Annotated in this window: 49 protein-coding genes, 1 tRNA gene and 1 riboswitch; of the genes, 21 read left to right on the top strand and 29 right to left on the bottom strand. The window is 68.7% G+C overall.

Features of this window, described 5'->3' with window-relative positions:
* Positions 1–305 precede the first annotated feature (305 nt).
* The 5 genes from ACTOWL_RS12085 to ACTOWL_RS12065 all read right to left on the bottom strand — a co-directional run bounded on the left by ACTOWL_RS12085 (position 306) and on the right by ACTOWL_RS12065 (position 6488).
* Positions 306–926, bottom strand: coding sequence for a hypothetical protein (locus ACTOWL_RS12085; protein ID WP_441321475.1), 621 nt, complete (start codon positions 924–926; stop codon positions 306–308).
* 142 nt (positions 927–1068) lie between these two features.
* On the bottom strand, positions 1069–1314 hold the full coding sequence (locus tag ACTOWL_RS12080) for a hypothetical protein (protein WP_441321474.1): 246 nt from the start codon (positions 1312–1314) through the stop codon (positions 1069–1071).
* Positions 1315–1326: 12 nt separating this feature from the next.
* On the bottom strand, positions 1327–1980 hold the full coding sequence (locus ACTOWL_RS12075) for a peroxiredoxin (protein ID WP_441321473.1): 654 nt from the start codon (positions 1978–1980) through the stop codon (positions 1327–1329).
* Between the two features lie 336 nt (positions 1981–2316).
* Positions 2317–5463 (bottom strand): efflux RND transporter permease subunit, encoded by a 3147-nt coding sequence (locus ACTOWL_RS12070; RefSeq protein WP_441321472.1) that lies wholly within the window; start codon positions 5461–5463, stop codon positions 2317–2319.
* Positions 5460–6488, bottom strand: coding sequence for an efflux RND transporter periplasmic adaptor subunit (locus tag ACTOWL_RS12065; RefSeq protein ID WP_441321471.1), 1029 nt, complete (start codon positions 6486–6488; stop codon positions 5460–5462). Before ACTOWL_RS12065 ends, ACTOWL_RS12070 begins: the two co-directional genes overlap by 4 nt.
* Positions 6489–7070: 582 nt before the next feature.
* Between ACTOWL_RS12065 and ACTOWL_RS12060 the strand changes: the two genes are divergently transcribed.
* The 4 genes from ACTOWL_RS12060 to ACTOWL_RS12045 all read left to right on the top strand — a co-directional run bounded on the left by ACTOWL_RS12060 (position 7071) and on the right by ACTOWL_RS12045 (position 10274).
* Positions 7071–7706: a TetR family transcriptional regulator gene (locus ACTOWL_RS12060; RefSeq protein WP_441321470.1), complete on the top strand. Its 636-nt coding sequence runs from the start codon at positions 7071–7073 to the stop codon at positions 7704–7706.
* Between the two features lie 125 nt (positions 7707–7831).
* Entirely contained in the window at positions 7832–8839 is a 1008-nt protein-coding gene (locus tag ACTOWL_RS12055) for a calcium-binding protein (RefSeq protein WP_441321469.1), read from the top strand.
* A 149-nt stretch (positions 8840–8988) separates the two neighbouring features.
* Positions 8989–9561, top strand: coding sequence for a sigma-70 family RNA polymerase sigma factor (locus ACTOWL_RS12050; protein WP_441321468.1), 573 nt, complete (start codon positions 8989–8991; stop codon positions 9559–9561).
* On the top strand, positions 9558–10274 hold the full coding sequence (locus ACTOWL_RS12045) for an anti-sigma factor (RefSeq protein ID WP_441321467.1): 717 nt from the start codon (positions 9558–9560) through the stop codon (positions 10272–10274). Before ACTOWL_RS12050 ends, ACTOWL_RS12045 begins: the two co-directional genes overlap by 4 nt.
* A 9-nt stretch (positions 10275–10283) precedes the next feature.
* On the opposite strand, the gene ACTOWL_RS12040 is transcribed toward ACTOWL_RS12045, so the two are convergent.
* From ACTOWL_RS12040 to ACTOWL_RS12030, 3 genes are all read right to left on the bottom strand, one after another.
* Positions 10284–11399: a glycosyltransferase gene (locus ACTOWL_RS12040; protein WP_441321466.1), complete on the bottom strand. Its 1116-nt coding sequence runs from the start codon at positions 11397–11399 to the stop codon at positions 10284–10286.
* Positions 11399–12925, bottom strand: coding sequence for a glycosyltransferase family 39 protein (locus ACTOWL_RS12035; RefSeq protein WP_441321465.1), 1527 nt, complete (start codon positions 12923–12925; stop codon positions 11399–11401). The genes ACTOWL_RS12040 and ACTOWL_RS12035 overlap by 1 nt, the downstream gene beginning before the upstream one ends.
* Positions 12926–13273: 348 nt before the next feature.
* A complete protein-coding gene (locus ACTOWL_RS12030) occupies positions 13274–14980 on the bottom strand; it encodes a tetratricopeptide repeat protein (protein ID WP_441321464.1) in 1707 nt (568 codons plus the stop codon).
* A 184-nt stretch (positions 14981–15164) separates the two neighbouring features.
* Between ACTOWL_RS12030 and fabA the strand changes: the two genes are divergently transcribed.
* From fabA to ACTOWL_RS12005, 5 genes are all read left to right on the top strand, one after another.
* Positions 15165–15701, top strand: coding sequence for a 3-hydroxyacyl-[acyl-carrier-protein] dehydratase FabA (gene fabA, locus ACTOWL_RS12025; protein ID WP_441321463.1), 537 nt, complete (start codon positions 15165–15167; stop codon positions 15699–15701).
* Positions 15702–15720: 19 nt separating this feature from the next.
* Positions 15721–16938: a beta-ketoacyl-ACP synthase I gene (gene fabB / locus ACTOWL_RS12020; protein WP_441321462.1), complete on the top strand. Its 1218-nt coding sequence runs from the start codon at positions 15721–15723 to the stop codon at positions 16936–16938.
* Positions 16935–17768, top strand: coding sequence for an enoyl-ACP reductase FabI (gene fabI / locus ACTOWL_RS12015; protein WP_441321461.1), 834 nt, complete (start codon positions 16935–16937; stop codon positions 17766–17768). The genes fabB and fabI overlap by 4 nt, the downstream gene beginning before the upstream one ends.
* A 95-nt stretch (positions 17769–17863) precedes the next feature.
* A complete protein-coding gene (locus ACTOWL_RS12010) occupies positions 17864–18160 on the top strand; it encodes a hypothetical protein (RefSeq protein ID WP_441321460.1) in 297 nt (98 codons plus the stop codon).
* Between the two features lie 59 nt (positions 18161–18219).
* A complete protein-coding gene (locus ACTOWL_RS12005; RefSeq protein ID WP_441321459.1) occupies positions 18220–18795 on the top strand; it encodes a pyridoxamine 5'-phosphate oxidase family protein in 576 nt (191 codons plus the stop codon).
* Between the two features lie 148 nt (positions 18796–18943).
* On the opposite strand, the gene ACTOWL_RS12000 is transcribed toward ACTOWL_RS12005, so the two are convergent.
* The 4 genes from ACTOWL_RS12000 to ACTOWL_RS11985 all read right to left on the bottom strand — a co-directional run bounded on the left by ACTOWL_RS12000 (position 18944) and on the right by ACTOWL_RS11985 (position 22285).
* Positions 18944–19588 (bottom strand): hypothetical protein, encoded by a 645-nt coding sequence (locus ACTOWL_RS12000; protein ID WP_441321458.1) that lies wholly within the window; start codon positions 19586–19588, stop codon positions 18944–18946.
* A gap of 55 nt (positions 19589–19643) precedes the next feature.
* Complete coding sequence (locus ACTOWL_RS11995) at positions 19644–20174, bottom strand: dihydrofolate reductase family protein (RefSeq protein ID WP_441321457.1); 531 nt, start codon at positions 20172–20174, stop codon at positions 19644–19646.
* A gap of 301 nt (positions 20175–20475) precedes the next feature.
* Positions 20476–21180, bottom strand: coding sequence for an SMI1/KNR4 family protein (locus ACTOWL_RS11990; RefSeq protein ID WP_441321456.1), 705 nt, complete (start codon positions 21178–21180; stop codon positions 20476–20478).
* A gap of 214 nt (positions 21181–21394) precedes the next feature.
* Positions 21395–22285 carry an alpha/beta fold hydrolase gene (locus ACTOWL_RS11985; protein ID WP_441321455.1) on the bottom strand — a complete coding sequence of 297 codons (891 nt, stop codon included), beginning with the start codon at positions 22283–22285 and terminating at the stop codon, positions 21395–21397.
* 156 nt (positions 22286–22441) lie between these two features.
* On the opposite strand from ACTOWL_RS11985, the gene ACTOWL_RS11980 reads away from it, so the two are divergent.
* Positions 22442–23038, top strand: a complete 597-nt coding sequence (locus ACTOWL_RS11980; RefSeq protein WP_441321454.1) for a CGNR zinc finger domain-containing protein — start codon at positions 22442–22444, stop codon at positions 23036–23038.
* Between the two features lie 114 nt (positions 23039–23152).
* Here ACTOWL_RS11980 and ACTOWL_RS11975 read toward each other — a convergent pair whose 3' ends face one another.
* The 3 genes from ACTOWL_RS11975 to ACTOWL_RS11965 all read right to left on the bottom strand — a co-directional run bounded on the left by ACTOWL_RS11975 (position 23153) and on the right by ACTOWL_RS11965 (position 26935).
* Positions 23153–24445: a cystathionine gamma-synthase family protein gene (locus tag ACTOWL_RS11975; protein WP_441321453.1), complete on the bottom strand. Its 1293-nt coding sequence runs from the start codon at positions 24443–24445 to the stop codon at positions 23153–23155.
* A gap of 65 nt (positions 24446–24510) precedes the next feature.
* A complete protein-coding gene (cydB, locus tag ACTOWL_RS11970) occupies positions 24511–25539 on the bottom strand; it encodes a cytochrome d ubiquinol oxidase subunit II (protein ID WP_441321452.1) in 1029 nt (342 codons plus the stop codon).
* 4 nt (positions 25540–25543) lie between these two features.
* On the bottom strand, positions 25544–26935 hold the full coding sequence (locus ACTOWL_RS11965; RefSeq protein ID WP_441321451.1) for a cytochrome ubiquinol oxidase subunit I: 1392 nt from the start codon (positions 26933–26935) through the stop codon (positions 25544–25546).
* A 203-nt stretch (positions 26936–27138) separates the two neighbouring features.
* Between ACTOWL_RS11965 and ACTOWL_RS11960 the strand changes: the two genes are divergently transcribed.
* Positions 27139–27933, top strand: coding sequence for a HesA/MoeB/ThiF family protein (locus tag ACTOWL_RS11960; protein WP_441321450.1), 795 nt, complete (start codon positions 27139–27141; stop codon positions 27931–27933).
* Positions 27926–28333 (top strand): DsrE/DsrF/DrsH-like family protein, encoded by a 408-nt coding sequence (locus ACTOWL_RS11955; RefSeq protein ID WP_441321449.1) that lies wholly within the window; start codon positions 27926–27928, stop codon positions 28331–28333. Before ACTOWL_RS11960 ends, ACTOWL_RS11955 begins: the two co-directional genes overlap by 8 nt.
* On the opposite strand, the gene ACTOWL_RS11950 is transcribed toward ACTOWL_RS11955, so the two are convergent.
* The gene (locus ACTOWL_RS11950; RefSeq protein ID WP_441321448.1) at positions 28334–28942 is read right to left on the bottom strand and encodes a hypothetical protein; all 609 of its coding nucleotides are present in this window, start codon (positions 28940–28942) and stop codon (positions 28334–28336) included. It abuts the gene before it with no gap.
* A gap of 183 nt (positions 28943–29125) precedes the next feature.
* Here ACTOWL_RS11950 and ACTOWL_RS11945 point away from each other — a divergent pair, with 183 nt between their 5' ends.
* Both ACTOWL_RS11945 and ACTOWL_RS11940 read left to right on the top strand, forming a co-directional pair.
* Positions 29126–30301 (top strand): efflux RND transporter periplasmic adaptor subunit, encoded by a 1176-nt coding sequence (locus tag ACTOWL_RS11945; RefSeq protein WP_441321447.1) that lies wholly within the window; start codon positions 29126–29128, stop codon positions 30299–30301.
* 4 nt (positions 30302–30305) lie between these two features.
* Entirely contained in the window at positions 30306–33488 is a 3183-nt protein-coding gene (locus ACTOWL_RS11940) for an efflux RND transporter permease subunit (protein WP_441321446.1), read from the top strand.
* Positions 33489–33631: 143 nt separating this feature from the next.
* On the opposite strand, the gene ACTOWL_RS11935 is transcribed toward ACTOWL_RS11940, so the two are convergent.
* The 7 genes from ACTOWL_RS11935 to ACTOWL_RS11905 form a co-directional block, all read right to left on the bottom strand.
* A complete protein-coding gene (locus ACTOWL_RS11935) occupies positions 33632–34033 on the bottom strand; it encodes an SH3 domain-containing protein (protein WP_441321445.1) in 402 nt (133 codons plus the stop codon).
* Between the two features lie 115 nt (positions 34034–34148).
* Positions 34149–35357, bottom strand: a complete 1209-nt coding sequence (gene metZ / locus ACTOWL_RS11930) for an O-succinylhomoserine sulfhydrylase (RefSeq protein ID WP_441321444.1) — start codon at positions 35355–35357, stop codon at positions 34149–34151.
* Between the two features lie 42 nt (positions 35358–35399).
* A riboswitch (SAM riboswitch) is annotated at positions 35400–35476 on the bottom strand.
* Between the two features lie 138 nt (positions 35477–35614).
* A complete protein-coding gene (locus tag ACTOWL_RS11925) occupies positions 35615–36028 on the bottom strand; it encodes an SET domain-containing protein-lysine N-methyltransferase (RefSeq protein WP_441321443.1) in 414 nt (137 codons plus the stop codon).
* Between the two features lie 99 nt (positions 36029–36127).
* Entirely contained in the window at positions 36128–36610 is a 483-nt protein-coding gene (locus tag ACTOWL_RS11920; protein WP_441321442.1) for a GNAT family N-acetyltransferase, read from the bottom strand.
* Positions 36607–37491 carry an ABC transporter permease gene (locus ACTOWL_RS11915; RefSeq protein ID WP_441321441.1) on the bottom strand — a complete coding sequence of 295 codons (885 nt, stop codon included), beginning with the start codon at positions 37489–37491 and terminating at the stop codon, positions 36607–36609. Before ACTOWL_RS11915 ends, ACTOWL_RS11920 begins: the two co-directional genes overlap by 4 nt.
* Complete coding sequence (locus tag ACTOWL_RS11910; protein WP_441321440.1) at positions 37488–38438, bottom strand: ABC transporter permease; 951 nt, start codon at positions 38436–38438, stop codon at positions 37488–37490. Before ACTOWL_RS11910 ends, ACTOWL_RS11915 begins: the two co-directional genes overlap by 4 nt.
* A gap of 7 nt (positions 38439–38445) precedes the next feature.
* A complete protein-coding gene (locus ACTOWL_RS11905) occupies positions 38446–39948 on the bottom strand; it encodes an ABC transporter substrate-binding protein (protein ID WP_441321439.1) in 1503 nt (500 codons plus the stop codon).
* Positions 39949–40196: 248 nt separating this feature from the next.
* Between ACTOWL_RS11905 and ACTOWL_RS11900 the strand changes: the two genes are divergently transcribed.
* The 4 genes from ACTOWL_RS11900 (at position 40197) to ACTOWL_RS11885 (ending at position 45900) form a co-directional block, all read left to right on the top strand.
* On the top strand, positions 40197–41726 hold the full coding sequence (locus ACTOWL_RS11900) for a serine hydrolase (RefSeq protein ID WP_441321438.1): 1530 nt from the start codon (positions 40197–40199) through the stop codon (positions 41724–41726).
* A gap of 62 nt (positions 41727–41788) precedes the next feature.
* Positions 41789–42904 (top strand): anhydro-N-acetylmuramic acid kinase, encoded by a 1116-nt coding sequence (locus ACTOWL_RS11895; RefSeq protein ID WP_441321437.1) that lies wholly within the window; start codon positions 41789–41791, stop codon positions 42902–42904.
* A gap of 73 nt (positions 42905–42977) precedes the next feature.
* Positions 42978–43994, top strand: a complete 1017-nt coding sequence (locus ACTOWL_RS11890; protein WP_441321436.1) for a serine hydrolase domain-containing protein — start codon at positions 42978–42980, stop codon at positions 43992–43994.
* Between the two features lie 112 nt (positions 43995–44106).
* Complete coding sequence (locus ACTOWL_RS11885; protein ID WP_441321435.1) at positions 44107–45900, top strand: M2 family metallopeptidase; 1794 nt, start codon at positions 44107–44109, stop codon at positions 45898–45900.
* Positions 45901–46062: 162 nt separating this feature from the next.
* On the opposite strand, the gene ACTOWL_RS11880 is transcribed toward ACTOWL_RS11885, so the two are convergent.
* The 5 genes from ACTOWL_RS11880 to ACTOWL_RS11860 all read right to left on the bottom strand — a co-directional run bounded on the left by ACTOWL_RS11880 (position 46063) and on the right by ACTOWL_RS11860 (position 53195).
* The gene (locus tag ACTOWL_RS11880; RefSeq protein ID WP_441321434.1) at positions 46063–47934 is read right to left on the bottom strand and encodes a hypothetical protein; all 1872 of its coding nucleotides are present in this window, start codon (positions 47932–47934) and stop codon (positions 46063–46065) included.
* 222 nt (positions 47935–48156) lie between these two features.
* Positions 48157–49518, bottom strand: coding sequence for a glutamine synthetase family protein (locus ACTOWL_RS11875; protein ID WP_441321433.1), 1362 nt, complete (start codon positions 49516–49518; stop codon positions 48157–48159).
* Between the two features lie 108 nt (positions 49519–49626).
* Complete coding sequence (locus ACTOWL_RS11870; protein ID WP_441321432.1) at positions 49627–51246, bottom strand: bifunctional aspartate transaminase/aspartate 4-decarboxylase; 1620 nt, start codon at positions 51244–51246, stop codon at positions 49627–49629.
* Positions 51247–51257: 11 nt separating this feature from the next.
* The gene (gene aspT, locus ACTOWL_RS11865) at positions 51258–52940 is read right to left on the bottom strand and encodes an aspartate-alanine antiporter (RefSeq protein ID WP_441321431.1); all 1683 of its coding nucleotides are present in this window, start codon (positions 52938–52940) and stop codon (positions 51258–51260) included.
* A gap of 181 nt (positions 52941–53121) precedes the next feature.
* Positions 53122–53195 (bottom strand) — tRNA-Gly (locus tag ACTOWL_RS11860).
* Positions 53196–53335: 140 nt separating this feature from the next.
* On the opposite strand from ACTOWL_RS11860, the gene recR reads away from it, so the two are divergent.
* Positions 53336–53926, top strand: a complete 591-nt coding sequence (recR, locus tag ACTOWL_RS11855) for a recombination mediator RecR (RefSeq protein ID WP_441321430.1) — start codon at positions 53336–53338, stop codon at positions 53924–53926.
* An 11-nt stretch (positions 53927–53937) separates the two neighbouring features.
* Here the strand turns inward: recR and ACTOWL_RS11850 are convergent, their stop codons facing one another.
* Positions 53938–54402 (bottom strand): Lrp/AsnC family transcriptional regulator, encoded by a 465-nt coding sequence (locus ACTOWL_RS11850; RefSeq protein ID WP_342240563.1) that lies wholly within the window; start codon positions 54400–54402, stop codon positions 53938–53940.
* A 99-nt stretch (positions 54403–54501) separates the two neighbouring features.
* Here ACTOWL_RS11850 and ACTOWL_RS11845 point away from each other — a divergent pair, with 99 nt between their 5' ends.
* Both ACTOWL_RS11845 and ACTOWL_RS11840 read left to right on the top strand, forming a co-directional pair.
* Positions 54502–55362: an EamA family transporter gene (locus tag ACTOWL_RS11845; RefSeq protein WP_441321429.1), complete on the top strand. Its 861-nt coding sequence runs from the start codon at positions 54502–54504 to the stop codon at positions 55360–55362.
* Between the two features lie 652 nt (positions 55363–56014).
* Positions 56015–56458, top strand: a 444-nt coding sequence (locus ACTOWL_RS11840; protein WP_441321428.1) for a M10 family metallopeptidase C-terminal domain-containing protein, incomplete at its 3' end; no start/stop codon positions are given.

Here is a 56458-nt window from a genome sequence, read left to right as displayed (position 1 = left end):
TGGGCGTCCTCGGCGAGGGTCCGGAGGCCCCCGGGGCCAGACCAGCCGGGAGCACGGAAGCGGACCTACCTAGTGACGGAGGTCCGGGGAGCTGACGGTGCGTGGCGATGTCACTGCAACTCCCCTCTGCCGTTTTTGTGGACGCCGTTCACCCCGCCGCGACGGACGGGAGGTTCTTGATACCAGCGACAGAATGTTTCGGCAAGTCGCGATGGGAAGACTATCGGGTCGATGTGGATCAGAGACGAAAAAGGGCCGCTCGCGCGGCCCCTTCCGGATGGATCCGCAAAAGAGAAAACTGGTGCTTACGGCTTCTTCGGCTTGACGGCCGGAGCTGCCGCCTTGTCGGCCGGCGCCGCCGCGGTCTGGGTCTTCGCCCCGACCTCGTTGTAGCGTGTGTGCAGCATCTCGTAGGTCTTGTTCAGATACTCGTCCAGCTGCTGCGGGGTGTACTTGACCACCTCGGCGAACTGGTCCTGGCGCGCCAGGCAGTAAGCGGTCTGAGTCATCCGCTGCATGCGCTGGGATTCGTCGTTCGCCATCTTGGTGCGATAGGTGTCGAACAGGCGCTGACCGTTGCCCTTGTTGTACTTGCCCAGCAGCCGGCCGAGCTTGTCCTGGGTCTCCAGGATGCGGTCGTCGTTGTTGACCACCCACTGGCTGAAGGTCCGGAAGATGATCGGATCCTTGAACTCTTCCTTGCAGCTCAGCCCGGTGACCATCATCTCGGTCTGCAGCTTGACCAGCAGGTCGTAGCGCACCTCGGTCGGCGTCAACTGTGCCTTCGCCGGCAGGTTCACCGGCTGGTAGTTGCCGACATCGGGGAACAGCCCCCCCGTCTGTGGCTTCGGCGGCGGCGCCTCCTGGCAGGCCGCCAACGCCATGGCGGCCAACGCGGCCGCGGCAAAACCCTTCATCATCCTCATCGGTACCCCCGCAGATCCATCGACCGCACTTTAGCGCAGAAGCCCCGCCGACAGAATCTGAAATGCTCCGCCGCACCGGCCGGGCTTATATAGTGCTTCAACTCAGACCCTTATCCCATTGTGATGTATCAGTAAAGCCCAATCAATCCTGGCTCAGCTCCAACGCCTCGACGCCAAGCTCGGTGAGCCGCCAGGACGGATCGGCGGCGTCGGGGTCGAGACAGGCGACCAGTTTCGCCCGGCCGGTCTCGCGCAACGTGGCGCGGACCCGCCAGAGCGGCAGGCCGGCGGCCTCGGCCAGCCCTGCCGCGGTGTACGGGACGGCGAGCAGGGTGAGGCTGCGCTTCGCCACCTCGGTCAGCGTGCCGTCGGGGTTGATGCAGGCCATGTCCAGACCGGGTCAGCCCTTCACCTCGGTCTCGCAATACCAGAAGTCGGTGTAGGCATACCCGCCCTTGGCCCGGGCGTCGGCGTCCTCGATGGTGCGCGGCGCGGGGACGATCACCTTGCCGCCCGGCCGCCAGTCGGCCGGGGTCGCGACCTTGTGCTTGTCGGTGGTCTGCAGCGCGTCGACCAGGCGCAGGATCTCGTCGATGTTCCGGCCGGTGGTCAGCGGATAGTAGATCATTGCCCGCACCACTCCGGTGGGGTCGATGACGAAGACGCAGCGGCTGGTCTCGGTGCCCGACTGCTCCGGCATGATCATGCCGTAGAGCGTCGCCACCTTGCGGTCGCCGTCGGCGATCACCGGGAACGGGATCCTGGTGCCGAACAGCTCCTCGATCCGCTTGGTCCAGGCCAGGTGGGCGTAGATGCTGTCGATCGACAGGCCCAGCAGCTCGACCCCGCGCTCCTTCAGCGCCGGGGCGATCCGGGCGAAGGCGACGAACTCGGTGGTGCAGACCGGGGTGAAGTCGGCCGGGTGCGAGAAGAACACGACCCAGCTGCCGCGGAAATCCTCGAGCGCCAGGCGCCCATGGGTGGTCTCGGCTTCGAAGGGCGGGGCCACCTGCCCGAGGCGGGGCAGGCTGGGCAGGGGAGATGTCTCGGTCATGGCGGGACTCACTGCTGACAGCGATGGCGGCGTCGGCAGAGAATAGTCCAGCTGCGCCGCGAGGGCCAACCGGCTGGTCCGGCCGCAAGGCGCGGTATAAGCTCGCGCCCGAGCCCGCGTGGCAGACGGGCCTGCCGGAGGATCGAGATGAGACGAGGCATCTGCGCCGCAGCGGCCGCGGCGCTGCTTCTCACCCTCAGCGGCCCGGCCGCGGCCGAGATCGACGTGCTGCGCCGGGCGCCGGAGCTGATCCGGGCGGTCGACGCCAACGATGTCGACAAGGTCCGCACCCTGCTGCTGAGCGGGACCGAGACGGGGCCGTGGGGCGGCCCCGTCTCACGGATGCTCCGCCTGGGGGAAGGCGGGCCCCGCTTTCGTTGCCGGCTGCTTGCGATCGCGCCAGGCGATCAGCCGGTAGAACATCGGGATGAAGAAGGTGGCGATGACGGTGGCGGCGAGCATGCCGCCGATCACGCCGGTGCCGATCGAATGGCGGCTGGCCGAGCCGGCGCCGCTGGCGATGGCCAGCGGCAGGCAGCCCAGGATGAAGGCCAGCGAGGTCATCACGATCGGCCGGAAGCGCAGCTTCGCCGCCTCCATCGCCGCGTCGACCGCGCTCATCCCCTCCTCGCGCTTCAAGACCGCGAACTCGACGATCAAGATCGCGTTCTTGGCGGCGAGGCCGATCAGCGTGACCAGGCCGATCTGGAAGTAGACGTCGTTCTGCAGCCCGCGCAGCCAGACCGCGACCAGCGCCCCGAACAGGGCGAAGGGCACGGCCGTCAGCACCGCGATCGGCAGCGACCAGCGCTCGTACTGCGCCGCCAGGATCAGAAACACCATGACCAGGCCGAACAGCAGCGCCTGGTTGCCGGAGCCGCCGGTCGACTGCTCCTGGAAGGCCGAGCCGGTCCAGGCCAGGGCATAGCCCTGCGGCAGGACCTCCTTGGCCAGCTGCTCCATCGCCGCGATCGACTGGCCGGAGGAGAAGCCCGGGGCCGGGCCGCCCATGATCTTCGCCGCCGGGAAGATGTTGAAGCGCTCGACCTGGTCGGGGCCGACGACCCGCCGGCTCTTCACCAGCGCGTCGATCGGGATCATGGCGCCGCTGTCGGCGCGGACGAAGACCTGCTTCAGATCCTCCGGCCGCTGGCGGAAGCTGCCCTCCGACGCCAGACTGACCCGGTAATTGCGGCCGTAGAGGGTGAAGTCGTTGACGTAGAGGCTGCCGAAGGTGGCCTGCATGGCGTCGAAGATCGACGAGATCGGCACGCCCAGCGCCCGCGCCTTCTCGCGGTCGACGTCGAGCTTGTACTGCGGGATGGCGATGTTGAACATCGACCGCACGCCGGCCAGGTCCGGCCGCTTGGCCGCGGCCTCGACCAGCGTCTGCGTCGCCTGGGCCAGGGCCGGATAGCCGGCGCCGGTGCGGTCCTGGATATAGGCCTCGAAGCCGCCGGTGGTGCTCATGCCCATGATCGGCGGCGGGTTGAAGGCCAGCACCATCGCGTCCTTGATGCCGGCGTTCATGCCCATGAAGGGTCCCGGCAGGTTGCGCGCGTCCATCGCCGGGTCGGTGCGCTGCGACCAGTCCTTCAGCGGCACGAAGACGACACCGCCATAGGTCTTCTGCGCCGCCGACAGCAGGTCGAAGCCGGGCACGTCGATGCTTTCGCTGACCGCCGGGTGCTGCAGGATGTTCCGGGTCGCCTCGGACAGCGCCTTCTCGGTCCGCTCCAGCGAGGCCGCGGGCGGCAGGAAGGCGGCGACGATCAGGTAGCCCTGGTCCTCGTCCGGCACCAGCGAGCCCGGGATTTTCTGGAACAGGTAGCCCGCCATCCCGGCGATGCCGGCGAACAGCAAGAGGCCGATGACGAAGCGCTTGAGGAAGAAGCGCACCCCGACGGTGTAGGCCGAGGTGATGCCGTCGAACACCCGGTTGAACCAGCGGAACGGCAGCGCCGGCTCGCGGTGGCCGGGCTTCAGGATCAGGGCGCAGAGCGCCGGGGTCAGCGTCAGCGCGACGATGCCGGAGATGGTGACCGACACCGCGATGGTGACGGCGAACTGGCGGTACATCTCGCCCGCCAGCCCGCCCATGAAGGCGACCGGCACGAACACGGCGCACAGCACGAGCACGATGGCGATGACCGGGCCCGAGACCTCGTCCATCGCCTTCCGCGCCGCCTCCTTCGGCGGCAGCTTCTCGGTGCGCATGATGCGCTCGACATTCTCGAGCACGACGATCGCGTCGTCGACGACGATGCCGATGGCGAGGATCAGGCCGAACAGCGTCAGCAGGTTGATCGAGAAGCCGAGGATGTACATCCCGGCGAAGGTGCCGAGGATCGAGATCGGCACCGCGATTACCGGGATCAGCGTCGCCCGCAGATTCTGCAGGAAGACGAAGACCACCAGCACGACCAGGACCATCGCCTCGATGAAGGTCTTGATCACCTCGTCGATCGAGACCTGGACGAAGCGGGTGGTGTCGTAGGGGATGGCGTAGGTGATGCCGTCGGGGAAGGCCGGCTTCAGCTCCTCCATCCGCGCCTTCACCCCCTCCGCCGTCTCCAGCGCGTTGGCGCCGGGCTGCAGGTAGATGCCGATCGCGGCGGCCGGCTTGCCGTTATAGTTGGCGGCGGAGTTGTAGGCCTGGGCGCCGAGCTCGACCCGCGCCACATCCTTCAGCCGCAGCGTCGCCGCGTTGCTGTCGGACTTCAGGATGATGTTCTCGAACGCCTCGGCGTTCGGCAGGCGGCCGTCGGTGGTGGCCGAATAGGTGAAGGCGAGGCCGCTCGCGTCCGGCTCCTCGCCGAAGCGGCCGGCGGCGAACTGGGCGTTCTGCTCCTGGATCGCGGCGGAGACGTCGCTGGGCGTCAGGCTGTACTGCGCCAGCTTGTCCGGCCGCAGCCAGATCCGCATCGAATAGTCCTTGCCGGCGCCGAACAGCGAGACATCGCCGACGCCGGGCACGCGCTTGAGGTCGTCGATGACGTTCAGCAGCGCGTAGTTGTTCAGGTAGATCGGGTCATACTGCCCGCTCTCGTCACGCAGGATCACCGCCTGCAGGATCGAGCTGGAGCGCTTGTCGACGCGGACGCCGGTGCGCTGCACCTCCTGCGGCAGGGTCGGCAGCACGCGCTGGACACGGTTGTTGACGTTGATCGTCGCCTGATCGGGATCGGTGCCGATCTTGAAGGTGACGGTCAGCGTCATGGTGCCGTCGCCGGTGTTGGTCGACCGCATGTACAGCATGTTGTCGACGCCGTTGATCTGCTGCTCCAGCGGCGCGGCGACGGTCTGGGCCACGGTCTCGGCGCTGGCGCCGGAATAGCTGGCCGAGACCGACACCTCGGGCGGCACGATCTCCGGATACTGCGCGATCGGCAGCACCCGCATGGCCACGAGGCCGGCCAGGGTGATGACGATCGAGAGGACGGCCGCGAAGACCGGCCGGTCGATGAAGAAGCGGGAGATCACGGGGCCACCTGCGCCACCTTGGCGGCGGACGGGCGCACCGGGCTGCCCGGCCGGACCTTGATCACGCCCTCGGTGATGATCCGGTCGCCGGCCTTCAGGCCGGCCTCGACCAGCCAGCCGCCCTCGACCTCGCGGCCGAGCGTCAGCGGCCGCGCCTCGGCCTTGTCGCCCTCGCCCAGGGCATAGGCGAAGGGACCCTGCGGGCCCTGCATCACCGCCACCTGCGGCACCACGATGCCCTGCTTCAGCGCCAGGCCGCCGACGGTGACCCGGACGAACTGGTTCGGCATCAGGATGCCCTGGGCGTTCGGCAGCATCGCCCGGGCGCGAATCGTGCCGGTCTGGTCGTCGACGATGCTGTCGGTGAAGTTGATGGTGCCGCCATGCTCATAGGTCCGCCCGTCGCCGAGCTTGACCGACACCGGGAAGCGGCGGTCCTTCGGCCCGTCGGCCTTGCCCTCGTCGAGCAGCCGCCGGATCTCGGCGAAGTCCGCGTCGCTGAAGGAGAAGCTGACATAGGCCGGGTCGAGCTGGGTGATCCGGGTCAGCAGGCCGTTGGCGCTGATCAGGCTGCCCTCCGGCACCGCCTCGATGCTGGTCATGCCGCCGAGCGGCGCCGTCACGGTCGTGTAGTCGAGGTTGAGCTGCGCCGTCTTCAGCTGCGCCTGGGTGGCGGCCATCGCCGCCTCGTCGGTGCGGACCTGGGCCGCGGCGTCGTCGCGGTCGCGCTCCGACCCGGCGCGGGCGGCGAACAGCTTGGCCGCCCGGTCGGCATTGATGCGGTCGTTGGCGAGCTGGGCCTGGGACTGCTGCAGCTGGGCCTGGGCGCGCGCCACCTCGGCCTGGTAGGTGGCGGGATCGATGCGGAACAGCTCCTGCCCCTCCGCCACCCGCGCACCCTCGGTGTAGTCGCGCTTCAGCAGGATGCCGCCGACGCGGGCACGCACCTCGATCTCGCGGAAGGCCGAGACCCGGGCGGCATAGGTGTAGGTCAGCGGCACCGGACCGGCCGACACCTCCTGCACCGTCACCTCTGGCGGCGGGGGCGCGGATTGCGTCTGGGCCTGGGCTTCACCGGTGTTTTCGTTGCAAGATGCAAGAATCGGCGCGGCGGCCAGGGTGACGGCCAATGCGACGGCGCGAAGAGAAGACGTCTTGCTCACGGTGACCGCACCTTTGCCTAAGAGTTTTTTGCCCTGCACAACGAATTTGGACGACGGGCCACAGCGCAGGATTGATTTACATACATTCTGGAATGTATGTTTCAGGGATGCGGAAGATCCCCTCGACGTTTCACCCGGCCCCCACACCGCCATATCGGCGCATCCCCAGAATGCCTGCTCTTGGCCGCCCGGGCAATGGCGGAGGCCGAGCCGACATATTAAGATTTGTTATCGGGAGAGACGCGGCAGCCGGTCCCCGGAACGACGGAATAGTGTCGGGGGGCACCCCGAATCCCGGATGGCTGAGCTCACGACAACCCCTTCCCGATGTCGGATTCTTTTGCGCCGCACACATCCCGGGGCCTCCGGGACGTCACGCAGGGATGGACTTATATACATACTCGGACGTATGTAAAGAGCAAAAAGGGGGAGAGGAATAGGGACATGGCACGCCGCACCAAGGCCGAGGCGGAAGAGACCCGGCAGAAAATCCTGGACGCAGCGGAGCGGCTGTTCTTCGTCGACGGGGTGTCGCGCACCTCGCTGGAGCTGATCGCCAACGCCGCCGGGGTGACCCGCGGCGCCATCTACTGGCACTTCAAGAACAAGGTCGAGCTGTTCGAGGCGCTGCACGAGCGGGTGAAGCTGCCGGCGGAGGATATCGTCGAGCGGGCGATGGCCGACGGCCATCCCGACCCGCTGGGCCTGGTCGAGCAGGCGATGGTCGAGAGCTTCATCGCCCTGACCGAGGACGAGCAGCGCCAGCGGGTGTTCACCATCCTGACCTGCCGCTGCGAGTATGTCGGCGAGATGCTGGCGGCGCTGGCGCGGCAGCGCGAGGCGCATGACCACATGCGCGCGACCATGAGCCGGGCCTTCACCATGGCGCGGGAGTCCGGCCGGCTGAGCCCGGCCTGGCCGCCTGAGGTGGCGGCCAGCACCCTGACCTGCCTGATGGTCGGGCTGATGGTCGACTGGATCCGCTTCGGCCGCCGCTTCGACCTGGTCGAGACCGGCACCCGCAGCGTCGGCGAGCTGTTCCGGTCGTTCCGCCGGGAGACCGAGCCGGCGCTCTGCTGAGCGGAAGTTTCGCGCGCCTGCTCTCCCATTCTGACTTTTCAGGGACCTGCGGTGCATCCGCAGGCGCTCTTCACGAGTAGTGCATTCGGATCGAGCGTTCGATTGCACCAACGGGAGAGACGACCATGCCTGGAAAGATTGTGCTCGGATCGCTGTTCGGCGACACCATCACCGGCAGCAGCGGCGACGACCTCATCATCGACCTGTTCGGCGACGACCGGATCTTCGGCGGCGCCGGCAACGACCGGATCTACGCCGGTTTCGGCAGCGACCGGGTCGACGGCGGCGCCGGCGACGACCTGATCGACGGCGGCTTCGGCAACGACATGCTGCTCGGAGCGGACGGGAACGACCGGGTCAGCGCCGGCTTCGGCAATGATGCGGCCGAGGGCGGCGCCGGAGACGATGTCCTGCGCGGCGACCAGGGCGACGACGCCCTGCGCGGCGGCGCGGGCAAGGATGATCTTGACGGCGGCGCAGGGCGGGACCGCCTGTTCGGCGGCGCCGGCGACGACGTGGTGGCCGGCGGCGCCGGCAACGACTCGCTTTCGGGAGATGAAGGATCGAGCCAGGCGCGCGGCGATTTCGGCGCCGATGTGCTGTCGGGCGGGCAGGGCGACGACATCCTGCTGCAGGGCGACGGCATCGACACCATGACCGGAGGGGCCGGCAACGATGCCTTCACCTTCCGGTGGACCAACCCGCAGAACACGACCGGAGCCGGGTTTGCCCAGATCACCGACTTCGACGGGGGTCCGGGCGGCGACAAATTTGCGTTCGACGTCGCCGGGCTGGGCGAGGATGCGGCCGGCGCGGCCTTCAAGGATCTCGGCGATGGATCGGTCGGCGGCGCCACCAGCAGCTTCTATCGGGGGGCCGCGGCCGGTGCGAACGGTCAAAACGTCGTCGTGATCACCGACCAGACCTTTGCCACTGCAGGGGCCGCGGCCGCGTCGGTCCAGGGCGAGGAGGCCGGCGACATCATCGTCTACTACAACACGACGTTCAATGTCGGCAGCCTGCTCTACGTCTCAGGCCCCAACATGGTCGGATCCATCGCCCGGCTCACCGGGATCGACTTCGCGGATTTCCAGGCGATCGACTTCACCGCCGCGGACTTCACTTTCATCTGAGAGACGCATGAAATGGCGCGGCGGCGGTCCCGGAGGCCGCCGCGCCAACCGGCGGCTCCTTCAACCGTTGAGCGACGGAGGCGCGATTCGATGCGTATCCTGATGCTGTGGACAATGCTCCGGAGACGAGTGATGGCGGGCCAGTCGAGATGAGCGGCATCCGCGACGGCGGTCGCCCGGCGGCCGAAGGCTTCGACTATCCCGGCGCGTTGCGCAGATGCGCGAGCGGGGACCGGACGGCCCTTCGCGCGATCTACGAACGCGATGCGGGCATCATGCTGGCCATCGCCCGGCGCATCCTGCGCCGACGCGATCTGGCGGAAGAGGCCGTTCACGACGCCTTCGTGCAGATCTGGAGGAATGCGGCCCGCTTCGATGCGGCACGGGGCGCCGGGCGGGCCTGGATCATCACGATCGTGCGCAACCGGGCGCTGACGATCCTGCGCGACGGCAGGCGCGAGGATCTGTCGCGTGATCCGCAGTCGCCCGACCTCGCGGACGGTGCCCCGGATCCGGAAGCCATCGTGGAACGGCTATCGGAGTCCGGACGACTGAGGCGGTGCCTGGAAACGCTCGAGCCGCAGCGTCGAACAGGCATCCTGCTGGCCTACGCCCATGGGCTCACGCATGGCGAGATCGCGGCTCGCCTCGAGGTGCCGCTGGGGACCGCAAAATCCTGGATCCGCCGCGCATTGCTGTCGCTCAAGGAGTGCATGCAGTGATCGGCGACGATGATCGGGACGCGCGGGTTGCGGATTACGTCCTCGGGCTGATGGAGATCGGGGAGAGGGAGCGAGCCTTCGAGGCCGAGATGGAGCGTGACCCGTCGCTGAAAAATGAGGTCGAGGCGTGGCGCATCCGCCTGGCGGAGCTCGACGAGACCGCGACGCCCGAGCCGCTGGACGAAAGCCTGTGGCGCCGGATCGATACGGATCTCGGGCGACCGGTCGAAACCGCTGGATCACACCGGACAGGCAGGCTGCGGGCTCTCTGGTCGGATCTCCGGTTCTGGCGGTCGACGGGTCTGGCCGCCTCGGCGGCGGCGCTGCTGCTGATGGCGGGAACCGCAGCGCTGCTGCTGCGGCCTCCGCCACAGCCGGTCCTGGTCGCCGTGTTGCTGGCCGATGGCAGCGCCGTGCCGGGCGCGGTGATCGAGATCGGCGCCGATGGCCGGGCTCGGCTGCTCTCGCTGGCCGCAGTGCCGGTTCCCGAAGGCCGGGCCCTCCAGATCTGGACCCTGCCCAGCAGAGAGATCGGACCGGTGTCGGTCGGATTGATCGATGCGGCGCGCAGCGTCGGCCTCGACCTGGGCCATGTGCCATCACCGAAGGAACAGCAGCTCTTCGAGATCACGCTCGAGCCGGCGTCCGGCTCGCCGACCGGTCGGCCCACGGGACCGATCCTGTACAAGGGTCTTGCGGCTCGTCCGCTGTAACGAGCCGGCCTACTCCCCGGCCGCCTGGGTCCGCGGGCGGGCGCGCTTGCTCCAGGTGAAGGTCGAGGTGACGCCGAAGTTCCAGACCGAGGACAGGGCGGCGCCGAGGAAGCTGGCCAGGGCCCAGGGCAGGTGCTGTTCGTACAGGAACTCCGCCACCTGCAGGTTGATCACGGCGCCGATGGCGCAGGCGGCGTAGAAGGACAGCAGGCCGCGCAGGAAATCGCGGCCGCGCAGCTGCTTGTCGCGATAGGTGATGCGGTTGTTGAGGGCGAAGTTCGAGGACATCGCCACCACGGTCGCCACCGCCTGGGCCCAGTAGAAGTCCCAGTCGAAGGCGTGCAGGAACAGCCCGACCAGGGCCAGCTGCACCGCCACGCCGGACAGCCCGACCATGACGAAGAGGATGAAGCGGGCCGGGATCGTACCGCCCAGCAGCTTGTCGAAGATCAGCATCAGGAATTCCAGGCTCACGGCGAAGTCGAGCTTGCTTTCGCCGCTGTGCCGGCTGCGGAAGACGAAGGGCAGCTCGGCGAAGCGCAACGGGCGCCCGGCCGAGGCGAAGATGTCGAGCAGGATCTTGAAGCCCTGTCCGTTCAGCCGGTCCGCCACCTCCTCGATCAGCGGCCGGCGCAGCATGAAGAAGCCGCTGAGCGGATCCGTCAGATTGGACGGCACCACCATCTTTGCAAGCCGGATGCCGAGGCCGGACAGGCGCTCGCGCTTCCCGGAGAAGCTGCCGAGGTCGCTGCCCGGCAGGAAGCGGCTGGCGACGACGATGTCGAGCGTGTCGGCCTTCAGCCGCTGCAGCATCTTCGGCAGCAGCGTCTCGTCATGCTGCAGGTCGGCGTCCATCACCGCGAGATAGGGCGCGCCGGTCGCCATCATGCCCTCGACCGTGGCCGAGGCCAGGCCGCGTCGGCCGATCCGCTTCAGGCAGCGGACATTGTCCCGGGTCTCGGCGATCTTGTAGACCGCTTCGGCGGTGCCGTCGGTCGAATCGTCGTCGACGAAGATCACCTCCCAGGCGATCCCGGCCAGGGCCGCGTCGAGCAGCTCGACGAGGCGCCCGACATTGCCGACCTCGTTCAGTGTCGGCACCACCACGGCGAGCTCGTAGCGCATCACTTGGCAGTTTCCCACGGTGCGTTCGGCGGCAGCGGCAGCGGCCAGGGCGCCTTGAAGCCGCGGGCGGTGTAGACGTGCAGGGTCAGCTCGGCCCGGCCGCCGCGGTGGACGATGATGTCCGGCTGCGGCTCGACCGAGGCGAAATAGGGCCGCCAGCGCTCGTCGAACCTCCTCAGGAACTCGTCCTGGCCGACGATCACCGCGTCATGGCCGGCGAAATCCATCTGGTTCCAGCCGAAGGCCAGGTTGCGCGGGTCTTCGCACAGGCACAGCACCGGCAGCCGGTCGCCGAGCTGCACGTCGATCTTGCCGGCCTGGTGCCACTGGGTGCCGACCACGAACAGGCCGGGCCGGTCGAACCAGCCGCGCTCCTGCGCCGCGGCGCGCAGATCGGTCCAGTCCAGCCCCTCCAGCGTCGGGTCCTTCTCGATCGTGGCCCGGTCGAGATAGGGCAGGGCCCGCATCCAGCCGGTGGCGGCGTGGCTGCCCAGCACCACCAGCACCACCACGGTGGCGATGGTCGACGCCTTGAGCCAGATCCGGGCGGGACGGCTGCCGGCTTTCAGCCAGCGCGCCGTGGCGGCGCCGAGCAGCGGGAACAGCATCAGGTAGCCCGGCGCCTGCCAGTGGAAATGGGCGCCGACCTTGGCCCAGGAGGCGACCGCGGTGAACAGCACGATCGGGATGATGGCGAGGCTGACCAGGAACCAGCCGCGCAGATCCTTCGGACCGCGGAACAGCCCGGCGCCGAACACCCAGATCATCGGCAGCCAGATCCAGGGCAGGAGCCAGATCGCCTGGCCGCCGATGTTCTGGCCCAGCCAGTCGAACCGGAAGCGCCCGCCGGAGCTGCGGCCGCTCTGGAACAGGAACGACACCCACTGGTTCTCGGCGTTCCAGATCAGCACCGGCGAGAAGATCGCGAAGGCGATGACGACCGCGATCCAGGGCGCCGGATGGGCCAGCCAGCGCCGCCGCCCCGGGGTGGTCAGCAGGAACAGCAGCAGCCCGGCCATCATCAGCACGGCGTGGTATTTCGACAGCAGCGCCAGGCCGAAGCAGAGTCCGGCGGCGAGCCACCAGCCCCAGGCGGCGCCGGGCGACAGCGTCTCCGGCTCCGGCACCACCACCCGCGCGGTGCAATACGCCGCGGCCAGCAGGAACAGGAACAGCGGCCCGTCCGGCTGCACCCAGCTGCCGACGCTGAGGAAGAACACGGCCGAGAGGTTCAGCAGCAGCGCCGCCCAGACCCCGGCCCAGGCACCGAACAGAACCGCGCCCAGCCGGTACATCAGCCAGGTCGAGACCCCGAACATCAGCACATAGGGCAGGCGCAGCCACAGCTCGGCGTCGCCGAGCCCGATCATGGCGTGGGTCAGCCACAGGAACAGCGGCGGCTGGTCGAAATAGCTGAGCGCCCAGAAGCGGGCGGTGGCGACGTAGTAGGATTCGCCGTTGCCGTAGCCGAGCGCCCAGGCCAAGGCGAGCCGCAGCAGCCCGCCCAGCAGGATCAGCCAGAACATCGCCCCCTGGGGGGTGTCGAGCCGCAGCCAGCCGGCCGATCCCGGCCGCCACCGGCAGCCGCTTGTCGAGGGTGACGGCGATGCCGTCCGGCCGCCCGGCCGCGGCCGCCAGCCGCCGCACCGCGCGCAGCGCCAGGTTGTCGTCGCCCGGCGGGATGGCACCGGCGAAGCGGCCGGTGACGGTCAGGCGCGGCGCCTCGGCCGTCTGCAAGGTCAGTTGGTCGCCGACATCGGCGAACACCACCAAGCTGTCGAGCAGGTGGTAGCCATCCGCGCGCTTGCCGACGACATGGAGATAGAGATTGACCTTGGCCGGCGCGGTGCCGGACCAGACCTTGCCGTCCACGATCAGTTCGATTTGACCGGGGCCGAGGCTTCCTGGGCCGGCAGGCCGTTGGCCAGCTTGGCCTCGATCTTGTCCTTCGGCGGGTCGCCCTCGGTGGTGCGCAGCGCCGCCTCCCACTGGTAGCGGGCCTCGATCTTGCGCCCGACCCGCCAATAGGCGTCGCCGAGATGGTCGTTGATGGTCGGGTCCTCGGGCTTCAGCGAGATCGCCTTCTCCAGCGTCTCCACCGCCTTGTCCATCTGGTTGGTGCGGTAATAGACCCAGCCCAGGCTGTCGATGATGTAGCCGTCATTCGGCGACAGGTCGACCGCCTTGCGGATCAGGTCCTCCGCCTCCTGCAGGGCCTTGCCGCGGTCGAGCAGCGAGTAGCCGAGATAGTTCAGCAGGTTGGCGTGGTCCGGGTTCAGCCCGATGGCGCGGCGCAGATCCTGTTCCGCCCGGTCGAAGCGGCCGCTGCGCTCGAGCGCGATGCCGCGGCGGTAGAGGAAGGTCCAGTCGACCTCCTCCAGCCGCTTCTGCCGGCGCGCCGCGTCGTCATAGGCGACGACGGCGGAGGCGAAATCCTGCTTCGCGCGGTACAGGTCGGCGAGGCGGAGATAGCCGGCCGGGCTGTCCGGCCGTTCCGACACCAGGTCGGAGGCCAGCGCGATGCCCTTGTCGAACTGCTCCAGGCTTTCATAGGCCAGGGTCTCGCGCAGCCGCGCCATCCAGCCGGCCGGGGTGCCGTCGGGCAGCGCTTCATAGGCGGCGATCGCGTTCTGGTACTGGTCCTGCCCGGACAGCACGTCGCCCAGCAGGATCTGCGTCACCGGGAAGTCGGGCCGCAGATAGAGCGCCAGGCGGGTGTAGATCAGGGCGGTGTCGCCGCCCTCGGCGTCGCGGTCCTGGCTGACGGCGCTGGCGATGTAGAACAGGGCCTCGGCCAGCCCGTCGGCCGGGCTGCCGATGATCGGCTGCGCCCGCTCGCCCTTGTCCAGGCGCTGGATCGCCGGCTCCAGCAGCAGGTTGTCGCCGTTGCGGTCGGCGAAGGCGCGATAGGCCTGGCGCGCCTTGTCGCGCTGGCCCTGGCGCTGATAGACACTGGCCAGCCCTTCGACCAGCCGCACCGTGCCGCCCATGTCGCCGAGCGCCTCATAGGCCGTCCGGGCGCCGTCGAGATCGCCGAGATAGTCGAGCAGTAGCGCCTTCTGGATCGACGACAGCGCGTCCGGCCGCGGCGGCTGCAGCATCGGGTCCAGGCTGGACAGCGCCGCCTTGCCGTCGCCGGCGCCGACCCGGAGCCAGGCGGCGATGATCGGCGTGATCGATTTGGCGGTGCCCGCCGTCTCCATGGTCTTCAGCCGGGCCAGGGCGTCGCGCCACTTGCCGGCCTTGGCGTCGTGCAGGATCAGGGTGATGCGGACCAGCTGGTCGGCGGTGTCCGCCGTGTCCAGCCGCTGGGCCAGCTTGGCGGCGCCCTCGACGTCGCCGCCGGCCAGGGTCAGGGTGAAGCTGCGCCGCAGCAGCGCCAGATTGTCCGGATCGGTCGCCAGCACCTGGCTGAAGAACCGGCCGGCGGCGGAGAGGTCGCGGGCGGCCAGCGCATGGGCGCCGGCGAGATAGGCGCCCGAGACGGTGCGCGGATCGGTGGCGGCCTCGGCGGCCGGCGGCCGCAGCACCGCCGTCGCCGCGACACAGGAGGCCAGAAGGGTCGTCCGCCAGACGGTCATGCGCGCGTCCAATTCCGCCGAAAGGTGCCGTGATCCCCCGAAGCTAGGGTGCCGGGCGGCCTCAGGCAATGCCTGTTCGCCGCGACCATTGGGCCCATCCGTGCCGAAGACCCGTCGCCGCCGGCCCGACTCGCGGCTTGTGCCGATCCGAAAAAACGCTACATTCGCGCGCGTCGGTGAGACCATGGAAGGCACCAACGCGGCCGTGACCGGTAAATCGAGCTACACCTACGAAGACCTGCTGTCCTGCGCGCATGGCGAGCTGTTCGGGCCCGGCAATGCCCGGCTGCCGCTGCCGCCCATGCTGATGATGGACCGGATCGCCACCATCAACGACGACGGCGGCGCCCATGGCAAGGGCGAGGCCGTGGCCGAGTTCGATATCCGCCCGGACCTGTGGTTCTTCGCCTGCCATTTCGAATCCGACCCGGTGATGCCGGGCTGCCTGGGCCTCGACGCGCTGTGGCAGCTGCTGGGCTTCTACCTGGGCTGGACCGGGGCGCCGGGCAAGGGCCGGGCGCTGTCGACCGGCGAGGTCAAGTTCACCGGCCAGGTGCTGCCCGACGCCAAGCTGGTGACCTACCGCCTGGACCTGAAGCGGGTGATCAACCGCAAGCTGGTGCTGGGCATCGCCGACGGCAGCGTGGCCTGCGACGGCAAGATCATCTTCGAGGCCAAGGATCTGAGGGTCGGCCTGTTCACGTCGACCGAAGCGTTCTGACGAACCGCGGAGAACCACCATGCGTCGCGTCGTCGTCACCGGGCTCGGCATCGTCTCGAGCCTCGGCAACAACCAGGACGAGGTCACCGCCAGCCTGCGCGAGGGCCGTTCCGGCATCGTCGCGGCGCCGGAGTACAAGGAGCTGGGCTTCCGCTGCCATGTCCACGGCACGGTCAAGCTGGACCCGGCCGACCATGTCGACCGGCGCATCCTGCGCTTCATGGGGCCGGGCGCGGCCTACAACTACATCGCCATGGCCCAGGCCATCGCCGATGCCGGCCTGGAGGAGAGCGACGTCTCGAACGAGCGCTCCGGGCTGATCATGGGCTCCGGCGGGCCGTCGACCTCGAACCAGGTCGACGCCGCCGACATCACCCGCGAGAAGGGGCCGAAGCGGATCGGCCCCTATATGGTGCCGCGCTGCATGTCGTCGACCAACTCGGCGACGCTGGCGACGCCGTTCAAGATCAAGGGCGTCAACTACTCGATCTCCTCCGCCTGCTCGACCTCGGCGCATTGCATCGGCAACGGCGCCGAGCTGATCCAGTGGGGCAAGCAGGACATCGTCTTCGCCGGCGGCGGCGAGGAGTTGCACTGGACCCTGTCGGTGCTGTTCGATTCGATGGGCGCCTTCTCGTCGCGCTTCAACGACACGCCGCAGCGCGCCAGCCGCGCCTATGACCGCGACCGCGACGGCTTCGTCATCGCCGGCGGCGGCGGCACCGTGGTGCTGGAGGAGCTGGAGCACGCCAAGGCGCGCGGCGCCAAGATCTATGGCGAGCTGGTCGGCTACGGCGCCACCTCGGACGGCTACGACATGGTCGCGCCATCGGGCGAAGGCGCGGTGCGCTGCATGCGCCAGGCCCTGGCGACGGTGGACACGCCGGTCGACTACATCAACACCCACGGCACCTCGACCCCGGTCGGCGACGTCACCGAGCTGGGCGCGATCCGCGAGGTGTTCGGCGACAAGGCCCCGAAGATCAGCTCGACCAAGTCGCTGTCGGGCCATTCGCTCGGCGCCGCCGGGGTGCATGAGGCGATCTACAGCCTGCTGATGATGAAGCACGACTTCATCACCGCCAGCGCCAACATCGAAAATCTCGATCCGGCCGCGGAGGGTTTCCCGATCGTGCGGCAACGGATCGACAATGCCGGGCTGGCCACAGTCCTCTCCAACAGCTTCGGCTTCGGCGGGACCAACGCGACGCTCGCCTTCAAGCGGTACGCTGCATGACCACCACTTCGACCGAACGCCGTGGCACCGGCCTGATGGCCGGCAAGCGCGGCCTGATCATGGGCGTCGCCAACAACCATTCGATCGCCTGGGGCATCGCCTCGACGCTGGCGCGCGAGGGCGCCGAGCTGGCCTTCACCTATCAGGGCGACGCCTTCCGCAAGCGGGTCGAGCCGCTGATCCAGTCGATCGGCGCCAGCTTCCTGGCGCCCTGCGACGTCGAGGACGAGGACTCGATCGCCGCCCTGTTCGACCGGCTGGGCAAGGAATGGGGGACGATCGACTTCCTGGTCCACGCCATCGCCTATTCCGACAAGGAGGAGCTGAAGGGCCGCTACCTCGACACCACGGCCGAGAACTTCAGCCGCACCATGCGGATCAGCTGCTACAGCTTCACCGCGCTGGCGAAGCGGGCGGCGGCGATCATGCCGGATGGCGGCAGCCTGCTGACGCTGACCTATCTCGGCGCCGAGCGGGTGATGCCGAACTACAACGTCATGGGCGTGGCCAAGGCGGCGCTGGAGGCCAGCGTGCGCTACCTGGCGGCCGATCTGGGCCCGCAGGCGATCCGGGTCAACGCGATCTCGGCCGGGCCGATGCGCACCCTGGCCGGCAGCGCCATCGGCGACGCCCGCTACGTGTTCCGCTTCAACCAGCAGAACAGCCCGCTGCGCAAGAACGTCACCCTGGACGAGGTCGGCGGCGCCGCGCTGTACCTGCTGGGGCCGCTGTCGACCGGCGTCACCGGCGAGGTGCACCATGTCGACGCCGGCTACCACGCCATCGGCATGCCGGCCGCGCCGCGCAACAGCGAGGCCGCGGAGGTCTGATCCCTCGCCGTCATCTCCGCTTCTGCGGGGATGACGGTGGATGACGAATCGGCGCCGCTGATATGATGCCCGTCCTGCAGGTCACGGGATCGGCCATGACGTATGCGACCGTTTTGCGGATCATCGGCGGGATCGCGATCGCGGCCTGCCTGGTCCCGGGCATTCCGTCCTGGGCGGCCGAGCGGCCGACCCCGGTCGACGAGATGGAATCGTACTCCATCACCTGCTTCAGCGCGCGCGGCGTGATCGTGTTCGCCACCTCCGACGTCTACGGCGTCTCGGTCGATCCGAGCGGGACGATCTACACCTACCGCACCGGCTGGCTGTCCGACCGCACCTACACCTATGTCCGGGGCGCCAACATCTCCTGCGTGATCCGGCCAAAACGCTGACGCTTTCGCAGTCGGGTTCGCCTCGGCTACGATCCCTCCCGCCCGCGGGAGGACGAGTCATGGCCAAGCAGTTCCCGGAGATCTCGCCGGCGCTGCAGGAGTTCATCCTGCGCCAGCGGATGTTCTTCACCGCCTCCGCCGCCGCGACCGGGCGGGTCAATGTCTCGCCGCGCGGCACCGACATGCTGCGGGTGCTGGGGCCGAACGCGGTGGTCTATCTCGACCTGACCGGCAGCGGCAACGAGACCGCGGCGCATCTGCGCGCCACCGGCCGGCTGACCGTGATGGTCTGCGCCTTCGAGGGCGCGCCGATGATCCTGCGGCTGTACGGCGCCGGCCGGGTGCTGCGCCGCGGCGGCCCCGACTATGCCCGGCTGCTGGCGGCGGAATATGGCGGCGTGGAGCCGCTGGGCGCCCGGCAGATGGTGCGGCTGGACGTCGACCTGGTGCAGACCTCCTGCGGCTTCGGCGTGCCACTGTTCGACTATGCCGGCGAGCGCCCGACCCTGGCGCGCTGGGCCGAGGCCAAGGAATCGCAGGAGGGGCTGGAGGCCTATCGCCGGGAGAAGAACACCCGCAGCATCGACGGGCTGCCGACCGGCCTGTTCGAGGAGGATCCGGTTTCGGCCGGGTAACGCCGGCCACAGGCGCGCGGACGCGCGCAGGCCCCTCCCCACTCCCGCCCGCAGGGGGAGTGTGGAAGGCTGCGCAACCGGGCTTCGTAGATCGGGGGCCGCGATGGCGGCTGGGTGTTGGGTTCGCCCAAAGCGAACCCAACCTACCTTACCCGGTGTCGGGCGGCCTGGGCTTGCGGGCGGAGGCCGGGCGAGGCTTGGGCGGATCCGCGGGCGGATCGTCCTCGCCGTCCTCCGACGGCAGGAAGCCCAGCTTCTCCATGGCCTCGTCGGCCATCTCCAGCCAGCGCTCCACCTGCACCGGATAGCCCCAGCGCCGGCACAACGCCGCCACCGCGACCTCGGCCCGGCTGGCTTCCACCAGCTCCGCCACCTCCGGCCGCTCCAGCTGCTCGCTCACCTCGGTGGCGCGGCGGTCGGCCTCCGCCTCGTCCTCGGACACCTCATAGGCGGCCGCCATCATCGCCAGCTTCACCCGAAGCTCGTGCCAGTCCTCCTGGTCCGCCTCGCGCTTCGCCGCGGCCTTGCGCCGCTCGTCGCGATGATGGGCGAACTTGTCCTCCAGGAGCAGGGTCAGCCGCAGCGACTTGGCGATCACGGCGATGCGCTGGCCATAGTCGACGCCGGGTTGCGGCGCCTCGACCGCCTCGGTGCGGGTCGCCTCGATGATCTCCATATGGACGTCCGCCACCCGGGCGAGCATGCGCAGATGCCGCGCCGTCCGCTCCTCCTGGGGAGTGGCCGGGGCTTCCGAAATCGAATCGGTCTGCGCGGTGTCCATAGAACGTAGCATGAACGTGATCGCAGATTAATACAAGTGCACAATGTGTTAACTAACTCCGCCCCGATCAAGCGGGACCGTATGTCAACCTGATCACGTCCTCGCCGACCCGATCGCTGGCCACGAAGCGGAGCGGCGGCCGCGGGCCGGCGAAGAACGGCGTGCCGCGACCCAGCACGACGGGGTGGAGGTAGAGCCGATACTGATCGATGAGACCAAGGTCGGTCAGACTTTGCGCCAGGTCCGGTCCGGCAACGGCAATCTCCCCGACGAGCCGAGCCTTCAGCCCGCGGATCACCGCCTCGAGGTCATCGTCGACGAGTGTGGCGTTGGGGCCGACCGACTTCAGCGAGCGCGACACGACCCATTTCGGTTGGCGCCGCCACGCCGCCGCGAAGTCGCGTCGCTCCGCGTCCCACTCGGGATCGTCTTCATCCCAATAGCGCATGATCTCGTACATGCGGCGGCCGTACACACTGCCGGCCAGGTCGCGCACATGCTCTATCCAGTGATGGAAGAGCGCAGGGCCCGTCTGCATTTCCAGGTGGTCGACATAGCCGTCCAGGGACTGGTTCATTCCGAAGATGAGCTTCGCCATGCTGCAAAATCTCCACCCAAGGGTCTTCAGATTGGCGCGAGCTGCCGTTGCGCGGAAGCGAGGTTGGGCACGATCCGCGCCAATAACCAGAGGTCCGTTTTCCGCCCATCCCGGTCGGCTGGGCCGACTGGAGGCCGCCCCAAAGCGGCCGTCGCAGTCGACGCCCGAGAGCGGACATGACCGCACGCGACCCTTCTCGGACGGCCAGGCCGGCTGCGGGGTGCCCCAAAACCGGCCGTCCCGCTTGCCGCCGGAGAGCGGACATGACCGCACACGACCCTTTCCGGCCAGATGCGCTGGTTCAAGACCAAACGAGCTTTAGGCGCGGCCGTCCCACGTCATCATCATAGGGAACAACGGCCGTGATAACGCTGGACACAGGAGCGGCATCGAGCTGCGAAGCTATGTCGCCATTAAATATCATTGCCGTTCTGCCCTGAATTATCATGATGTTGTTAACGTCTTCAGGTCCGCCGATGAGCAGAGACGGAGAATATATCAAGTGATTTTCAGGCTCTAAGTCGCCGAACTTATTTCTTGCGTGCACCATCATTTCGTCGTATGGCGCAGTCGATATTCTGAGGAACTCAGATTCCAAGAATTCCTTGAAGGACGATGCGACAATCTCGGGTGTCATCGAAAGGCCATCTAAGAGATAGACCCGCGCGTCCCCCTTCTGTAGATATCCAATACGATAGGCGTACTGATCTCCCCAAGCAGTCTCAGCAAAGCAAATATAGTCTCGACAACGGATTTCCCATGCGAATTTCCAATAATCGGAACGATTCCATTCTAAAATATCAATACAGTTTGTAGAATTTATGCCGAACAATCGTGCGTATCCACCATACACTGTTGCTCCATTGCTCTCCCGAAGGGCCTTAAGATGATCGTTTGGTAGGGCTATATCGGAGCTCTCTACGAATAAATCGATATCTTCTTTGCTTGCACCTTCAAAGAGCCGGGCGTCAGTTATTTGCGTCAGCTTGCCTAATAGCGGGCTCATTGCTCGTCCATGGCAGGGGTTGGATAGAACTCATGTCAGCATCTCTAGGGCACGATCAGGCAGTCTGTCACCTGTCGAAGGTCCGCTAACCGCCCGTTCCGGTCGGCCTGGCCCGCTGGACGGTGCCCAAAAGCGGACGCCGCAATAAGCATTCAGCATCATCGATTGTCGAGCGTCCCGATGCCGGTGGCGCCCGATCCGCGTCCCCTTGGCCTCAGGTGCCGTCCGCAGCGCCTGATTGCACGTTCAGGATGAAGTCGCGCATCAGTGCCGCGCACTCCTGATGGTGCGTCTCGAGCAGGAGATGCGCCGCGTCGTAGACATGCATGTCCAGCCGATCGAGTTCGCGCGCGTAGGCGAGCACCTCATCGATCTCGAAATAGGGGTCGTGCCGACCCCAGAGCAGGAGCGCAGGCGGTTGATGATCGCGGTGATAGGCCGCGATTTCGGGGAACCGGGCGACGTAGGACCCGTAGTCGGCGAAGATGCGGAACTGTATCTCGACAAGTCCCGGCCGGCTCATCCGCTCCCAGTCGAGGTGCCAGCCATCGGCTGCGAAAAGCGGCTTGAGCCGATCGGGGATGTCGCCGACATAGGTATGCCGCACTCCCTTGAAGTTCAGCCATTCGGGAAGTCTTGCGCGGTTTTCGGGAGTGGGATCGGCCCAATAAGCCTTGTTCCCGTCCCAATCCGGGCCCAAGCCCTCCTCATGGGCATTGCCGTTCTGGATGATGAGCCCCATCACACGGTCGGGACGTGCCAGCGCCAGGGCGTAGGCGACAGGCGCTCCGAAATCGTGGACGTACAGGAAGAACCGCTCCAACCCGATCTCGTGCGTCAACGCGTCGATCGTCCGGGCCATGGCCTCGAACGTATACGGGTAGTCGTCCGGCGCCTCGGTGAAGCCGAAGCCCGGCAGATCGGGCGCGACGACGCGTGTCACCTCGGCCAACGGGCCCATGACGTCGCGGAAGCTGTACGATGAACTGGGTTGACCGTGCAGAAGCAGCACGCCGCACGCCTCATGCCGCCCCGCCTCGCGATAGAACAGGTTCACCCCATCGACCTCGATCATGCGATGCCTGGTCTTGTGAACGTTCAGCATAGATGCCTCCTGTGATCTGCCGGCCCGACCCGCGAATGGCGCGCCTGGTTTGCAACCGCCGCTGTTCGCGCTGTCCCGATGCGTCAAAACCGGATATCCATGCGATAGTGGTTAGCGACATTTAACCGTATAACGTCACTTCAGCGGTCAAGTTCCATGCCGGACGATGCGGATACAGTGTGGCTGCCCGAGCATTTCATCGGCGGGCATGCCGCGCTCGACCTGGCAAATGCCGTGTTCGACAGGCGAATTCCGGCGCCGGACAACGAGCTTCTGAAATCGGCCAGGGACGTCGCAGGCTGGCTCCGCGCATCGGGCCTTGCCGACGACAGCCAGGCGCAGGCGGTTGCCGGTGTCGCCGACGCCGGGCTGGTGGAGCGGGTCCGGGAGATCAGGGAGGCATCGCACTCGATTTTCGCGGCGCGCGCCGCCGCCAGGTCGCCGCCGGCGGAGGCGCTTGGCCTGCTGTTCCGGCGCGCCGCGAACGGGCTCTCGGCCGGACGGCTCGAACCGTGCAGCACAAGGCTGGACCTCAATTTCGTCCAGTGGCAGGACCCCGAGGCCATCACCGCCTTCCTGGCGATGCTGTCGGTCGAGGCCTTCTTCACCCTGCCTGACGAAAGGCTCCGCTCCTGCCCTCGCTGCGGCTGGCTGTTCGTGGATACGTCTCGCGGCGGAAAACGCCGCTGGTGCAGCATGCGAACATGCGGGAACCGCGAAAAGGCATCGCGCCACAATGCGCATGCCCACTGAAGGACAGCGGTCGCATTAATACTCTTGCGATCGCGTTTTCGAAGGCAAAACAACGCGTTGCCTCTCCCGCAAGCGGAGGAGGCAGCGCGTCTCTCATCGCCGAAGGTGTAGGGTCTACTCCGCGCCGGCGGCGGCCAAAGCCTGGGTCAGGTCGGCGACCAAATCCTCGACATGCTCGATGCCGATCGAGACGCGGATGGTGGCGTCGGAGATGCCGATCCGCTCGCGCGTCTCCTTCGGCACGCCGGAGTGCACCGTGGTCGCCGGGTGGCAGACCAGGGATTCGGTGCCGCCGAGGCTGACCGCGAGCTTGAAGATCCTGAGCGCGTTGAGGAAGCGGAAGGCCTCGGCCTCGCCGCCCTTGATGTCGAAGGAGAAGGTGGTGCCGGCGCCGGTGCATTGCCGGTCGAACACCGCCCGCTCCGGGCTGCCCTCCGGCAGCAGCGCCGGGTAGTACACCGCGGCGACCTGCGGATGTTCGGCCAGGAACCGGGTCACGGTCTCGGCGTTGCGGCAGGCCGCGGTCATGCGCAGCGACAGCGTCTCCAGCGACCGCGCGATCATCCAGGCCGAATGCGGGTCGAGCTGGGTGCCGATGGCGCCGCGCAGCAGCTTGACCTGCCGGACCTGGTCGCGGCGGCCGAGCACCGCGCCGGCGACGAGGTCGCTGTGGCCGCCGACATATTTGGTCAGGGAATAGACCACGATGTCGGTGCCGTGCAGGATCGGCTTCTGGAAGATCGGGCCCAGCAGGGTGTTGTCGCAGACGATCACCGGGGTGTGGCCCTGCTTCGCCCCGATCTCGTCGGCCACGACGCGCACCAGCTCGAGATCGACCAGGGTGTTGAGCGGGTTCGACGGCGATTCGACCAGGATCACCGAGACCCGGCCCTTGGCCATCGCCTCGTCCGCCGCCTTGCGGATCACGCCGCCGTCGACCCCGTCCGGGAACCCGACCGCGCCGATCTGGAACGGCGACAGGGTGCGCGCGATCAGCGTCTCGGTGCCGCCGTAGAGCGGCTGGCTGGGCAGGATGACGTCGCCCGGCCGGGCGAAGGCCAGCAGCGTGGTCGCGATCGCCGACATGCCGCTGGAGAAGATGCCCGCCGCCTCGGCCCCCTCATAGATCGCCAGCCGGTCCTCGACGATCTCGCTGTTGGGGTGGTTGAAGCGGGTGTAGACCAGCCCGGCATCGGCACCCGGCTTCGGCTCGCGCCGGCCGGCGGTGTAGTCGAAGAAGTCGCGCCCGTCCTCGGCCGATTTGAAGACGAAGGTCGACGTCAGGAACACCGGCTGCTTGACCGCGCCCTCGGACAGGGTCGGGTCATAGCCATAGCCGAGCATCAGCGTCTCGGGATGCAACTTGTGATTGCCGATGCGGTCCTTGCGGTAGCCCGATCCGGCCATGGCGATTCTCCTGAAAGGCGTGTTGGCGCGGAGACTACCCCGGATCGCCGGGCCGCGCCCATGGCTCAGTGATCGTAGCCCTCGCCGGGCCGGACCTTGCCGCGAAACACCCAGTAGGAATAGGTGGTGTAGACCAGGATCACCGGGATCAGGAACAGGACGCCGACCAGCAGGAACAGCTGCGACGAGGCCGGCGCGGCGACGTCCCAGATGGTCAGGTCCGGCGGCACCAGCCGGGGGAACAGGCTGATCGCCAGGCCGGTGTAGCCGAGCACGAACAGCGCCATCGTGTACAGGAACGGCCCGTAGTCGGAGCCGCGCTGCAGCGACAGCCACAGCCGCCAGGCGAACAGCACCACCAGGATCGGCACCGGCGCGAAATACGCGGTGTTCGGCCAGGTGAACCAGCGCTGGCTGATGGCCTGGTCGAGCAGCGGCACCCACAGGCTGACCACGGCCATGAAGACCAGCACCGCGAGCAGCAGCCGGCCCATGGTGCGGCGGGCCCAGGCCTGCAGCGGGCCTTCGGTCTTCATCACCAGCCAGCCGGCGCCGATCAGGCCGTAGCCGAACACCAGGGCGACGCCGGTCATCAGGCTGAACGGCGAGAGCCAGTGGAAGGCGCCGCCGGCGTAATGCCCGCCGGTCAGGGGGAAGCCCTGGACGAAGGTGCCCAGCACCACGCCCTGGAAGAAGGTGGCGAACAGGCTGCCGCCGGCGAAAGCCACGGTCCACAGCCATTTGCTGCGGTGGGCCTTGAACCGGAACTCGAAGGCGACGCCGCGGAAGATCAGCCCCATCACCATGAAGGTGATCGGCAGGTACAGCGCCGGCAGGATGATCGAGAAGGCGAGCGGGAAGGCCGCCATCAGGATGACGCCGCCGAGCACCAGCCAGGTCTCGTTGCCGTCCCAGATCGGCGCGACCGAATTCATCATCAGGTCGCGGTCCTCCTCGCCATGCGCCCAGGGGAAGAGGATGCCGACGCCGAGGTCGAAGCCGTCCATCAGCACATACATGAACACGCCGCCGGCGGCGATCGCGGCCCAGATCAGCGGCAGGACGGTGGCGATGGTCCAGACATCCGGTGTCACGGCGTCACTCCCCTGACCCGAAGGATGCGTCCGGCAGCGAGAACGGCCGCGCCGGGGTCTTGCGGGTCTCCTCGCGGTCCGCCTCCGGCGCCTCCGGCCCGATCCGGATCAGCTTGACGATGTAGTAGACGGCGGAGCCGAGCAGCATGGCGTAGATCAGCACGAACAGGACGACCGACAGCAGCACGCTGCCGCCGCCGACCGGCGAATGGGCGTCGGCGGTGCGCAGGATGCCCTGCACCACCCAGGGCTGGCGCCCGATCTCGGTGGTGTACCAGCCGGCGATCACGGCGACGAAGCCGGACGGGATCATCGCCACCATGATGCGCTGGAACCAGCGGCTGTCGTACAGCCGGCCGGCGGCGCGCAGCGCCAGGCCCAGCAGCCCGGCGCCGAGCATCAGGAAGCCGAGGCCGACCATGATCCGGAAGGTCCAGAACACGATGGCGACCGGCGGCCGCTGGTCGGCCGGGAAATCCTTCAGCCCCTGCACCGACCCGCCCCAGCTGTGGGTCAGGATCAGCGAGCCGATATGCGGGATCTCGAGCACGAAGTCGTTCTTCTCGCCGGCCTGGTCGGGCCAGGCGAACAGGATCAGCGGCACGTCGCCGCCGGTCTGCCAATGCGCCTCGATCGCCGCCAGCTTGGCCGGCTGGTGCGCCCGGACCTCCAGCCCCGACTGGTCGCCGAGGACGATCTGCAGCGGCGTCAGCACCGCGATCAGCCACAGCCCCATCGAGAAGGCCTGGCGCGATTCGAGCACGACGCGGCCGCGCAGCAGATACCAGGCCGACACGCCGATGATGACGAAGGCGGTGGTCAGGTAGGCGGCGGTGACGGTGTGCAGGAAGCGGATCGGGAAGGACGGGTTGAACACGATGGCCAGCCAGTCGGTCGGCTCCAGAATGCCGTTCACCACCTCGTAGCCGGCCGGGGTGTGCAGGAAGGAATTGGCCGACAGGATCCAGAAGGCGGAGATCGCGGTGCCGACCGCGACGGCGCAGGTGGCGGCGAGGTGGACGGCGCGCGGCACCTTGTCCCAGCCGAACAGCATGATGCCGAGGAAGCCGGCCTCGAGGAAGAAGGCCATCACCACCTCGTAGCCCAGGAGCGGCCCGAGGATGCTGCCGCCGATCCGCGACAGCTCGCTCCAGTTGGTGCCGAACTGGTAGGTCATGACGATGCCGGTGACCACGCCGACACCGAAGGAGACGGCGAAGATCTTGATCCAGAACTTGTACAGGGTGCGGAATTCGGCCCGCCCGGTCTTCAGCCACAGCGCCTCGAGCACCGCCAGCCAGCTGGCCACCCCGATGGTGAAGGCCGGGAACAGGAAGTGGAACGACATGACGAAGCCGAACTGGAACCGCGACAGGAGGACCGGATCGAGATCCATGACAATTCTCCGTCGGCAACCGGCCTGGCAGCGGTTGCCTTATTTCTTGGCTCGGAAAGAATATGCCACAGAACAGCGATCGGTTTCACGGCCGGATGACGTGCCATAAGGCCCCAGCCGGGCGACACGCCGCAGCGCAGCGAAGCGGCTGGCCATGCTAGCCCCTGCTGTTCATGCCGAGGGCGCGGGGCTATGCTCCGGCCATGAGCTTCACCGACGCCCAGATCAAGCGCTATGCGCGCCACATCCTGCTGCCCGAGGTCGGCGGCAAGGGTCAGCAGAAGCTGCTGGCCGCCCGGGTGCTGGTGATCGGCGCCGGCGGCCTCGGCTCGCCCCTGCTGCTGTATCTCGCCGCCGCCGGCATCGGCATCATCGGCCTGTATGACGACGACCTGGTCGAGCTGTCGAACCTGCAGCGCCAGGTGGTGCACGACACCACCACGCTGGGCCAGCTCAAGGTCGACAGCGCCATCGCCCGGCTGCAGGCGCTGAACCCGGAGGTCACGGTCGAGCGCTTCGCCGAGCGGCTGACCGCGGCCTCGGCGCTGGAACGCGTCGCCGCCTTCGACATCGTGGTCGACGGCAGCGACAACTTCGCCACCCGCTACCTGCTGAACGACGCCTGCTATCTGGCCGGGCGGCCGCTGGTGTCGGCCGCGATGCTGCGCTTCGAGGCGCAGCTGTCGACCTTCAAGGCGCATCTCGGCGACCCGCACCCCTGCTATCGCTGCCTGTTCCCGGCGCCGCCCGACCCGGGCACGGTGCCGAGCTGCTCCGAGGCCGGCGTGTTCGGCGCCCTGCCGGGCGTGCTGGGGTCGATGCAGGCGATCGAGACGATCAAGGAGATCCTGGGCATCGGCGAAGGCCTGTCCGGGCGGCTGCTGCTGTACGATGCGCTGGAGGCGCGGCTGCGCGAGATCGCCCTGCCGCGCGACCCGGACTGCCCGCTGTGCGGCGACAGCCCTTCGATGACCGACCTGTCGCATCACCATGGCTGATGGGCCGGCCGGGATCGGCGCGCTGTCGATCGTGGTGTTCGACGGCCGCTTCGACCGGGTACATTACGCCCTGGTCCTGGCCAGCGCCGCCGCCGCCACCAACCGCCGGGCGACGCTGTTCTTCACCGGTCCGGCGCTGCGGGCGCTGCTGCCCGAGGGCTGGCGCCGGCTGGACGGCGGCGCCGAGGCGCAGGAGGCGGAGTTCGCCGCCCGCCGGGTGGCGACCTTCGCCGAGCTGCTGGAGGCCTGCCAGGCCCTGGGCGTGCGCGTCATCGCCTGCGAGATGGGGCTGCGCGCGCTCGGCCTCGCCGCCGCCGAGCTGGCAGTGCCGGCCGAGATCTCCGGCGTCGTCACCTTGCTGGCCGAATCGCCGCGCGACGGCCAGCTGCTGTTCATCTGATCAGGACACCGGCACGCGGAACTGGAACGCCGGCGCCGAGGTCAGCCGGTCGCTGCGGCTGCCCGACGGGCCGTTGGTCGAGAGCTGCACCGACCGGGTGTCGCCGCTGAGCGGCCCGGCGAAGACGAAGCTGGCGTTCACCCGCGAGCGCGGCGCGACCTGCACCTCCGGATTGTCGGCCGGCGGCACGAAGGGATGGGCGCGGCCCCGGTCGTCCACCAGCACCAGGCTGCCGCCGCGGTTGAGCGAGACGGCCCGGTCGGTCAGGTTGAGGATGCTGGCGGAGACGATGACGCTGTCGGCCCGATAGGTGATGCCGGTCAGCATCATCGCCACGCCGCTCGGATGCGCCTGCTCCTGCTCGAGCCGGACGGTGCGTCCCGAATCCTGGCCGGAAGGTGCCGTGGGGGCCGCCGGGAACGCAACCGGCGCCGGCTGTTCCGGCCGCGACGGCAGGCCCGGCTTGACCAGCGGCTGGGCCGGGGTGGGGGTCGACGGCGCCCGGTTGATCGACGTCAGCGGGTCGTCATTCAGCAGCGAACTCTGGGCCTGAGCCGCCGTCGCGATCGCCGTCACGGCAAGCGCGATGAGAGTCGGCCGAAACTTCATCAAAAATCCTCCCTGCCTCATGGCCTGTTCAACCCGCGGTTGGCCCCGCTGTTCCGCCCGCGGAATATCTGCAAGATGCTTTCCCGACAACAAAACAATGATACCGTTCACGCGATTCGGTGCGTGTCGCGCGAAAGAGCATATAAACATAGTCTGATCAAAGCCGAAGGAGACGGGCCAATCATGTCGGGACCCTTGATCGCGCGCCGGCATCGCGCCCCCGCCATCGCCTTGGGCCTTCTTCTCCTCGCCGGCTGCAACGAATCCTCCGAGAATCAGGGCCAGGCGCCGCAGATGCCGCCGCCGGCCGTCGGCGTCGTCACCGCCGCCAAGCGGCCGGTGGCCGCGGGCGTCACCTTCGTCGGCCGGGTCCAGGCGGTGAACAAGGTCGACCTGGTGGCCCGGGTCGAGGGCTTCCTGCAGCAGCGCAACTACACCGAAGGCCAGGAGGTGAAGGCCGGCGAGCTGCTGTTCGTGCTGGAGAAGGACACCTACCAGGCATCGGTCGACCAGGCCCAGGCCAACCTGGCCAGCGCCCAGGCCACCGCCGACAACGACAAGCTGCAGACCGACCGCGCCCGCGAGCTGATCAAGAACCAGAACGTCGCGCAGTCCACGCTGGACGACCGCATCGCGGCGGAGAAGTCGGCGGTGGCGGCGGTGCAGCAGAACCAGGCGGCACTGGAGCAGGCGCAGATCAATCTCGGCTACACCCAGATCGCCGCGCCCTTCGACGGCCGCGTCGGCATCTCCACCTTCAGCGTCGGCGCGCTGGTGGGGCCGAGCACCGGCACGCTGGCCACCATCGTCAGCCAGGACCCGATCTACGTCATCTTCCCGGTCAGCGACCGCTTCATCCAGGACGTGCAGCAGCAGACCGGCACCGGCAGGGTCGAGCCGCAGGACGTGGTGGTGAAGCTGACGCTGGCCAACGGGTCGGACTACCCGGAGACCGGCAAGATCGACTTCACCGACGTCAAGGTCGACCAGAACACCGACACGCTGATGGTGCGGGCGGTGTTCGCCAACCCGAAGCGGATCCTGACCGACGGGCAATACGCCCGGGTGACGGCGGAGCGGAAGGACCCGGTCGAGGCGCTGGTGATCCCGCAGCGCGCGATCCTGACCGACCAGACCGGCAACTTCGTGCTGGTGGTCGGCGAAGGCAACAAGGCGGCGGCCAAGCACATCACCACCGGCGCCAACCAGGGCGCCGACGTGGTGGTGCAGCAGGGGCTGAACGACGGCGACGTCGTCATCGTCGACGGCGTGCAGAAGGTGCGCCCGGGCCAGGAGGTCAACCCCGCGCCGGCGGCAGCCGAGGCGGCGCCGGCGCCGGCCAAGCCGGCGGGGAACTGACCCGATGCTGTCCTCGATCTTCGTCGATCGCCCGCGCTTCGCGATCGTCATCGCCATCGTCATCACCCTGGCCGGGCTGATCGCGATCCGCAGCATCCCGATCGCCCAGTTCCCCGACATCGTGCCGCCGCAGGTCTCGGTCAGCGGCGCCTATCCGGGGGCGAGCGCGGCCGTGGTCGAGTCCACCGTGGCCCAGCCGATCGAGGCCCAGGTCAACGGCGTCGACAACATGCTGTACATGTCGTCGACCAGCGGCAGCGACGGCTCCTATTCGCTGAACATCAGCTTCGCGGTCGGCACCGACCCGGACATCAACACCGTCAACGTCCAGAACCGCGTCGCTTTGGCCGAGCCGCAGCTGCCGAGCGAGGTGACGGCCCAGGGCCTGACGGTGAAGAAGCAGTCCTCGGCGATCCTGCAGCTGGTCACCCTGTACTCGCCGGACAACAGCCAGGACGGGCTGTTCCTGAACAACTACGCGATCATCAACGTGCTCGACTCGCTGGGCCGCGTGACCGGCGTCGGCCAGGCGTCGCTGTTCGGCACCCAGAATTATGCGATGCGGATCTGGTACAACACCGACTCGCTGACCAATTTCGGCCTGTCCCCGAACGACATCATCACGGCGGTGCAGAGCCAGAACGTCCAGGCCGCGGTCGGCCGCCTGGGCGCCCAGCCGATGCCGGACGACCAGCAGATCCAGGTGACGCTGCAGACGCTGGGCCGGCTGACCGACGTCAAGCAGTTCGAGAACATCATCCTGCGCGCCAACCCGGACGGGTCGGTGGTGCGGCTGAAGGACGTGGCCCGGCTGGAGCTGAACGCCCAGTCCTACGACACCACCGGCCGGCTGAACGGCACCCCGGCCGCGGTGATCGGCATCTTCCAGTCGCCCGGCTCGAACGCCGTGGCCGCCGCCGAAGGCGTGCGGGTGGAGATGGAGAAGCTGAAGGAGCGCTTCCCCGCCGGCGTCGACTACAAGATCACCTACGACACCACCGTCTTCGTCAGCGAGACGATCAGCGAGGTGATCAAGACCCTGCTGGAAGCCTTCGTGCTGGTCGCGATCGTGGTGTTCGTGTTCCTCGGCAATCTGCGGGCGACGCTGATCCCGATCATCGCCGTGCCGGTGTCGCTGGTCGGCACCTTCGCCGTGCTGCTGGTGTTCGGCTTCTCCGCCAACACCATCTCGATGTTCGCCATGATCCTGGCGATCGGCATCGTCGTCGACGACGCCATCGTCGTGGTCGAGAATGTCGAGCGGGTGATGGCCGAGACCGGGCTGCCGGCCAAGGAGGCGACCAAGCTGGCGATGCGCGAGATCACCGCGCCGATTATCGCCATCACCCTGGTGCTGCTGTCGGTGTTCGTGCCGGTCGGCTTCATCCCCGGCATCACCGGCGAGCTGTACTCGCAATTCGCCGTCACCGTGTCGGTGGCGATGCTGATCTCGGCGCTGAACGCGCTGACGCTGAGCCCGGCGCTGTGCGGCGTGTTCCTGAAGCCGCACCAGCCCGGCCACCAGCCCGGACTGTACGGCAGGATCATGGGCCGGGTGTCCGGCGGCATCGACAAGGTGCGCGACGGCTATGCCTGGATCGTCACCCGGCTGGTGCGGCTGGCGGTGCTGTCGATCGTGCTGGTCGCGGCCTTCGGCGGCCTGGCCTGGGTGATCAATTCCGCCACCCCGACCGGCTTCCTGCCGGAAGAGGACCAGGGGCTGTTCTTCGTCGAGATGAAGTTGCCGCCTGCCGCCGCCGTCAGCCGCACCACCCAGGTGACCGAGCAGGTCGAGGCGCTGGTGCGCGACATCCCCGGCGTCGCCGACATCACCGGCGTGGTCGGCCGCAGCTTCATCGACGGCCTGGCCGAGCCGAACGCCGCCTTCCTGGTGGTGGCGCTGAAGCCGTTCGACGAGCGGGTCAAGGAAGGGATCACGGTGTTCAACGTGATCCGCCAGGTGGCGATCCGCACCGCAGGCGTGCGCGACGCGCTGATCATCCCCTTGAACCTGCCGCCGATCATCGGCCTCGGCACCGCCGGCGGCTTCCAGTACCAGCTCGAGGATCTCGAAGGCAAAAGCCCGAACGAGCTGGCGGCGGTGGCGCAGGGGCTGGTGGTGGCCGCCAACCAGACGCCGGGCCTGACCCAGGTGTTCACCTCCTACAACGCCAACACGCCGCAGATCTTCCTGAACCTGGACCGCGAGAAGGCGCAGAATCTCGGCGTCGCCGTCAGCGCCATCTTCAACGCGCTGCAGGCGACGCTGGGCGGCTACTACATCAACGACTTCAACCTGTTCGGCCGCACCTGGCAGGTGATCGCCCAGGGCGAGGCCAACGACCGCCGCACCGTCGACGACATCTACCGGATCTATGTCCGCTCCTCGACCGGCCAGATGGTGCCGATGCGGTCGCTGGTCGAGGCCGAGCAGCAGCTGGGGCCGCTGTTCATCACCCGCTACAACAACTACCGGGCGGTGAACATCCTGGGCAGCGCCGCGCCGGGCTTCAGCTCGGGCGACTCGCTGGCGGCGATGACCCGGGTCTCGGCCGCCACCCTGCCGTCCGGCTACGGCTTCGAATGGACCGGCACCGCGCTGCAGGAGCTGGAGGCGGCCGGCCAGACCGGCTTCATCCTCGGCCTCGCCGTGCTGTTCGCCTATCTGTTCCTGGTGGCGCTGTACGAGAGCTGGTCGATCCCGATCGGCGTGCTGCTGTCGGTCATCGTCGGCATCGTCGGCGGCCTGGCGGCGCTGTGGATCGCCGGACTGTCGAACGACGTCTACGCCCAGATCGGCATCATCGTGCTGATCGCCCTGGCCAGCAAGAACGGCATCCTGATCGTCGAGTTCGCCAAGGCCAAGCGCGAGGGGGGGTCGTCGATCGCCGAGGCCGCGATCGAGGGCGCCCGGCTGCGCTTCCGGCCGGTGATGATGACCAGCTTCGCCTTCATCCTCGGCCTGGTGCCGCTGGTGACGGCGGCGGGCGCGGCCGCGGCCAGCCGGCGCGGCGTCGGCACCTCGGTGTTCGGCGGCATGATCGCCGCCTCGGCGCTCGGCATCTTCCTGATCCCGATGCTCTACGTCACCCTGCAGCATGTCCGCGAATGGGTGCATGAGAAGCTGCTGGGCGGCTCGATCGCGCCGAAGCCGCGGGCCGAGGCGCCGGGCACGCCGGCCGAATGAAACAGGGCGGCTCCGTGAAGAGCCGCCCTTCGCTTTCAGCGTTGAAGCATGATCATTTCGGGCTGAATCACACCGATTGCCTCTCCCGCCTGGCGGGAGAGGCAACAACTCACCGTCCGATCGGGATTCCGATCTGGCCTGGCTTAATGCGCCCAGCGGCCGCGGTCGTGATACCAGGGCCGGCCGCGATAGTAGTTGTCCCAGTAGGGGCCGGCGTCGAATCTGATCACCGGCACGCCGATCACCGGCGCGGCCTCGACGATGACCCGGCGGCGATGCTGGACATCGGCCGCCAAGAAGCGGCCGTCGGTCCAGCCGCGGTCGGGACCGACGCCGATGTCGCACCAGGCCCAGCCGTCGAGGCAGCCGAAGATCTGCACCGGCACGCCCGGCCGCAGCCGCGCCACCGTCGGATAATCGGCGCCCGGGCCGGCGCGCAGCCGGACCGCGGCGGTGGTGTAGCCCGGCGCGGCGTTGGCCGCCGGCGCCGCCAGGGCCGTCATCGCCAGCCCGGCCATGGCGGCGAGGGCAAGCTTCCATCTCATCATGCGAACTCCAGGGATCAGATCCCCCTTCGTCCGTCCCAACGTGGCAGAGCCGGAATCCGGTCGCCCGGATCAGGGGGCGCGGCGCCGTGCCTCACCCCCCGGGGCCGTATCATCAGCCGACGCGCTTCGCCGCGTCGAGGGCGCGGGACAGGTCGCGCTCGAGATCCTCGATCCCCTCGAGCCCGATCGAGATCCGCACCAGCCCCTCGGTGATGCCCATGGCGGCGCGGTCGGCCGCCTCCATCGCCCGGTGGGTGGTGGTGGTCGGGTGGGTGGCGAGCGACTTGGTGTCGCCGAGATTGTTCGAGATGTCGACCAGCCGCAGCGCGTCGAGGAAGGCGAAGGCCGCCGCCTTGCTGCCGAGGTCGAAGGCGACCAGCGTGCCGCCATTCTTCATCTGCCGCTTCGCCAGCGCGTGGTGCGGATGGCTTTCCAGCCAGGGGTAGCGCACCGAGCTGGCGGCCGGATGCGCCTCGACCAGCTGCGCCAGGCGGTGGGCGCTGGCGACCTGCCGCTCGACCCTGAGGCCGAGCGTCTCCAGCCCCTTCACCAGCACCCAGGCGTTGAACGGCGACAGGGCCGGGCCGGTGTGCCGGTAATAGGGCAGGAAGTCGTCGTTCAGGAACTTCCGGTCCGCCAGCACGGCACCGCCCAGCACCCGGCCCTGGCCGTCGATATGCTTGGTGGCGGAATAGATCACCACATCGGCGCCGAGTTCGAGCGGCTTCTGGCCGAGCGGCGTGGCGAAGACATTGTCGATGAACACCTTGGCGCCGGCGGCATGGGCGATCTTCGCCACCGCGGCGACGTCGACCAGGTCCAGCGTCGGGTTGGCCGGCGTCTCCAGGAACACCGCCCGGGTGTTCGGGCGCATCGCCGCCTCCCAGGCCGCGAGGTCGCCGCCGTCGACGAAGGTGGTGATGATGCCGTAGCGCGGCAGGATGACGTTGAGGATGAAGAAGCAGGAGCCGAACAGCGCCCGGCTGGCCACGACATGGTCGCCGCCGCGGAGATGGCAGAACAGGGCGGTGAACACCCCCGACATGCCGCTGGCGGTGACGTGACAGCCCTCCGCCCCTTCCAGCAGGGCCAGGCGCGTCTCCAGCACCTCCAGCGTCGGGTTGCCGTAGCGGGAATAGACGAAGCCCGGCTGGTCGCCGGTGAAGCGCGCCTCGGCCGCCGCCGCGCTGTCATAGACGAAGCCCGAGGTCAGGAAGATCGCCTCGGAGGTCTCGCCATAGGGCGTTCGTCGCGTGCCGCCGCGGATCAGCACCGTCTCGGGGCCGAATTCGTCTTCGCTCGGGGCTTCGTAACGATCCATCTCACCGACTCCTCGATCCGACCGGGAGGCGGTGCGTGCGGGACCTGCGCGCAACCGACCTTTTAGCGGAGTTTAACGTGGCCGCAAGCCGGTCGGCTCAAATCACCACGGGGCCGCTTTGGGAGCAGCGGACCCAAGACTTATCGGCAAAACGGCGATCGGGCAATGCGTTTCGGGGCAAGCAGCCTGCGGCAAGGGCGCCCCAGCCCCGCAGCAGGGGCTGGGGGGCGCCTCGGGCCGCCGGCCTGATCCCCCGATCAGCCGCCGACGGCGTGCAGGGTCCGGCTCTTGCCGCCCCGGATGCGGTCCGCTGCGCCGGCGCCCCAGCCATAGTCCAGCACCAGCTCCTGGCCCGGCTCGATCGGCCGGATCGCCCGGAAGGTCAGGATCTTGGCGGCGACGTCGATCTCGACATCGACATTCGGCGCGTCGCTGGCGTTGAACAGGCTGCCGACGCCGAGGCTGACGGCCCGCGGCCGGCCCTCCTCCGGCCAGCGGTAGACGTAGTCGTCGAGGATCGTGTCCTGGCAGCGCCGCCAGTCCTCCTGGTCCAGCAGCAGCACCGGGTTGCGGCAGACCACCTCGTCCCGGACGAACCGCCGGGTGGCGAACACGCCACGGCCGGCCGCCGCAACGCTGCGGACGTCATACCCCTCGTCTTCCGGCTTCATTCGGCAACTTATCGATGGATCGGACATGGCGACGAGGCTGCCCGCGCCCGCGATCAAAATTCCATCAGCATTGGAGGCAGCCGCGGGCCACCCGCCGGGTCAGCCGCGATCCTCGGCCAGGGCGTAGAGCACGAAGGGCATCTCGATCCCCTCGTAGAGCCGGCGATAGGTGCGGCAGAGGCGGAAGCCGCGGGCCTCGTAGAAGCGGCGGGCGAGCCGGTTGTGGGCGAAGCTCTCCAGCGTCCGGCAGCCGCGCGCCACGGCGTCGGCCAGGAGCGCGGTACCGGCCGACCGGCCCTGCGCCGCCGGGTCGACGAACAGCATGTCGAGATGCGACCCGGTCATCAGCGAGAAGCCGAGCGGCGTGCCCTGATCGTCGACCACGATGCGCAAATCGGGCAGCCGGGCGGCGAAGCGGTTGGCGAAATCCTCCGGCCGTTTGCGGTCCAGGATCGCGGCCGGGAGGATGTGCTCGAAGGCGGCACGGGTGCTGCGCCAGGCGACCTCCGCCACAGCCGATACATCCGCCGGCGCCGGCGGCCGGACCGTCACCGCCGCCATCGTCCCAATGTCACCCATCATCCACTGCCCCGCAGCCTGGGATCGAGCGCATCGCGCAACCCGTCGCCGAGCAGGTTGAAGCCGAAAGACGCCAACAGGATGGCAAGGCCGGAGAAGATCGAATCCCAGGGCGACAGCAGCAGGTAGCTTCGCGCCTCGGCCAGCATGCGGCCGAGCGAGGGCACCGGCGGCTGGGTGCCGAGGCCGAGGAAGGACAGTGAGGCCTCGACCAGGATCGCGGTGGAGAGGGCCAGGCTGGCCTGCACCAGGATGACGCTGGCGAGGTTGGGCAGCACATGGCGCCACAGCACCCGCCCCTCCCCCGCCCCGATGGCGCGGGCGCCGAGCACGTACTGGCTGCTGGCCACCACCAGGGCCGGGCCGCGCAGCAGCCGGGCGAAGACCGGGATGTAGACGATGCCGATGGCCAGCGCCGTGGTGGTCGCCCCCGGCCCCAGCACGGCGACGATGCCGATCGCCAGCAGGATGATCGGGAAGGCGAACAGGATGTCCATCAGCCGCATGCCGGCGCGGTCGAGCCAGCCGCCGCGCAGCGCCGCGGCCACGCCCAGGGTGCCGCCGACCAGCAGCGCCAGCAGCACCGCGCTGGCCGAGGCGGCGAGCGAGGCGCGGTAGCCGTAGAGGATGCGCGACAGCACGTCCCGGCCGAACTGGTCGGTGCCGAGCCAGGCCGCGGCGCCGGGCGCCTTCATGCGCCGGATCACATGCTGGGCCAGCGGGTCGTCCGGCGCGATCCAGGGCGCCAGCAGCGCCGCCCCGACCTGCAGCAGCACCAGCGCCCCGCCGATCCAGACCAGCGGGTGCCGCGGCGCGGCGATGCGGCGGCGCGACGGCGGCGCCAGGGTCTCGGGCCCCAATATGTTGGACGGGGGCGCCGTCATCGCAGGCCGATCCGCGGGTCGAGGGCGGCGTAGAGCATGTCGGTGACGAAGTTCACGACCACGAATCCGGCGGTGACCAGCAGGATCGCCGCCTGGATCAGCGGGTAGTTGCGCTCCGCGATCGCGCCCAGCATCAGCCGGCCCAGGCCCGGCAGGGCGAAGACCTGCTCGACCACGATGGCGCCGCCGAACAGGTAGCCGGCGGAGATGCCGAGCGCGGTGACGAAGGGGATCATGGCGTTGCGGAAGGCGTGGTCGAACACCACCGCCCGCTCGCTGACGCCCTTGGCCCGGGCGGTGCGGATGTAGTCCTGCCCCAGCGCGTCGAGCATGGCCGAGCGGACGATGCGCGACAGCGACGCCAGCACCGGCACGGCCAGCGCGACGGTCGGCAGCAGCATGCGCTGCAGGTTGCCGACCGGGTCGTCGGCCAGCGGCACGAAGCCGATCGCCGGGAAGGACGGGAACACGCCGTGGAACAGGTAGATCAGCAGCGCCCCGAGCCAGAAGGAGGGTACGGTGACGCCGGCGATGGTGATCACCCGCACCAGATAGTCGCGGGCGGAGTTGCGGAAATAGGCCATCAGGCAGCCGGCCGGCACCGCCAGCGCCACCGAGACGATCAGCGCCAGCAGCGTGACCTCGATGGTGACGCCGATCCGGGCCGCGATCTCCTCCAGCACCGGCCGGCCGGTCCACAGGCTGGTGCCGAGATCGCCGGTCAGCAGGCCGCCGAGCCAGGCCAGGTACTGGGTCACCAGCGGCTGGTCGAGGCCGAGGCGCTGGCGCAGCGCCTCGATCCGGTCGGGCGTCACCTCGCTGTTGGCGCCGAGCATGATCTGCACCGCGTCGCCCGGGATCAGCCGGATCATCAGGAAAGCGACGACCGAGACCCCGAACAGCACCACCAGCAGGTCGAGCAACCGCCCGGTCAGGAAACGGGCCATCGCGCCATCACTTTTGCAGCGCCGTCTGCCGCAGCGAGCGGGTGGAGCGGTTGCCGACGATCTCGTAGCCGGTCACGCCATCGCGCACCGCGGTGAACAGCTGGCCGAAGGCGAGATGGGCGATCGGGCCGTCGCAGGCCAGGCGCTTCTGCAGGTCGGCGTAGATCGCCTTGCGCTTGGCCGGGTCCAGCGTCACCCGCCCTTCGTCCAGCAGCTTGTCGACCTCGGCGTCCGAATATTTGAACACATTGGTCGACCCGCCGGTGCGGAAGGTCCGGTACAGGTAGCCGTCGGGGTCGACATTGCCGCCGTTGATCGAGGCGAAGAGCTGGAAGTTGGAGTTGCGCCAGTCCTGGATGAAGGTGCCCTGCTCCTGCACGTTCAGCGCCACCTCGAAGCCGGCGGCGTTGAGCTGGGCCTGCACCACCTGGGACACATCGACCACCAGCTGGTTCGAGCCCAGCACCTTCAGCTCCGCCTTCAGCGGCAGGGCCACGCCGGCCTCGGCCAGCAGCGCCTTCGCCTTCTCCGGATCGGCGGCGTAGCAGGGAAAGTCCGAGACCGGCAGCGCCCAGTCCTTCAGGCCGGGCGACAGCGGCCCGCCCGGCTGGCCCTTGCCGAAATAGGCGGCCTCGACGATCTGCGACCGGTCGATCGCGGTGTTCAGCGCCTCGCGCACCTTCGGGTTGTCGAAGGGCGGCTTGGAGACGTTCATGCCGACCAGGGTGTAGGACAGGTCGGTCGTCTCCAGCAGGGTGACGCCGGGCGTGCCCTGCAGCGTCGCCGCCGTGGCCGGGTCGACATTCGGCAGCAGCTGGTAGGTGCCGCCGGACAGGCCGACCTGCCGGGTCGAGGCCTCGGGCACGATGTTGATCTTGACCGCGTCGAGCTTCGGCAGGCCCTGCTGCCAATAGCCGTCGGTCTTCGCCAGCAGCAGGTAGGTGTCGGGCACCCATTCCTTCAGCGTGAACGGGCCGGTGCCGTCGGTCTTGCGCTGCAGGTCGATGCCGCCGGTCGCCGCCGCGGCCGGCACGATCGAGATCTGCGGCAGGTTGGCGAGGAAGGGGGCGGAGGGCGTTGTCAGCGTCACCGTCACCTGCCGGTCGCCGGTCGGCGTCACCTCCTTCACCATGTCGATGCGGCTGGCATAGGGCGAGCCGGTCTTGGGGTCGCGCACCCGGGCGAAGCTGGCGGCGATGTCGGCCGGCGTCACCGGCGACCCGTCATGGAACTTGGCGCCCGATCGCAGGGTGAAGACATAGGTCAGCCCGTCGGGCGAGATGGTCCAGGATTCGGCCAGCTCCGGCACCACCTTCAGGTCCTTGTCGACCGAGGTCAGGCCTTCATAGACCGAGCCGTTGACCAGCACCGTGGCGAAGGAGGTGGCGACATGCGGGTCCAGCCCGACCGGCGACTGGTCGGTCGCGACCTCCAGCGTCTGCGCCCAGGCCATCGGCCCAACGAGGACTGCCGCCGCTGCCGCCAGCGACACCCGAATCATCCGTCCCATCTCCAGCCTCCCCCTGTTGATTTGGCGCCAGTAAGGCGCGTTCGCCGGGCGAGGTCAATCGATCGACGTATGCTGGTGCTTCGTTCCGCTTTGGTCATCGAAGTCTTCTTTGTGATACTAGAGTTCTTCATATCAGAAATTTCGATGCGCGATTTTGAGGGGGATTCATGATCAGTCGGCGGACTCGGAGCGGCACCGCGCCATCGGTCGCTTGCGCAACACCAGCCGAGAGGCTTCAGCGGGGTATCGTGGCCGCGACGCTCGCCATCTTCGCGCTGGCCGTCGCCGGACCGGCGGCGCAGGCTGCAGATCCCGCTTCCGGGACGCCGATGGACGCACGGATCCACGCTCTGGAGCCCGAGCTCGAGGCCTATGTGGCGGCCGGGATGAAGGCGTTCGACACGCCGGGCCTCGCCATCGGCATCGTCAGCGGCGACAGCCTGGTCTACGCCCGCGGCTTCGGCGTGCGCAGCAAGGCGAAAGGCGGGACGGTCGGGACCCGCACCGTGTTCCAGATCGGATCGACCACCAAGGCCTTCCTTGCCGCCACCCTGGCGATCGCCGTGGATCGCGGCAAGCTGCACTGGGACGACCGCATCGTCGACCTCGACCCGGAGTTCCAGCTGAAGGACGCCTGGGTGACGCGCGAATTCCGGGTCTTCGACCTGATGGCGCAGCGCTCGGGCCTGCCGCCCTACGCCAATGACTGGCTCGGGATCCTGGGGCAGGACGAAGCGTCGCTGATCCGGTCGCTGCGCAATGTCGAGCCGGCGTCGAGCTTCCGCTCCACCTTCGCCTACACCAACATCACGCATCTGCTGGCCGGCCGCATCGTGGCGCGCGGCGAGAATGCGGCGGACTGGAGCGCGGTGCTGCGCCAGGACCTGCTGGAGCCGCTCGGCATGGCCGAGACATCGACGACCGCCGAGGCGATCGAGGCCGCGCCGGACCATGCCCAGGGCCATCGCTGGGCCCCCGACGGCACGGTCGAGGTGCCGTTCACGCCGCTGTTCCCCTATGCCTTCGGCGCCGCCGGCGAGATGAACTCGACCATCGAGGACATGGCGCGCTGGCTGCGCCTGCAGCTGCGCGACGGCAGCTTCGACGGGCAGAAGATCGTCTCGCCGGAGAGCATGGCGGTCACCCGCATTGCGCGGGTGGGGATCAACGACAAGGCCTTCTACGCGATGGGCTGGGTCGGCCTCTCGACCCCGAACGGCCGCATCATCTGGCACAATGGCGGAACCCCCAGCTTCGGCGCCTATGTCGGCTTCGCGCCGGAGAAGGATGTCGGCGTCGTGATCCTGACCAATGAGGCGAATGTCGGGTTCCCCGATGCCGTGGGCGCCTGGGTGCTGGACCGGCTGCTGGACAATCCGCGAGTCGACCATGTCGCAGCCGCGCTCGACGTGGCGAAGACCCGGTTCGCCGCGTCGGCCAAGCTGTTCATGAAACCGGAGAACCCGCAGCCCGCCCTGCCGCTGGCGCCGCTGGCCGGAAATTATGTCGAGCCGAGCTTCGGCAAGGCCGTGCTGCGCCAGGACGGCGACGGCGCGGTGCTGGAGCTGCAGGATGGCGGCGCCGTGCTGCAGCTCGAGCCGTGGGACGGCAGCGTCTTCACGATCCGGCAGAAGCCGGTGGGCCGGTTCGCCGCCATCGTCGAGAACAGCGACCCCAGCCCGGCCGGCTTCGTCCAGTTCCAGATCGACATGGACGGAACCAAACCCTTGCTCCGCCTGACCATCGAGAACCAGGCCTTCACGTTCCGGCGCGAATAGGAGGTCTCATCCGGCCCGCTTCGGCGCTATCGTCGCGGACGAATCGAGCGAGGAGGGACGGCATGCCCGGAGCACGGCGCACCGCGATCGGCCTGATGAGCGGCACCTCGATGGACGGGGTCGACGTCGCGGTGATCGAGACCGACGGCGAGACCGTCTTCGCCCGCGGCGGCGCCTCGACCACGCCCTACACCGACGCGGTGCGCAACGCCCTGCTGGCGGTGGCGCGCGACCCGGCGCGGGCCGAGCACGAGGCGCTGGACGAGCTGTCCACCGCGGTCACCGACCTGAACGCCGCCGCCGTGCGCCGCCTGCTGGACGAGGCCGGGCTGGCGCCGCAAGCGGTCGACGTGGTCGGCATGCACGGCCAGACCATCCTGCACCGGCCGGAGCGGCGCTTCACCCGGCAGCTCGGCGACGGCGCCCGGCTGGCCGCGGCGCTGGGCATCCCCTGCGTCAACGATTTCCGCTCCGCCGATGTCGCCGCCGGCGGCCAGGGCGCGCCCTTCGCTCCGCTGTACCACGCCGCTTTGGCCAAGGACCTGCCGCGGCCGCTGGCGGTGCTGAATCTCGGCGGCGTCGGCAATGTCACGGTGATCGAGGCCAATGGGACGAAGGACGGCGCCATCACCGCCTTCGACACCGGCCCGGCCAGCGCCATGATCGACGATTGGGTGCAGCGCCACACCGGCGCCCGCTACGACGAGGACGGCCGCATCGCCGCGTCCGGCACGGTGGCGCAGGACCGGCTGGCGGCGCTGCTGGCCAACCCCTATTTCGACGCGCCGCCGCCGAAATCGCTCGACCGCAACGACTTCCCGCTGGCGGCGGTGGACGGGCTGAAGCTGGCCGACGGCGCCGCCACCCTGGCCGCCTTCACCGTCGCCTCGGTCGCCGCGTCGCGCCGGCACTTCGCCGCGGCGCCCGGGCGCTGGCTGGTGACCGGCGGCGGCCGGCACAACGGGACCCTGATGGATGGGCTGCGGCGGGCGCTGGGCGTGCCGGTCGATCCGGTCGAGGCGGTGGGCTGGGACGGCGACGCGCTGGAGGCCCAGGCCTTCGGCTTCCTCGCCGTGCGCTCGCTGGACGGGCTGCCGCTGAGCCTGCCGACCACCACCGGCGTGCCCCGGCCGATGACCGGCGGCGTGCTGCACCGCCCCCTGTCCCGCGCGGCGTGATGGACCGGCTCTTTTCTGTCATCGCCGGGCATGACAATAGAGTGTTGAACGACCTCTGCCTGGACTCCGTCGAATGACCCTCGCCGCCGCGGCCGATGCCGCCTTCGCTCTGGTCGATGAAGCGATCGATGCCGGCCGCATCCCCGGCGCCGTGCTGGGGCTGGTGACCCGCGACGGCGACCGCGCGATCCGCTTCGGCGGCCACGCCGCGTTGGTGCCGGAGCGCGTGGCCCTGGCCGAGGATGCGCTGTTCGACCTGGCCAGCCTGACCAAGGTGATCCTGACCACCACCGAGGTGCTGCGGCTGGTCGAGCAGGGGCGGATCGACCTGTCCGACCCGCTGGCGCTGCACCTGCCGGACCTGCGCCAGTACCAGCCCGAGCACTGGGTGCGGCAGGTCACGGTGCGGCAGCTGCTGTCGCACCGCTCCGGCCTGCCGGCGGTGGAGCCGCTGTACACCTGGGGCAGCGACCCGGAGACGCTGAAGGCGCTGGTGCTGCAGAAGGACTGGGCGGCGGGCCCCGAGACCTATTCCGACGTCAACTACGTGCTGCTGGGCATCCTGGTCGAACGGCTGCGGGACAAGCCCTTGCGGGACCTGCTGCCCCCAGGCGACTTCGCCGTCAGCCCCGGCCCGGCTCGCGCCGTGGCCACCGAGCGCTGCACTTGGCGCGGCCGGGTGATGCGCGGCGAGGTGCATGATGAGAACGCCTATGCGCTGGGCGGCCTGGCCGGGCACGCCGGGCTGTTCGGCAGCGCCGCCGCGGTGCTGGACTTCGCCGGGTCCTTCCTGACCGGCGAGGTGCTGCGGCCGGCCACCATCGGCGAAGTGCTGCGCGTCGAGGACCAGCCGCACGGGCTGGGCTGGCAGGTGCGGCACGAGGGCTGGTTCGGCGGGTCGCTGTGCTCGCCCGACACGATCGGCCACACCGGCTTCACCGGCACGGCGCTGTGGCTCGACCTGGAGCGCGGCCACGCCTGGACCCTGCTGACCAACCGGGTGCATCCGTCGCGCCATGTCGAGACCGGCATCCAGACGCTGCGCCGCTCTGTCTCCAATACCGTGTCGGCGGCCTGGCCGTTCCGGTGACGCGGCGATTGACAGGGGAGTCCTGGCCGCCTTTCCTGGGGGCAATCGGTCCGGCGATGGGGAGAACGCCGGAGATTTCTCATAAAATTCAATGCATAGGGGGACCGTCCCGATGAGATCCCGCCTGCTGGCCGCCGGCACCGCCGCGGCCGCCCTGCTGTGGGGCATCGCCGCCCCGGCCCAGACCCCTGACGAAGCCCGCGCCTTCGTCGACAAGGCCGAGGCCGACCTGGCCGCCACCAGCGAATACCTCAACAAGGCGTCCTGGGTCCGCGCCACCTTCATCACCGACGACACCCAGTGGCTGGAGGCCAAGGCCAATGGCGAATGGACCGAGAAGACCAGCGCCTATGCCCAGCAGGCGTCGCGCTTCGACGGCGTCACGCTCGATCCGGTGACCCGGCGCAAGCTCGACATCCTGAAGCGCAACCTGGTGCTGCCGGCGCCGGACCGGCCGGGTGCGGCGCGCGAGCTGGCGACGCTGAGCACCAAGCTGGACTCCACCTACTCCACCGGCGAGTTCCAGCTGCAGGGCAAGACCCTGACGCTGAGCGACGCCGAGGACATCCTGGCCGCCTCGCGCGACCCGGCCGAGACCAAGGCGGTGTGGGAGGGCTGGCATACGATCTCGCCGGTGATGAAGCCGGACTATGCCAGGCTGGTGGCGCTGGCGAATGAAGGGTCGACGGCGCTGGGCTATGCCGACACCGGCGCGCTGTGGCGCTCCGGCTACGACATGCCGGCCGATGATTTCGCGGCCGAGACCGACCGGCTGTGGGGCCAGGTCGAGCCGTTCTACGAGAACCTGCACTGCTATGTCCGCGGCCGGCTGAACGCGAAGTACGGCGATTCGGTCCAGCCGAAGACCGGGCCGATCCGCGCCGACCTTCTGGGCAACATGTGGGCGCAGTCCTGGGGCAACATCTACGACCTGGTGGCGCCGCAGGACGAGACCGCGGGCTACAGCCTGGACAAGCTGCTGGTCGACGCCGGCTACGACGCGACGAAGATGGTGAAGACCGGCGAGGCCTTCTACACCTCGCTCGGCCTGGCGCCGCTGCCGGACACCTTCTGGCAGCGGTCGCAGATCGTGCGGCCGGAGGGGCGCGACGTCGTCTGCCACGCCTCGGCTTGGGACCTGGACGACCGCGACGACGTCCGCATCAAGATGTGCACCAAGGTGAACGGCGAGGATTTCTACACCGTCCACCACGAGCTCGGGCACAACTACTATCAGCGCGCCTACAAGGACCAGCCCTACCTGTTCAAGAACGGGGCCAATGACGGATTCCACGAGGCGATCGGCGACTTCGTCGGGCTGTCGGCGCTGACTCCGACCTACCTGAACCAGATCGGCCTGCTGGACAAGGTACCGGGGGCGGAGGGCGACATCCCCTTCCTGCTGAAGATGGCGCTCGACAAGATCGCCTTCCTGCCCTTCGGCCTGCTGGTCGACCGCTGGCGCTGGGAGGTGTTCGCCGGAAAGGCGGCGCCGGAGCGGTACAACGACGCCTGGTGGGCGCTGCGGCTGAAGTACCAGGGGCTGGTGCCGCCGGGACCGCGCCCGGCCGACGCCTTCGACCCCGGCGCCAAGTACCACATCCCCGGCAACACGCCGTACACAAGGTACTTCCTGGCCCATATCTACCAGTTCCAGTTCCAGCGCGCGGCGTGCAAGCAGGCCGGCTGGACCGGGCCGCTGCACCGCTGCTCGGTCTATGGCGACAAGCAGGTCGGCCAGCGCTTCAACGCGATGCTGGAGATGGGCCAGTCCAAGCCCTGGCCGGACGAGCTGGAGGCCTTCACCGGCGAGCGCCAGACCGACGCCAGCGCCGTCGTCGAGTACTTCACGCCGCTGAACGACTGGCTGACCGAGCAGAACAAGGGGCAGAGCTGCGGGTGGTAGGGTCCCACCTTCGATTGCCGTTCCTTTTCTGTCATTGCCGGGCGGGTCCTCGGGTCAAGCCCGAGGATGACAATACAAATTGAACTCCACCCCTCTTCGACACCCCGAAAACCCTCAACCGGACACCCGTGGGTCAAGCCCGAGGACGACAGAGAAGGGTCTTCAGCGGCCTTTCTCCGAGGGCGGCGTGGCGGCGCGACCGCTTTCGGTATCCGGAGACGGGACTTGAGGGTCTTCGGCGGCTTTCGCGCTTCCCTCGGGCGGCGGCGTGGCGACGCGGCCGCCTTCGGTGTCCGGAGGCGGGTCTTGAGGGTCTTCGGCAGCTTTCGCAGCTTCCTCGGGCGGCGGCGTGGCGGAACGATCGCCTTCGCCATCTGAAGGCGGGTCTTGGGGATCTTCGTCGGTTTCCCCGGCTCCCGTCTCCGCAACCGGCGGGACACCGCCCGATGGGCCGAGGCCGCTTCCGGACGCCTGGCCGGCGAGATGCTCCTCCAACCATTTGTCCAGATCGATAGGCTCATCTTCCTCGAACGGCAATTCCGTGAGGACATAGCCAGGCTCGGACACCGCGGCCTCGGCGTCCGGATCCGTATCGACGGCCCTGCCCTTGCCCTTGTCGGCCTTGCGCGCGCCGCCGCACAGAAAACAGAACGTGGCGCCGGCGATGACAATCGGCAGCAGAGCCAGGAGCGCCTGCGCGAGCCAGGTCCCGATTTTTCCCGAGATGGTCAGGTTCGTCACCGTGAGGCTGACGATCGAAGCCACCAGGCCCCCGGTGGTTTCCAGCATCTTGCCCTTGGTGACGAAAGCCGCGGTCGAGAGCGGAAGTGCGACCGTGGTGCCCGAGACCAGGCTCTTGAAGAGGCGGGCCATATCCTGCGGAGACACGTCGGGGTCGGCGGCATTCACGAACAACTGCACCACGACCCATGAGCCCCATCCGGCGTAGTCGGCGAGGGCGACCTTCTCGTTGGAGACGAGGTAGGCGTTGAGCCCGACGATGGCGGTCCCGATGACCGCAAATGCATATTTCGTGGCCTTGGGATTCGTCCGGACATCGTCGGCTCCACCAGCAGCCGCGTCCTCCTCGGGATCGACGGTGGCCACCTGATCCGACGGGGGGACGATCTTTCGCATCGCTGCGATCAGGTTGCCCCAGTCCTTCCTCATGAAAAGGAGCTCGGCGCTCAGATTGTCGCTGACCTTCTTGCCCTCGAGCAGGGTATCGATCCGCGCCAGCCTTCCTTCCATATCGTCGAGGATCTCTCCCATCGTGGTCCGCAGCTGCGGTGTCGTCGGCGCCGTGCCGGTGAGGACGGGATTCAGGCGGGCTTTCAAAGCCCGGATCCCGTCCTGCCCATAGGTCGCGAGGAACAGCGACGCCGCAGTGCCGGCGGCTGCGTAGCCCGCGAACGGTCCGTCGTGACGAAGATGATGCAGGCTCTCGGCAAAGGCGGGGCCTGCATAGATCGCGCCGGGGGCCACGAAGGGCCAGAGCCGTTCCTGGGTGTGCTGGTAGAAGAGCCGGAAATCGGCGACGGGCTCGCACAGCATGCCCAGGACGCTCGAGGTGGACCTGGCGTAGTTCGACTGCGCGCGCGTCGCGTACAGCAGATCGCCCTGAAAGGCCGCCACCAGGAACGGGAGCGGATAGAAGACAAGGGTCGCAAGCGTCAGCGCCAGGCGCTTGCCGGGATGGACACCGTCCTGGAAGAGGTCGAGGTCGCCCCTGGCGGTGTCAACCAGCCCCTTGAAAGCCTTCGCGGTCACCTCGAGGCCGGGCTCCGCAAGGCTGGCAGCCAATCGATCGAGGTCGTCGCGCAACCCGTTGAAGTCGGGCGATGCCTTCAATTCGTCGAGGTATTCCTGGTTGTCGAACCTCCGCAGATCCTCGACCACGGTCGCCGACACGAGCCAGTTCTGGGCAACCGATCCGCCTTGCTGCGCCAGTTCGAGCCATGTCCGGGGCGGATCGGCGTCCTGATCCAGGTTCGGGCGGCCCCCGCCCGTGAGCGCATGGATCCAGTCGAACATTCCGGCGCTCGCCGGCAGAGCGTGGAGATCGTCCATTGGGAGGACTCACATGGTGCGGGGTTGGCGTCCCGGCTCGGACGAGCCGCGTTCGGCCGCCGCAGAATTCGCCGACGGGGCCGGTCGGGGAATTGCGCGTTTGCTATCGCTCCATCCGCTGCACGGATACACCGCGGCATGACGGAAACATGACTGTAACGGGGGCGACCGCCGGCTTCGCCGCCCTCACACCACCTTGACGCACCAGTCGAAGTCGAGCGGCGGGATCTGGGCGTGGAAGCGGCGGTATTCGGCCAGCTTGATCTTGGCGAAGGCGTCGACGAAGGCGTCGCCGAGATAGTCCCGCATCAAGGCCGAGGCGCGGAAGTCGCGGATCGAATCGAGCCAGTTCGGCGGGATGTCCGAGGCCGGGGCGCCGTAGCCGTTGCCGGTCACCGGCGGGCCGGGGTCGCGCTGGTCGAGGATGCCGCGATGCATCCCGGCCAGCGCCGCCGCCAGCGCCAGGTAGGGGTTGGCGTCGGCGCCCGCCACCCGGTGCTCGACATGCTTCGCCGCCGGCGGGCCGATCGGCACGCGCAGGGCCACGGTGCGGTTGTTGACGCCCCAGGTCGGCGCCAGCGGCGCGTAGCTGAGGGTCTGGAACCGGCGGTAGGAGTTGGCGTTCGGCGCGAACACCAGCATGCCGTCGCGGATCGTCGCCCCCATGCCGCCGATGGCGTGGCGCAGCAGCTCGTCGCCGCCCTCTGCCGCGAAGCGGTTGTCGCCGTCGCCATCGGCCAGGCTGATGTGCAGATGGGTGCCGCTGCCGGTCTCGCCGGCATAGGGCTTGGCCATGAAGGTGGCCTCCATGCCGTGCCGCCTGGCCACGGCGCGGACCAGCCGCTTGTACAGGATGGCGTCGTCGGCCGCGCGCAGCGCGTCGGCCCGGTGCTTCAGGTTGATCTCGACCTGGCCCGGCGCGTATTCGCTGATCGCCGTGTCGGCCGGCAGGCCCTGGATCTCGCAGCCGGCGTAGAGATCGGCCAGGAAGTCGCCGAGCTCGTCGAGATCGGCCATGCCATAGGCCTGCTTGCCGGTGCTGGCGCCCCGCGGCGGCACGGGCCGCCCGGTCTCGCGCCATGAGGCGTCGAAGAGGTAGAACTCCAGCTCCACCGCCACCACGGGATGCAGGCCGTCGGCGGCCAGGCGCGACACCACCCGGGACAGCACCTGGCGCGGGTCGTAGGCCGATGGCGTGCCGTCCAGCTCGAACAGCGTCAGCAGAACCTGGGCCGAGGGCTCGGCCTTCCACGGCACCGGCACCAGCGTGCCGGGCACGGGGCGGGCGGTGCGGTCGGCGTCGCCGTCCTCCCACACCAGCCCGGTCTCCTCGACATCCGCCCCGGTGATGTCGAGGCTGATGATCGAGCCGGGCATGTAGCGGCCGTTGCGCCAGATCCGCTCCAGCTCGCCGACCGGGATGCGCTTGCCGCGCTGCACGCCGCAGGCATCGGTCAGCAGGATGTCGACGAAGCGGATGTCGCGGTGCCGGGCCAGGAAGTCGAGACATTCCTGGACGGGATCCGCGGCCCTGGTCGCATCGTCCAATCCGGCCTCCCCGTCGGTGCGTGACGCCGGAAATCTTAGGCGGAGGCGAAGGCGAGCGGAACCGGCCCAGAGCGCGGGACCGTCATGCCGCCGAAGGGGCCGGATCCCCTACTTCTTCTTCCCCGCCGCCTGGAACCGCTCGACATACTCCGCCATCAGGGTGCTGATCGCGGTGCCGATCTTGACGTAGTCGGTCTCGTTGAGGTTGGCGAGCGACACCCGGGCCGAGGGATGCAGCGTGCCGAAGCCGCGGCCGGGCAGCAGCACCACGCCGCTTTCCTTGGCCAGCCGGAACAGCACCTCCTGCGGCCTGGTGTTCTTCATGAACCAGTCGACGAATTTGCGACCATGCAGCCGGCCGCCCAGCACCTCGAGGTCGAGGATGGTGTAGTAGTCGACCGAGTTCTCGTCCTCCTCCAGCGTCACCCCGGCGGCCTGGTACAGCGCGGCCTTGCGGCGGCGGATGATCCGCTTCATCGCAGTCTTGTAGGAGTCGGGCTCGTCCATCAGGCAGAACAGCGAGAACAGCACCATCTGCACCTGCTGCGGCGTCGACAGGCCTGCCGTGTGGTTCAGCGCCACGGTGCGGCTGTCGGCCACCACCCGGTCGATGAAGGGCAAATGCCGCGGGTCGGTGGTGATCGAGGCGTAGCGCTCGTCCAGCTCCTTCTGCACCTTGGCCGGCAGCCTGGCGATGCCGCGGTCCAGCACATTGTCCTTGTGGGTGGCGATCACGCCGAGGCGCCAGCCGGTGGCGCCGAAATACTTGGAGTAGGAATAGACCAGGATCGTGTTGTGCGGGCAGGTCGCGAACAGCGACACGAAATCGTCGGCGAAGGTGCCGTAGACGTCGTCGGTCAAGAGGATCAGGTCGGGCCGCCTGGCCACGATCTCCTGCAGCCGCTTCAGATTGGCGGCGCCGAGCTTGACCGAGGGCGGGTTGGACGGGTTGACCAGGAAGAAGGCCTTCACCTTCGGGTCGAGCAGCTTGTCGAGCTCCTTGTCGCCGTACTGCCAGCCCTTCTCCGGGTCGGCGTCCAGCCCGACCTCGACCAGCTTGTAGTCGTTCAGATGCGGGATCTCGATATAGGGGGTGAAGATCGGCAGGCCGATCGCGATCGAATCGCCCGGCGCCAGCAGCCGGTTCTCGCGCAGGCTGTTGAACAGATAGGTCATCGCCGCGGTGCCGCCCTCGGTCGCGTAGAGGTCGAACGCGCCGGTGAAGGGCTGGCGGCCGATCATCTCCTTCCGGATGTACTGGCCGACGATCCGCTCGCTCAGCACCAGCATCCGGTCCGGCACCGGGTAGTTGCAGGCGAGGATGCCCTCGCACATCTCGTACAGGAAATCGCCGGCCGACAGGCCGAGCTGGTCGCGCACATAGGACACGGCGCCGACCAGGAAGGCGACGCCGGGGACTTGCCTGTGCGCCCGGGCGAAGATCTCGAACCGGCCCTCGATGCCGTCGCGCCGCGGGAAGCCGCCGACCCCTTCCGGCATATAGGCGAAGGAGCGCTCGGCCTCGGTCATGGCGAACAGGCCGAGCTGGAAGAAGCCGTGGCGCGGCACGGTCGCCAAGAAATTCGGGTTGCCGCGGCCGGCGTTCAGCATCATCCGGTCGGCGTCGCTCCTGGCCAGCTGGATCAGCGCGTCCTTCAGCTCGAACGGGCTGAGCTTGGCGAGCGAGGCGGCGGTCTTGTCGTCGATGGCGGGTGCGGTGTCGTTCATGATGGGTCTCCTCAAACCAAGCCGACCACGAGCGGGCCGAGGATGGTCAGCAGCACATTGGCCATGGCGTAGGTGATGGCGAAGGGCACGGTCGGCACCGAGTTGCCGGCCTTGTCGAGCACGGCGCCGAAGGCCGGGTTGGCGCTGCGCGATCCGGACAGGGCGCCGGCCAGGATGGCGGCGTTGTCGTAGCGCAGCACGTAGCGGCCGAACAGCAGGGTCAGGACCAGCGGCACCAGGGTGACCACCAGGCCGAGCACGAAGATCGCGGCGCCGCTTTCCTGCAGCGTGGTCCAGGCCTGGGCGCCGGAGGACAGGCCGACGCAGGCGACGAAGGCGGCAAGGCCGAAATCCTTCAGGATCTGGCCGGCGGCCGACGGCATCGCCCCGAAGGTCGGGTGCTTGGCGCGCAGCCAGCCGAAGACCAGGCCGGAGAGCAGGGCGCCGCCGCCGCTGCCGAGGGTCAGCGGGATGCCGCCGACCCGCGCGGTGATCAGGCCGACCAGCAGGCCGAGCAGGATGCCGAGGCCGAGATAGACGAAGTCGGTCTTGTCGCTGGGCGCGATCTCATAGCCCAGCAGCCTGGCCGCCCGGTCGACATCGGAGGCGGCGCCCTGCAGCGTGATCACGTCGCCGTGATGCAGCGCGGTGCCGTCCAGCACCGGCAGCGGCCGCTCCATCCGGGTGATGCCGGCGATGTAGACGCCGTGCCTGGCCGTGGCGTCGGCCTGGGCCTTGAGCTCGCCGATGGTCTTGCCGTTGGCGCCGGGGCGGGTGAAGACCACGTCGCGGAGATGCAGCACCATCTCCATGCCCGCCGCCGCGGCCTCCTCGGCGCCGATCCCGGGCGCCGCCGCCACCACCGCGTCGCGCCGGCCGACCACCAGCACATGGTCGCCGGCCTGCAGCCGCAGCCCGGGCTCCACCGCCGGCGCCGCATCGCCGCGGCGCACCCGCTCGATGGTGATGCGCTGCGCCGCGGCCTCGATCTCGCCGACCGTCCGGCCGGCTGCCGCGGTCACCGTGTAGGTGCGCCCGACCAGGTCCGGCGCCGCCGCGACGTCGCCGCGGCCCAGCACCAGGCCGCCGCCGGCCAGCGCCCGCTCCGCCTTGACCGCATCCTCGCGGATGTCGCGGCCGTACAGGCGCGGCACCAACATCAGGCAGACCAGGATCGGCCCGAGCGAGCCGAAGATGTAGGTCACGGCATAGCCGATCGCGATCTCGGATTGCTGGCGGGCCACCTCCTCGACCGGCAGGCCGAGGCGGTTCAGCGTGTCGCCGGCGGTGCCGATGATGGCCGACTGGGTCAGGCCGCCGGCGGCGATGCCGGCCGCCAGCCCCTTGTCCAGCCCGCCGATCCGGGCGCAGACGATGACGGTGACGAGCGCCGTGGCCGCCAGGAACACCGCCATCGCGATCTCGCGCAGCGCCGAGCGGTTCAGCGAGTTGAAGAATTGCGGGCCGCTTTCGAAGCCGACGGCGTAGATGAACAGGGCGAAGGCCACCGCCTTGATGCCGGGATCGATGGTCACCCCGACCTGGCTGATCAGCACCGCGGCGATCAGCGACCCGGCAACCCCGCCGAACTGGAACCGCCCGAACTGGATCTTCCCGACCGCGTATCCAATCGCCAGCGACAGGAACAATGCAGCCTCCGGCGAGGCTTTGAATAAATTATGAAGTATTTCCATGCGGGTGCTCCATCATCTGGAGGCGCTGTCCGACGATCGCCGAATAAGCCATCGGCGTCATCCAAATTCCGTCCCATGAATACTATGATAATCGCCGACGCGATTACGGCCGAATCAGATCACGAATCGGCGACGCCGGCATGGCACGGCGTGTCGGGAGAGCGGCGATTGTGAGAAAGGCTGGAGCGGGTGAAGGGAATCGAACCCTCGTCGTAAGCTTGGGAAGCTTCTGCTCTACCATTGAGCTACACCCGCGCGCCGTCGGTTATAGGCGAAGCGGCGATGCCGTTCAAGGCGCCTCGGTGCGATCGCGACGGGTCCGGTTTTGCCCGCTGTGCTAGGAAACTGCGTCGGATAGGATCGGTGCCGCGGAGGGCGGCTGGAATGGAGCACGCATGAGCGGCGAGATCGCCACCATGATGGACCTGCTGGCGCGGCTGCCGGGGCTGGGGCCCCGGTCGGCGCGCCGGATCGCGCTGCACCTGCTGCGCCACCGCGACACCGTGATGCGCCCCCTGGCCGAGGCGCTGGACGCGGCGGCCACGGCGATCGTGCCGTGCTCGATCTGCGGCAATCTCGACACCGTCGACCCCTGCCCGATCTGCAGCGACCCGACCCGCGACGCCGGGCTGATCTGCGTGGTCGAGCAGGTGGCCGACCTGTGGGCGCTGGAGCGGGCGCGCGCCTTCCGCGGCCGCTATCACGTGCTGGGCGGCACGCTGTCGGCGATCGACGGCGTCGGGCCCGACGACCTGGCGATCCCGCGCCTGCTGGCCCGCGCCCGCGAGCCCGGCGTGGCGGAGGTGATCCTGGCCCTGAACGCCACCGTCGACGGCCAGACCACGGCGCATTACCTGGCCGAGAAGCTGGAGGGCATCGGCCCCAGCATCACCCGGCTGGCGCATGGCGTGCCGGTGGGCGGCGAACTGGACTATCTCGACGACGGCACGCTGGTGGCCGCCCTGCGCTCGCGCCGGGGGCTGTAGCCCCGGCCCCCCTATCCCGGCAGCGGCGGGTCGCGCGGCGGCACCGGGGTGGACTGGACGATCGAGGTGGTGGTCTGGCCATGCGCCAGGAAGCGGTCGAGCAGCCGGTCCAGCGTCTCGATCGCCTCGACATGCACCTTCAGGATGAAGCAGTCCTCGCCGGTGATGCGGTGGCATTCCGCCACCTGCGGCATCGCCCGCGCCAGCTCGGCGATCTTCGGCAGCTGCCCCGGCATCGGCCGGATGCGGACGAACACGGTCAGCGGATAGCCCAGCGCCCGCGGCTCCAGCTCCAGCCGCCAGCCGCGGATCACCCCCGCCTCCTCCAGCCGCAGCAGCCGCTCGCGCACGGCCGGTGCCGACATGCCGATGCGCCGCGCCAGCTCGGCCACGCCCAGCCGCGGCTCGGCCTGCAGCAGGCGGAGCAAGGCGAGGTTGCGCTCATCGGCGAGCAGCGGCGAGACCTGGAAGGCCAAATCGACGGATTCCCTTCGGAACAAAGGCCGATGACGGCACAAGGCTTCGACCGATCATGGGCCGGAGCGCCGGCGCATGCAAATCTTCCGGCCATGTCGATGCCCGAGACCTCCGCCGCCGCGCCGCTGGCGCAGCGGCTGCCGCCGCAGCTGTTCTTCGTCGTCAGCGCCGTGTTCCACTATCTGGGGCCGGCCTGCGCCGTGCTGCTGTTCGGTGCGGTCGAGGTGCTGGGCGTCGCCTGGCTGCGCATCGCCACCGCCGCCCTGGTGTTCGCGCTGTGGCGCCGGCCCTGGCGGCTGTGGCGGCGCAGCAGCGCGGCCGACCGCCGGATTCTGCTGGCGCTGGGCCTGGTGCTGGCGGCGATGAACGCCTGCTTCTACCTGGCCATCGCCCGGCTGCCGCTGGCCACGGTCGGCGCCATCGAGTTCCTGGGGCCGATCGGCCTGGCGGCGGCCGGGCTGCGCAGCCGGCGCAACCTCGTGGCGCTGAGCGTGGCGGCGGCCGGCGTGGCGATGCTGACCCAGATCCGGCTGGAGGGCGACGCCCTGGGCTATGCCCTGGCCTTCGCCAATGCCGCGCTGTTCGTCGCCTATATCATGCTGGGCCACCGCATCGCCGGGGCCGACGGCATCGACGGGCTGGCGGCGGCGATGCTGGCGGCGCTGGTGGCGATCACCCCGTTCGGGCTGGGCCCGGCCCTGCCGGCGCTGACCGACCCGGCGCTGCTGCTGGCCGGGATCGGGGTCGGCATCGCCTCGTCGGTCATCCCCTATGTCTGCGACCTGCTGGCGATGGCGCGGCTGCCGCGCGCCAGCTTCGCGCTGATGCTGTCGCTGCTGCCGGCCACTGCCGCCGGGATCGGCGTCCTGGTGCTGGGACAGATCCCCTCGACCCGGGACCTGACCGGCATCGCCCTGGTGATGGCCGGCGTCGCCCTGCACCGCGCCGCCCGGGCCTGAAGCGCCAGCCGCGATCACGATCCGGCGATGTCGGCTAAAATGTCGGATTAGGACGACAATCTGGCCCTGGTGACACATTCGCGCCACCATCTGCCGATATCCAGGTTGATAAGCGCGATGACGACGCAGCCCCGATCCCGTATCGCGGACGATGTCGTCGCGGGCAGCCTCGCCGGCGGCATGTCCGGCCCGGCCGGCCATCGGATCGAGCATCGGATGGGCCTCTGCCGATGTCGCTGACGGATTGCCGGGATGGCGATGGCCACGGTATAGTCCAATTTGCATCGAATTTTATATAATGGTGGGGGAGCAACTTGGATGTGGTTCACGGAACCGGAGCGGGACGTGTCGCAGCGCGGGATCTGCCGGTAATGCCTTGCACGCTGACGGCCATCACATCCCTGTCACCGGCGGGCCGAAGCCAGGCGCGCCCGCGGTCCTTCCACCTCCTCCTGTGACCAGTCTCCGCAGCGGCCGGTAAGCCCGGCCGCCCACCCAGGACAACCGAACTCGCCTCACTCCCGCAATCGGGAGCGAGCGACGGGGCAGCCTTCGCAACGAAGGGCGCCCAACGGCACCGTCCTGCCCGGCCTCGATGCCGAGGCCGCGCGACGGGCCTTCGATCCAACCGTGCAAGAAGGGGAAAGATGCAATGGATTTTATTGGCGACGATTCCGGCAACATCATCGACGGCACCGGTAACACCGACCTCATCATCGGCCGCGGCGGCAACGACACACTCACCGGCGGCGGCGGCAGCGACACCTTCAGGTACGACACGCGCGAGTTCGACGCCGACACCATCACCGACTTCACCCTCGGCGTCGACAAGATCGACCTGTCCTTCCTCAAGGTCTCCGATCTCGCCAGCCTGACACCCTTCATGGAGCAGAGCGGCGACGACACCGTCATCCGCCTCGGCTACGACAGCGACGACGAAGTCATCATCCTCAAGAACGTCAACAAGGACAGCCTGACCGCCGGCAACTTCGTCTTCTACACCGCGGCCACCGCGGTCACCGCCACCGGCACCGGCTACAACGACTTCCTGTTCGGCGGCAGCGTCAACGACACCCTCTCCGGCGGCGACGGCTAC

It is taken from the genome of Inquilinus sp. CA228 (assembly GCF_052078665.1).
In the GTDB taxonomy this organism is placed as follows: Bacteria; Pseudomonadota; Alphaproteobacteria; order DSM-16000; family Inquilinaceae; genus Inquilinus.
Note: the sequence above shows the minus strand (reverse complement) of the source record. Positions and strands in the feature narration are given on the sequence as shown.

What these genes read in the sequence shown, in the direction of transcription:
- ACTOWL_RS12085 (WP_441321475.1), bottom strand. Translation starts at nt 926, where the DNA reads ATGAGGATGATGAAGGGTTTTGCCGCGGCCGCGTTGGCCGCCATGGCG.
- ACTOWL_RS12005 (WP_441321459.1), top strand. Translation starts at nt 18,220, where the DNA reads ATGGCCAAGCAGTTCCCGGAGATCTCGCCGGCGCTGCAGGAGTTCATC.
- ACTOWL_RS11995 (WP_441321457.1), bottom strand. Translation starts at nt 20,174, where the DNA reads ATGGCGAAGCTCATCTTCGGAATGAACCAGTCCCTGGACGGCTATGTC.
- ACTOWL_RS11960 (WP_441321450.1), top strand. Translation starts at nt 27,139, where the DNA reads ATGAGCTTCACCGACGCCCAGATCAAGCGCTATGCGCGCCACATCCTG.
- ACTOWL_RS11965 (WP_441321451.1), bottom strand. Translation starts at nt 26,935, where the DNA reads ATGGATCTCGATCCGGTCCTCCTGTCGCGGTTCCAGTTCGGCTTCGTC.
- ACTOWL_RS11980 (WP_441321454.1), top strand. Translation starts at nt 22,442, where the DNA reads ATGCCGGACGATGCGGATACAGTGTGGCTGCCCGAGCATTTCATCGGC.
- fabI (WP_441321461.1), top strand. Translation starts at nt 16,935, where the DNA reads ATGACCACCACTTCGACCGAACGCCGTGGCACCGGCCTGATGGCCGGC.
- ACTOWL_RS12060 (WP_441321470.1), top strand. Translation starts at nt 7,071, where the DNA reads ATGGCACGCCGCACCAAGGCCGAGGCGGAAGAGACCCGGCAGAAAATC.
- ACTOWL_RS11870 (WP_441321432.1), bottom strand. Translation starts at nt 51,246, where the DNA reads ATGAACGACACCGCACCCGCCATCGACGACAAGACCGCCGCCTCGCTC.
- fabB (WP_441321462.1), top strand. Translation starts at nt 15,721, where the DNA reads ATGCGTCGCGTCGTCGTCACCGGGCTCGGCATCGTCTCGAGCCTCGGC.
- ACTOWL_RS11910 (WP_441321440.1), bottom strand. Translation starts at nt 38,438, where the DNA reads ATGGCCCGTTTCCTGACCGGGCGGTTGCTCGACCTGCTGGTGGTGCTG.
- ACTOWL_RS12075 (WP_441321473.1), bottom strand. Translation starts at nt 1,980, where the DNA reads ATGACCGAGACATCTCCCCTGCCCAGCCTGCCCCGCCTCGGGCAGGTG.
- ACTOWL_RS11985 (WP_441321455.1), bottom strand. Translation starts at nt 22,285, where the DNA reads ATGCTGAACGTTCACAAGACCAGGCATCGCATGATCGAGGTCGATGGG.
- aspT (WP_441321431.1), bottom strand. Translation starts at nt 52,940, where the DNA reads ATGGAAATACTTCATAATTTATTCAAAGCCTCGCCGGAGGCTGCATTG.
- recR (WP_441321430.1), top strand. Translation starts at nt 53,336, where the DNA reads ATGAGCGGCGAGATCGCCACCATGATGGACCTGCTGGCGCGGCTGCCG.
- ACTOWL_RS11975 (WP_441321453.1), bottom strand. Translation starts at nt 24,445, where the DNA reads ATGGCCGGATCGGGCTACCGCAAGGACCGCATCGGCAATCACAAGTTG.
- ACTOWL_RS11955 (WP_441321449.1), top strand. Translation starts at nt 27,926, where the DNA reads ATGGCTGATGGGCCGGCCGGGATCGGCGCGCTGTCGATCGTGGTGTTC.
- ACTOWL_RS11890 (WP_441321436.1), top strand. Translation starts at nt 42,978, where the DNA reads ATGACCCTCGCCGCCGCGGCCGATGCCGCCTTCGCTCTGGTCGATGAA.
- ACTOWL_RS11915 (WP_441321441.1), bottom strand. Translation starts at nt 37,491, where the DNA reads ATGACGGCGCCCCCGTCCAACATATTGGGGCCCGAGACCCTGGCGCCG.
- fabA (WP_441321463.1), top strand. Translation starts at nt 15,165, where the DNA reads ATGGAAGGCACCAACGCGGCCGTGACCGGTAAATCGAGCTACACCTAC.
- metZ (WP_441321444.1), bottom strand. Translation starts at nt 35,357, where the DNA reads ATGGATCGTTACGAAGCCCCGAGCGAAGACGAATTCGGCCCCGAGACG.
- ACTOWL_RS11990 (WP_441321456.1), bottom strand. Translation starts at nt 21,180, where the DNA reads ATGAGCCCGCTATTAGGCAAGCTGACGCAAATAACTGACGCCCGGCTC.
- ACTOWL_RS11905 (WP_441321439.1), bottom strand. Translation starts at nt 39,948, where the DNA reads ATGGGACGGATGATTCGGGTGTCGCTGGCGGCAGCGGCGGCAGTCCTC.
- ACTOWL_RS11950 (WP_441321448.1), bottom strand. Translation starts at nt 28,942, where the DNA reads ATGAAGTTTCGGCCGACTCTCATCGCGCTTGCCGTGACGGCGATCGCG.
- ACTOWL_RS12080 (WP_441321474.1), bottom strand. Translation starts at nt 1,314, where the DNA reads ATGGCCTGCATCAACCCCGACGGCACGCTGACCGAGGTGGCGAAGCGC.
- ACTOWL_RS11920 (WP_441321442.1), bottom strand. Translation starts at nt 36,610, where the DNA reads ATGATGGGTGACATTGGGACGATGGCGGCGGTGACGGTCCGGCCGCCG.
- ACTOWL_RS11845 (WP_441321429.1), top strand. Translation starts at nt 54,502, where the DNA reads ATGCCCGAGACCTCCGCCGCCGCGCCGCTGGCGCAGCGGCTGCCGCCG.
- ACTOWL_RS12055 (WP_441321469.1), top strand. Translation starts at nt 7,832, where the DNA reads ATGCCTGGAAAGATTGTGCTCGGATCGCTGTTCGGCGACACCATCACC.
- ACTOWL_RS11880 (WP_441321434.1), bottom strand. Translation starts at nt 47,934, where the DNA reads ATGTTCGACTGGATCCATGCGCTCACGGGCGGGGGCCGCCCGAACCTG.
- ACTOWL_RS11925 (WP_441321443.1), bottom strand. Translation starts at nt 36,028, where the DNA reads ATGAAGCCGGAAGACGAGGGGTATGACGTCCGCAGCGTTGCGGCGGCC.
- ACTOWL_RS12040 (WP_441321466.1), bottom strand. Translation starts at nt 11,399, where the DNA reads ATGCGCTACGAGCTCGCCGTGGTGGTGCCGACACTGAACGAGGTCGGC.
- ACTOWL_RS11885 (WP_441321435.1), top strand. Translation starts at nt 44,107, where the DNA reads ATGAGATCCCGCCTGCTGGCCGCCGGCACCGCCGCGGCCGCCCTGCTG.
- ACTOWL_RS12000 (WP_441321458.1), bottom strand. Translation starts at nt 19,588, where the DNA reads ATGCTACGTTCTATGGACACCGCGCAGACCGATTCGATTTCGGAAGCC.
- ACTOWL_RS12030 (WP_441321464.1), bottom strand. Translation starts at nt 14,980, where the DNA reads ATGACCGTCTGGCGGACGACCCTTCTGGCCTCCTGTGTCGCGGCGACG.
- ACTOWL_RS12050 (WP_441321468.1), top strand. Translation starts at nt 8,989, where the DNA reads ATGAGCGGCATCCGCGACGGCGGTCGCCCGGCGGCCGAAGGCTTCGAC.
- ACTOWL_RS12035 (WP_441321465.1), bottom strand. Translation starts at nt 12,925, where the DNA reads ATGTTCTGGCTGATCCTGCTGGGCGGGCTGCTGCGGCTCGCCTTGGCC.
- ACTOWL_RS12010 (WP_441321460.1), top strand. Translation starts at nt 17,864, where the DNA reads ATGACGTATGCGACCGTTTTGCGGATCATCGGCGGGATCGCGATCGCG.
- ACTOWL_RS11935 (WP_441321445.1), bottom strand. Translation starts at nt 34,033, where the DNA reads ATGAGATGGAAGCTTGCCCTCGCCGCCATGGCCGGGCTGGCGATGACG.
- ACTOWL_RS11895 (WP_441321437.1), top strand. Translation starts at nt 41,789, where the DNA reads ATGCCCGGAGCACGGCGCACCGCGATCGGCCTGATGAGCGGCACCTCG.
- ACTOWL_RS11945 (WP_441321447.1), top strand. Translation starts at nt 29,126, where the DNA reads ATGTCGGGACCCTTGATCGCGCGCCGGCATCGCGCCCCCGCCATCGCC.
- ACTOWL_RS11940 (WP_441321446.1), top strand. Translation starts at nt 30,306, where the DNA reads ATGCTGTCCTCGATCTTCGTCGATCGCCCGCGCTTCGCGATCGTCATC.